Here is a 53,261-nt window from a genome sequence, read left to right as displayed (position 1 = left end):
GATCGACCAGCTACGTGACACGATCGACACGCAGTTGCTGTCGCTGGCGATTGCACCGGTGGTGATTTACGCGCTGCACGTGACCCAGTCCTATCTGTTTGGCGTTGCGGAAAGCACGTTCCGAACGCTGTGCAGCGTACTCGCGGGCGTTGCGGTGGTGAGCTGGAGTGTCTGGCGAGTGCTGGTCGCCTCGAAGCGGCTGGATCGGCTGCTTATCGGGCTCGATGCCGAGATCGCCGTAGGGCAGGAGCTGGACCAGCTCATGAGTGAGGGAGCACGGGTGTTTCATGACGTGCCGGCAGAAGGCTTCAATGTCGACCATGTGGTGATCTGCGCTGCCGGTGTCTATGCCATCGAGACCAAGGGCCGGGCCAAGCCGATCCGCGGACGCGGCAAGGCGGATGCGCGCGTGAATTTCGATGGCGCGGTGTTGCGCTTTCCCACCTGGACGGAGCGGCAGCCGGCCGCGCAGGCGCGGCGCCAGGCGCGCTGGCTGCAGGAATGGCTGAGCAAGGCGGTCGGCGCGCCGGTCGCGGCGCGGCCGGTGCTCGCGATTCCGGGATGGTGGATCGATCGGCCGGAGCATGAGCCGTTTCTGATCTACAACGGTAAGAAGCCGCAGTTCCTGCTGAAGCCGAGAGGTGAATCATTGCCGGCGCAGCTGCGCCAGCAGATCGCACATCAGCTCGAGCAGCGCTGCCGCAGCGTCAAGCCGCACTACTCGAAATAGACCAGCGCAGGTGACGTAGCGGCGGTGCGAGAGCGCCGCGTGGCGTCCTGATCTGCATGCCTGGTGTTGCCGCTAGTGCAGGCGAGGGCAACCGTTTCCGTGGCATTCAAGAGGAGAGCGTCCCGGAACAGAAACGGGCGGGTTGCCTGTGAATGTCAGCCTATCACGCCGTGCTCGCCGTCAAGGACGAGTGCGCGGCGCACTCGCCGCCGGTGGCGGTCTGCGATCCTTGACGGCTGCGCGCGCCGTGAAGTGGGTGGGGTGGGCAATCCCGCCCGACAGCTCTCGGAGACTGCCATGTCCCATCTCACATCCTCCCCCTCGATGGATGCCGCCACGTCGAGTGCGCAGTTGCAACGCTACGAGCGCGAGCTCCTCGAGCGCGTACGCAACTCGTTGCCGGTGATTGCTAGCCGGTTGCTGGCGGCGGGCGTCGTCAGTGTCGATGTCATCTACGATGGTTGCGGCGATAGCGGCCAGATCGAGCGGCTCACGGCGTTCGATGCCGAGCAACAGCCGATCGACCTGGAACATGTCGCGGGCGTCGATGAACAGGCGCTGATGGATCTGTTCTATGACCTGACGCAGGTGCGCCATCCTGGCTGGGAAAACAATGACGGGGGTTGCGGTGAGTTTCACTGGACGGTGACCACGCACTCGCTGCAGCACATGCACAGTGATCGCATCATGGATTTCGATACCACGGAGCACGAAGGGCTATGACACATACGATATTTCATGCGCAGTCCTCGGTGCGCCGCTGGGGCGGTCGCAACGAGGATTACCTCGCGATTCACGACTGGCTCGATGCCACCAAGGAAACCTTCTGCGATTTCCGGCATCGCGCGTTGCGGCATCACTCGCAGGGAATCTACGAGGCCGAACGCGTGTTTGGGCACTCGATCATCAATGCAGAGGGGGTGTCGGTGCCGGTGCGCTACATCGCCGAGCGTCACATCAAGGAGGACTGTGGCGGGATCGTGCCGTCGGTGTCGGACTGGCTATCGCGCATCCGGCCGGAGAGCTGGATGAGTCGAGGCTATGTCGTGAGTAGCAGGGAACCGGCGGACAGTCAGGTCTGAGGCAGTGAGTGGTGGCCGGACGTGGCAAGGAGGCGGCGTCCGGCCAGCAGATGCGGAGGCTGCAGACAGAGGAAGGCAGGAAGCCCCGGAGGGCGGGATCGTCCTGTACATGGGCAGCCTATCACGCCGTGCTCACCGTCAAGGACGAGTGCGCGGCGCACTCGCCGCCGGTGGCGGTCTGCGATCCTTGACGGCTGCGCGCGCCGTGAGCCGGGACTCGTGGGCAATCCCGCCCAAGACACCGGAGCACGGTCATGAACCTTTCGCAGACCATCGAAGCGTATCCAGTGCCGCAAAGCGCGCGGCTGGCCACCCTGCCGGCACACTTCGGTCAGAAGATGCAGATCGTCGAGGATCGCATCTATGACTTCATGCGCCGGTTCGCGCACAGCTACCAGGGTGGCTGGTGGCAGTTCTATCAACTCAGCAACGGCGGGTTCTACATGAGCCCGCCGCGGGGAATGTACGAGCTCAGGGTCGACAGCAATGGCTTCGGCGGACACATGAGCGAGGATGCTGCGGGCATCACGGTGTGCCTGTTCACGTTCAGTCATCTGTCGTTCGAGTTTCCGGACGAGACGTTCGCGCAGCACTTTCACTGGCTGCGCGACTTTGCGATGAATCATGCGGAGGTATCGACGATCTTCGCGGCCATCGACTAGGACCGTGTGCGGCGCGTCGGCTTCGCGAGGAGCCGCCGCGCCGTTGTATTGCCGGGGCCGATGGATATGGGAGGGGGCGGGGATAGCGGGATCGAACCTGCGAGGAAGGAGGGACTGCCTGGGGGACTGGATAGCGTGCCACACCGTTCTCGCCGTCAAGGCCTGCGCGCGGCTACGCCGTGCTCGCGAGCGCGCTGCGCGCGGCCCTGACGGCTGCGCTGCGGTGTGGGACCGGGACATCCGCCAGGCAATCCCGCCTGGAACAAGGAGAGTCCCATGTGCTCGATCCGTCGTTCCGTTCACCGTTTCAATGTGCGTTCGCATGTCGGTGCCGTGCGTGAGGCGCCGGCCAGGTTCAGTTCCGGGTTGTTGCAGGTCGTAGAGGGTGAGCAGCGCGCCGCTGATGACGAGGTCGTGATCGCGGCGGCGCTGAAGATCGTGGCCGAGCGGCTGGTGCGTTCCACGACGCTCAATTCGCCGCAGCTGACGCGCCAGTACTTCATGTTGCGTTTTGCGGGACTGGAGCACGAGGTGTTTGCGTGCGTGTATCTCGACAACCGCGCTCGCGTGATCGACTGCGAGGATCTGTTTCGCGGCACGATCGATGGGGCGAGCGTGCATCCGCGCGAAGTGGTGAAGCGGGCGCTGATCCACAACGCCGCGATGGTGATCCTCGCCCACAACCATCCGAGCGGTGCGGCCGAGCCGAGCCAGGCGGATGAAGTGATCACCCAGCGTCTGAAGCAGGCGCTGGCGCTGGTGGACATCCGGGTGCTGGACCATCTCGTGATCGGCGGTTCGACGGCGACGTCGATGGCCGAGCGTGGACTCTTGTGAGTTGTCGGCCGCTGCGCGCCGGGGTGCCACCGGTGCGTAGCGGCGCCAGCGGAAGCAGGGCGGGATTGTCGATGGGGGCAGCGTAGCACGCCGTTCTCGCCGTCAAGGACGAGTGCGCAGACGCACTCGCCGCCGGTGGCGGTCTGCGATCCCTGACGGCTGCGCTGCGCCGTGCGCCTGTCTGCGCGGGCAATCCCGCCCGAGACAACGACTGGAGTCTCTCATGAGCAGCACCCTCGGAAGGCCGCGCACGGTCACTGATGCGCAGGCGAAAATCATCATGGCCTGGTACGAAGGACCGCGTTCGGTACCGCAGCTCGCACGACAGATGAACCTGCCGGTCACGACCGTCGAGTACTGCATCAGCATCCGCGGCTGCTACAAGCAGCCGTCGCCGGAGTTGCGGCAGCAGAACCTGAAGCAACGCAAGGCGCAGGTGCGCAGTCTGGAGCGTGAAGGCTGGTTGTGATCTGTCGGTCCCGGGTGGGCCACTGCCCGGGACCTTTTTTCCGTGCGGGCGGGAGCGCGACAGGGAAGCGGGGACGCGCGGAGCAGGAAGAAGAGGGCGGGTTGCCTGTGAGTGTCAGCGTACCACGCCGTTCTCGCCGTCAAGGACGAGCGCGCGGACGCACTCGCCGCCGGTGGCGGTCTGCGATCCCTGACGGCTGCGCTGCGGCGTGGGGTGACGGAGGCGGGCAATCCCGCCCAGATCCAAACCGAGGATCCCGTCATGAATACCTTGCCTGTTCTTTCCCAGCCGACGTTCACCAATGCCCTTGCGAAGGGACTGTCGCTCGAGGAGGTACGCGAGCGTGCACCGGCGGTGTTTGCCGAACATGCGCACGAGCGCATGAGTGCGCGCTATGGATTCATTCCGACGCAGCGCGTGCTGCAGGGGCTGATCGATGCCGGCTTCAATCCGGTGGAGGCGCGTCAGGCGCGCACGCGGCGTTCGAGCCCGTTGCATGCACGGCATCTGGTGAGACTGCGCCGGCAGTTCGAGACTGTGCAGCTGAAGGACTCGGTGCCGGAGATCGTGTTCCTCAACAGCCACAATGGCACCAGCGGCTATCAGATGCGCATGGGACTGTTCCGGGTCATCTGCACCAACGGCATGATCGTCTCGAATGGAGTCTTTCCGGGCTACTGCGTCTCGCACCGAAGCAACGTCATGGACGAGGTGATCCGCGCGGCGCTGGAGCTGGCCAGGCAGTTTCCGTTACTGGCGTGCCAGGTCGAGCGGATGGAATCGCGCAAGCTGGAGCCGCAGGCGCAGGTCCGGTTCGCTGAACGCGCGCTGGCCCTGCGGTATCCGCAGCCGGAACTGAGTGGCATGCAGCCGTCGCAGCTTCTCACCTGTCGGCGGACGGAAGATGCCGGCGAGGATCTGTGGCGGACGTTGAACCGGGTGCAGGAAAACCTGCTGCGCGGCGGCATGAGCCGGCGCTCGGTCGGTGGGCGGCTGGTGCGCACGCGCGGCATCACGGCGATCCGGCAGGAGGTCCGGCTCAACACTGCGCTGTGGGATCTGGCGCTGGAGACGTTGGCTCTCTGAGCCGTGCGAATGAGCGGGCGCCACGGACGGTGCCTGCCCATCGCGGATGATCCTGTAGGGAGGTGTCCAATGCGTTCCGATGATATCCGTGCACAGGGGCCTCTGGATCTTCTGGATACATATGCCTGCGTTCTGCATGGGCTGCGACGTTTCGGGGTGGTTCGCTCTTTCAATCACCCCGTCGGCGATGTCGCCGAGTACTGGGTGTCGCAGAATCTTGGATGGTCTCTGATGCCCCCCTCCCATAAGTCGTACGACGCAGTGGACGCAGCGGGGTTGCGCTATCAGATCAAAGCACGGTGGCGTACCCGGGACGGGCGCACGCCACGGATGTGCGTACAACTGACGGATCCTCCCTTTTTCGATTTTCTTGTGGGTGTGGTGTTCGACCAGGATTTTCACGTGGACTACGCCGCGATCCTGCCGGTGGACCTGGTGCGGGGCTTGTGCCGGCGCGACGGGGGATCATGCTCGGGCCAGCTGTCCTTCCCCCGAAGGATTCTGAGAATGCAGGGCGTGCGGAGCATCACGGACCGATTGCAGTACTTTCCGCCGACTGAGGAAGAGCGGAGGTGGGGCGGAGCGTCGACGGCGGCGGCTCCTGAGGAGTTTCGGGTGCGATCTGAGAGAAATGCAGGATAGCCTCGCGGCGGCTCACGGGTCACAGTGTGACTCATGGCGACTACGCACCTATTGAAAGCTCGCGTCTCATTGGAGACGAAGCAGCGCGTTCAGGCGCTCGCTGAGCAGCAACTCGTTACGGAATCAGCCTGGCTTCGGCGGCTCGTTGCAGCCGCGTCGAGTGGATCGGCAGAGGGACCAGCGCGCGGCGGACAGTTCGCATCGCGTCATCCGGTGCCGCTCACGCGTGTGCTGGCCGATGACGGCGGACGTCCCGGCCCGCGGGTCTACGTCCGTCTGCGACCCGATGACCGACTCCTGTTGCGCGAGCGGGCGTCCGCTCGGGGGGTGGCTTCCGCCACCTATGTGTCGGTGCTGGTACGGACACATCTGCGTCACCTAGCGCCCTTACCCAAAGACGAACTAAAGGCGCTGAAGCGCCTGATTGCGGAACTTACTGCCATCGGTCGTAACCTGAATCAACTCGCCCGCGTTGCAGATCAGGGAGGGCGTGTCGGCCTGACACAGGAGAGCGTCGGTCAGTTCCTCAACCTGTGTCTAGCGCTGCAACACTGGGTAAAGGAGCTGGTCCAACGCAACGTCGAGTCCTGGGAGGTAGGCCATGGGCGCACTGAGGATTGAGCCGTTCGCGGGTCGGCCGCTGCTCAACATCGCGAGCTATGGACGGCCGGGTCCAGGTCGGCGCGACCGGCTGACACCCGAGCAGGTGGCTCACATTGCCCGCACGGTGGGACAAACGCCTGAAGTGATGCTCAAGGTGCTCACCCGCAACTCCAGTGATCTCTCGTCGGTGCGCCGACACCTGGGATATATCGGTCGCGACGGAGAGCTTGAGCTCGAGACGGATGACGGGGAACGGATCGGAGGCAAAGGGATCGGGCGACAGTTGGCCGAGGACTGGAATCTCGACCTGGAGATGCATCGAAGCAATGCTGAGCTGACCGCGGCGAACGGTCGCAGGCCACCCAAGCTCGTGCACAAACTCATCTTCTCGATGCCGGCGGGGACATCGCCGAAGGCGGTCGAGTCGGCCGCGAGGAATTTCCTAAGGGAAGAGTTCGGGCTCAAGCATCGCTACGCGTTCGTGCTGCACACGGATGAACCGCATCCGCATGTGCATGCGGTGATCAAGGCGGTGAGCGAGCAAGGCCAACGATTGAACATTCGCAAGGCGACATTGAGGCGATGGCGTGCGGAGTTCGCGCGCCATCTGCGTGCGCACGGCGTGGCAGCAAATGCGACGGAGCGCGCAGTGCGAGGACAAATCATAAAAGCAAAACTGGACCCGATCTATCGCGCAATGGCGGATCCGAGGCGTACGTCAACGCACGAGCGTGACAAAGCGATCGGCATCCGAGGCGCACTGGCCAAAGGAATGCCCCTCAACGAACTAGGCAAGGCACGACTGCAAGCGACGCGACACAGCGTAGCGAATGGTTGGCTAGGGATTGCGGACTTGCTCAATCAGCAGGGCGAGACGTCACTTGCGCATGCTGCCGTGCGCTTTATGGAGGGAATGCGGTCGCCAAAAACCGAAACCGAGCTGATGGTTTTGCAGTTGCGAGATCACGTCCTTCAACGATCGAGAATGCAGGCACCGGTGCGCTAGCCTGCATTTCTCATACACGCTGCGATACTGGATATAAGAACAGTATCGATTGAGCCCTGCTGTCTGCATGAGAAGCAGTGCGACTGGGGTGGCCCGCAGAGCCGTTTTGCAGGCACACCTGTCCTGCACCGCACGCGGCGGTGTGTCGAGCAAACTTGCGGCTTGAGTAGGCTGGTTCGTGGTGTGCGGCTTAACGCGCCGCGACGTGCAAGGCGTACCAGGCGGTGGCGAACTCCGTCTGATACGGATGCGCCGAGTTCATCGCGATCTTCACGCGCCGTACGCTGAGGTTGACGAGCGCACCGATCTTCAAGAGCTTCAAGCGAATCGTGGCAGCGCTGGCCTGCGCAAAGCGCGTGGCGCTCAGCGCCCGGCGCCGCAGTGACTCGATGAGCACGTAGGCGAAAGAAGCGAACCACAGCCGCAGCTGATTGGCGGCAAAGAACTCGCTGGAGAGTCGATCGGCAAACAGATCGAGTTGGCATTCCTTGATGCGATTCTCCGCCTCCCCGCGCGCACAGTAGAACTGCTCGTACAGTTCGCGGCGGGCGTAGTCATCGATCGATAAGGAGGTCACGATGAAGCGCGGATTCTCGCCTTTGGGCGTCGCCTCGGCTTTGGCCACTACGCGCCGTTCTCGGCTCCAACTCTTGTGCGTGCGGTAGGTCAGTTCCTTGAATCGCCGCTCGGACTGGCCCGAAGCGGCGCACCGTTGCATCGCTTCGTGCAGTTCGGCACCGATGGCGCGTTGCAAGCGAGCGTTGCGCGCGAGCCCAAAAACATAGTGAACGGCACGTGCCTCGCACCAGCTCATCAATGCTTCGCAGGCAAAGCCCGAGTCGGCGCGCAGGATGATCCGCGTACGCGCCCAGCGCTGACGAATCTGCCCGATGATGCGTTCCAGCTCTTCGATCGCCCCGGCCGAGCCATCGATGTTCGCCGGACGCAACTTCGCGCACAGCAGCTGCTTGCCGCAGAAAATGTACAGCGGCAGATAGCAGTAGTGATCGTAGTAGCCGTGGAAGAACCGATCTTCCTGCTCGCCATGCAGCGGCGCATCGGTGGCATCCAGGTCCAGCACGATCTCATCGGTTGCCTGCGCATAGGCATCCAGAAACAACTCCACGAACACCCGCTCGATCGCCGCGCTGTCCGGCAGGATCTTGTGATACGGCGAAAAGCCCGCCTGGGGGTAGCGCTCCAGGCGGTTCAGCGTGCTCTTGCCGGCGAGCGCCTCACAGTCCTTGCGCCTCGCTTCGAGCTTGCCCAGCAGTACGCCAAACAACGGATCCTTGCGCAGTTCATCGTGATCGTTCAGATCCTCATAGCCCAGCGCCAGCGCAAACAGGCGTTGGCCCACCAGCGTGCGCACCGAATGTTCAATGAGTTCGGGCCGCCGTCCATCGATGAAACAGCCGCTCAGTCGATCAATCAATCCGATCGCATCGTCGGTGCGCTTGAGCAGCAGCGCACCGGCATCCGAAGTCATTCGTCCGCCGTCAAAGCCAGCCACCACCTGGCGTCGCTCAATGCATGAAAACTCGTACTGTTCGGCGATACACTGTGTCGGCATCGGGCGCTTCCTCTGGGTGGGGTCAACTCGTTCTCGCAAAACAAGTTTCCCTCACTCAGAGGCCCGATGCACTCACCACCTTTGAGAAATCCGGGCTAGTCCCAAAGAGGATCGGCAACATCCTTGCTGAATGCAAGCGCAGCTGGACGGCCCTGAAAAGGACACCGGTGCCGGGCCGGAAAACGGCATACCGCTGAACTGAATCGTTTAGCGAACCACATGCTCGCTGGCTCCAAGCGTGAAACGGTGTGTCGAAGGTCCCGAATATCTTGGACAGCGTGCCATTTTCTTCGACGTATTTCCCTGTCCGTTGCTTCAATATCCGATAGGTTTGGCCGCTCAGAGATGCGGCGACGGTAAGTGCAAGGAAATGCCCATGGACTACTCGAAACTAGGCAAACGCAAGAAAGATTCGAATCCCCAGACCCTCCTGGAGTTGTTTGATCAACTTGATCGAAAGGCTACCCACAATAGCCTCCGGCCAGTTCAGATTGAAGCTCTCGAGATTTTACAGAAGCAGATTGCCGAACGGGACATTCTGCTGAAGGTCAGCACAGGGTCAGGTAAGACCCTGGTTGGTCTGATCTACGCGGAGTTCATGCGCCGTAAGTATGCTAGTGAACCTGCGCTTTATCTCTGTCCAACCAATCAGTTGGCCGATCAGGTAGCAGACAGCGCAGCCATGATTGGCGTCGCGGCGGAAATTTGTGGTTCGGACGGGTTGCCCCTCAGGGCACTGGAGGGGAAGTCCGTTCTGATCGTGACATACGACCGGCTATTTAACGCTCGAAGCGTTCTGGCGAAGAAGAACGTCCAGCCATCTGTAATAGTGATGGACGACGTACACGCCGGATTGGACCGTGTTCGTCAGAAATACACGCTGAACGTGCCACCAGCGGTTTATCCAGAGATCCGGCAAATCTTCCAGAGAGCATGCGAGGAGACAGATGCGGCGGTGTGGCGTGGCATCGCGAATAACGAGATCAATGCAAGATACGAAGTTCCTTACTGGCTATGGAGCCCACAGGTCCCGGCCGTCGCGGAACTTCTTTCGAAGTTCAAAGATGACGAAGCATTGAGCTTCGAGTGGAATAATGTATCGCGATATTTGGACTATGCGCGACTGTGCATTTCCGGGGCCGCGGCGGAGGTCTCACTTGGCGTCGCCGCCGTAGAAGAGAACGGGTCATACGCGTCCGCCAAGCATCGACTGTTCATGTCGGCCAGTATCAAGGATGGATCATCGCTACTTAGAGATCTATGTCTTGATCCAAAGGCGCTGGGTCGTATTATCGAGCCACCGAGTGATCGAGGTGCAGGCGAAAGGATGATTTTGCCTATATCACTCATCGACAGCGGACTCGAAAAGTTGACAGTGGCGAAGATTTGCGCAGAAGCGTCCGTGAGCGCGAATGTTGTCGTGCTGACCAGCTCAGCCAAGCAGGCCTCAGTATGGGTTGAGGCCGGCGCGAAACTTAAGCAGGGGAAGGACGTCGACGCTGAGATTGCGGACTTAAGAGCAAGCAAGCGCGGCAAGTACGTTGTGTTCGCTCAGCGATACGATGGCGTTGATCTACCGGACGACGCGTGTCGAATCCTAGTGATCGACGGCACGCCAGGCGGTGAGCGCTTGTGCGACCAGATAGACGTTGATCGCCAGAAGAATTCGCCTGGCTACAACTCGCGAACGGTAAACAGATTCGAGCAAGCGCTTGGGCGCGCGGTTCGATCGAGTGCAGACTATGCGGCCGTATTGCTCGTCGGGAATGACTTGGCCGCATTCATTGGCCGGAAGGATGTTAAGCAGGCGCTAGAACCGCATACGCGTGAACAGATCGAGCTTGGGCAGGATGTTGCCGAGCAGCTTCGCGAGGACACTGGCAAATCGGAAGACGGCATTCGCTCCGCAATCAGTACGCTCGTAAAGAGGGATCCAACTTGGAAGGAGGCGCACCGCGAGCGGATGGCCGGGATAGAGAAAGGAACTAGAGCAGCCGGTGGGCTCACTGTCCTTGAGCGGGCCGCGCTCGCGGAGAGAGAGGCATGGATAGATGCCAAGGCGAGAAATCATCAACGGGCCGTCGATGTCATCAGAGCTCCGACCAACGACGAAGCCTTGCATCCGATCCAGCGGGCAGAGCTGATGCTTCGAGCTGCGGGATACTTGTACAGAGTAAATCCTGCGCAAGCGGCTGGGCTCTATCGCAGCGCGTTCCAGCTGAATAGCGCGCTACCGCGGCCTATGGAGCTGGCAGACAAGCGGTATGCGCGAATCAATAAGCAGGTCGTGAACTTAAGCGAGTATCTGACGAAGTTTTCGACTGTCAACGCGGCGCTCGCTCGTCTGGAAGAGATTCGTGCGATGCTTTCCTACTCTGGTGACTCGGGACTTGTTGAGGAAGGCCTCCGGCAACTGGGCGAAATGCTTGGAGCCACTTCAAGCCGCCCCGAAAGAGAAACTGGACGGGGCCCTGATGTTCTCTGGCTGTTCGATGCGAATGGAATTTGCATTGAGGCTAAGAACGAAAAGTATCGGCCAGTCTTCAAGAAGGATGCCGAGCAACTACTGATGAGCATGCAGTGGTGTGTCGACCACGGTGATCTGGAGCGGGCCGCACTCACTGCTGTATTCGCGACTGACGTCACTGACGCGGATCGATCAGAAGACGTTTCATTCGGACCGTCCATTATGACGGAGGTCGTGCTACAGGCAATTGTTGAGAGGTTGCGAAAGGTGCTCCTCGCCACTTCCTACGATGGCCCGCTGTTTGCTGACCCGAAGAAGTTGCAGGGCCATCTGGTGGAGAATGGATTGCGTGGTGAAGACATCGCAGCATTGCTGACTAGGACGAAGGCAAAGTAGTTGAGTGTGAGAGGTGTGCCTAGATCGGAACTAAGGGGAGATGGTGTGGAAGAGGGCAACGATCTAGCCGAATCTTTGATCGCGACATTGCGATCTGACGATGCTGTTTCCATTGCAACTGATGCGTCTGAGTTGGCTATCGACGCTGTACTCGAGGATGGTGTTTTGAAGGCGGTTCCGATCGTAGGAACACTTGTCTCGCTAGCAAACATTGGTTTCACGGTGAGAGACCGATTGTTTGTTTCCAAGCTTGTAAAGTTTCTTTCCGGTCTTCAGTACCTATCATCTGACGAGCGGAAAGAGATGACGGACAAGTTGGAAGCAGACCCCGAGTATGGACGAAAGGTGGGAGAGCATCTAATTGAGATTCTAGAGAGGCTCGATGCCCATCGAAAGCCCTATATGACGGCCAAGGTCTTCTCTACTTATGTTTCAGGAGGCATTGATGCGAGAACTCTGCCCCGCCTCAACTACACCATAGAGAGAATTCCGTTCTACGAGATTGACGCCGTCCGTGATGCCTATGAGAAGTGGAAAGCCTTGAAGGAAAAAGATGGCGAAGGCGGTATCGGCGTGAACATCGCCACGCTGCAAGCGCTTCACACGGTGGACCTAATGTCTGCAGCTTCGGGTTGGGGTTGTCTTGTGTACGAACCGAACGACTTGTGTGAGGTCTTTCTGAATCTCGACCTCGACAAGACAAAGCACTAGGACGGGCGCCGTGGGAAGCGATGCATCGACGAGCACGAAGTTGGTCCGATGGTCGGGAGTCGACATGCTGCTCAAGACGTTAGGACAACGGCCCGCCTAGTCATCACACCGCGGGGAGGTGTCCGGTTCCATGTCAGCCGACGCAATCATCTACTGCCTTGAGCGGGTCACCGACTATCGGGACTTTGAAAGGCTGTGCTCGGCATTGCTTGCGGGCGTAGGCTACCCGGGAATTGATCCGCTCGGTGGGACCGGCGATGAAGGTCGTGATGCCATTGTCCGCGACGATGGTGCCAGTCGAAAGATCGCCTTTGCCTACACGGTTCGATCAGATTGGCGCACGAAGCTCGCGCACGACTGCAAGCGCGTGCACGACAAGGGGCATGCGCCCGATTCCTTCGTATTCGTTTGTACTGAGGCGTTGTCGGCATCCGAAAAGGATTTCGCTCACACCTTCGTGCTTCAGAACTACGGATGGGCACTCGACCTGTTCGACCTTGAACGTCTTCGGGCGCAGATAGCAGGCTTCCAGCAGCATCTGATCGCTCAGCACCCGAGCATCTTTACGCCCCCGTTCTTTCCACAGCGCGGCGGCCAGTCCGTTGCCGAGAGCCGGGATACGCTCCTCATCGATCATGATCCCACTGACCACGCGCTTGCGACCTGGCTCGCCCGCCGACTCTCACTCGCGGGTTTCCGAACGTGGTGTCAGGGAACCGCTCCACTTGCTGGGGAGGACGCGGACGAGACGGTTCGAAGGCTCCTCGAGGTTCGGGCTCAGCTCTACCTGCCCATGTTGTCTTCCGCCAGTTTTTCCGACAGCAGGTTCCTTGAGCGATGCACTCTCGCTGCGGCGAAGGAAGGCTTTGTGCTCCCTTGTAACACCGAGGTTGATTACGGCGCTGCGGGTGGGCCAACGCGCCTCAGGAAACTCGAGCCCGCGTACTTCAGTGCGTCCTGGAACACGGGACTCAATGAAGTTCTCGCGCGTCTCGCCGCGCTTGGCATCCGACCTGCATTGGAGATCGAGCGCGGCCGTCAGATCGCCCTCCGGGACTATCTCCCCACGCGCGTCACGGTGGCGAAACCGGAGCCCGTCTTTGCGAACGTGTTCCCGCTGCAGCTCCCGAAGAAGATGCTCGTCATTGATTTGAGCCGGCAGCTGACGGAGGCGGAGATCAATGACCTCCGAGGGCGCTGGGCATTCGCTGAGATTACGAAGTTCTGTCTCGTCGCGTTTTCATCTCCCCCGGCCGCTGTCCCGTCGGCTCCGGTCAAACGCACGCCAGAGCTATTGTGGGAGGAAGTTCCACAGAAAGACGGAAAGAAGACTTTTGATCTTGCGAAGGAGCTGACCCGCCGCAGCCTGGAAGTGGTTTGTGCAGAGAAGGGGCTGAAGTATTGTGCAGACCGCAGGGTGTTCTACTTCCCCGAGCATGAGGCGAGCGAGTGGAACCAGTCTATTCAGCACGTTGATGGCAGAGTGACAAAAGTGCAGCTCACGGGCATGCGCACCAAGGGCTGGGGGGATCGCGCTTCACCCTTTCTGTATCAGCTCGCACCTCGCTTTAGCGCGCAACGGGATTTCGACGGTAGTTGGAACATGGTCGTCCGGATCTACATCCGCGTGACGACGCTCGATGGCGGACCGTTTGAAGGCAAAGAGATTGGACGCCGGCGCAAGATCGTGAGCAAGAGCTGGTGGAACAAGGAGTGGTTGGCGCGGCTGCTTGGCGTCGTCCAGGCGCTCGAAACCTCCGCCGGACGCATCAAGATTGCTGAAGGGCAGCAGGCCGTGATCATGCTGACGAAGCCTTTGAGCTGGGAGTGTCCTGTTGGACTGGATGTTGTGGCCCTTTCAGGTCTCTCCGACATCGGCGAGGAGATCGCGACCTACCGCACGAACGAGGACGATGAGAGCACGGGCGATGGACCAGCCAAGAACGTGCAACCGGGGCAACAAACATGACAGACACCTTCCACTTTCTGGGCGAGCCGCTGCTTCAATTCGGGCATGGGCAAACGGCTGAAGATCCCCATGATGGCCTAGCGCTCTTTGGACCAGCAGAGCCGCGGCAGGCGATGCCCGATCACATCGTGATCGGAACGGCAGAGGGAACCGGGTTGTGGATGGAGTGGAGTGCGGCATTGAACGCGCCGGCCGCGTGCATCGATCCGACACGTCACCGCGCTTGGCCGCCGTTCCCCGGCTTTGATGTCGCGTTCGGCGTCAGATGGCCCAATCCTTTGCGCAGCTATTTCCTCGATGCACAGGCGCTCTCGCTGGCATCAAGGAAGGCAGACCGCTTCGATCGGGCGTTTGCCGTGACAAACCTCTACATGGAAATACTCGACAGGCTATCCAAGCTGGACGCGCGGCCTTCGCTGGTGGTGTGCGTCGTTCCGGACGAGGTCTATGAGAATTGCCGCCCCAACTCCTCCGTCGCATTTGCCGAGCGAAGCGATACCGCGCGAACACGCGTGGAGGTGAACTTCCTCAAGCAGGCGATCGGCGACCGTGACAGTGGCCAGTCGCGCATGTTCGATGAGGAGGATCCGAAGGTTGCAGCGACGCTTGAGCAGATGGACGAATTCGAAGAGGCGCGGGGTCTGTCGCCGGATTTCCGCCGGCAGATCAAGGCCCGCATGATGGAGCATGAACTCCCCGTGCAGATCATCCGCGAATCAACGCTTCGGATCACGCCGAAGGTGCGCAACGGCGAGCCTGGTACAAACCCTCTGTCCGACCGATTGTGGAACTTCGGTACTGCGGTCTATTACAAGTGTGGCGCTAAGCCGTGGAAGACACCCTGGGCGCGCGAGGGTGTGTGCTACGTGGGACTTGCCTATCGGCTCACCGAGGACGGTCGCAATGCCTGCTGTGCCGCGCAGCTATTTCTTGACAGCGGAGACGGAGTCGTCTTCGTCGGTGATTTTGGCCCGTGGTATTCGGAAGAGCGGGGTGAGTTTCACTTGCCGCCCGACAAGGCAGAGGCGTTGCTTCGTGGAACCATCGAGACATATCGGGAAGAGGACGGTCGGCCCTTGAAGGAGATATTCCTGCATGCCCGCTCAGGAATAGACGCCGAGGAATTCCGCGGCTTTGAGCGAGCGTGTCCCCCGGGAGTCAAGCTCGTTGCCATCCGCGTGCGTCAGGATCGTGGCGGATTTCGTCTCTATCGATACGATGACAACCCGAACGTCGTGAAGCGAGGCCAGCATCCGGTGCAGCGGGGCGTATTCTGGCAACGTTCAGAGCGTCACGGACTCCTCTTTACCAATGGTTTCAAGCCGCGAATTGCCACTTACGATGGCTTCGAGGTGCCTGTGCCGTTGGCAATCACCCTGCAGCACGGAGACGGTGATCTGGTGCAAATCGCCCAAGACGTCCTGGGCCTCACCAAGCTCAACTACAACGCGTGCCAGCTCGGGGAGGGGCAACCGATCACGGTCAAGTATTCCGATCGCGTCGGGGAAATCCTACTTGCCAATCCCGGTTTGTCACCCGAGAAGTGGAAGCACAACTTTAGGTATTACGCCTGAGCGCGAGTGCGACGGATGTCCAGGCGATTCGGATTGTGGGTGAGTTCCGCTGTCGGGATTCGCGCCTTCCGAACCTCCCGTTTAGATTTACGGAAGGTAGACGTCTGTCTCTGGTACCCCAGCGGTACCCCGGCCCTAGAGGCAACGGAACCCGAACGAATACGGGAAGATTTCTTGAATAGGTTCAATGGTCGGGGTGAAGCGCTACACGCTGTCCCGGCGCGGTCGGCGCGAATCCGAGTGAAGTGATTGCTCACTATACAATCAAGCACATCGGACGATGTGCCCTGGCGCGCGCTGGGGTCGGAAGGCACCGGCGTAGCCTGAGCGCGCGCAACTGTGAGTGCAGGCGGGAAAGGTTGGTCCTCAGAAATCGCGTCCCGGGTCCAGCTGTCGCTTGGCCTCCTCGGGGCTATGGAAGGGAGGTATTGCCGCCGAAACCGGCGAAACTCGCCATACACTCGCCGGTAACAGGCTTCGCCGGAAACTCGGACGAAACCCGAGTGCGGCTGGTCGCCCGCCAGCCCATAGGAAGGGCCAGTCGCACTCTTTGCAGACACGGGTCGGGCTCAATGTGACCAAGACCAACGCCGATAGTCCGTCCCCTTATACAACTCCTCACGCGCGATGGATGCGCCCCGCAACTGGTCCTGCAGGTTCCTATCGGACTTAACAATGTGGTAGGCGCTGGACTGTACAGGTTGGCACCATCGCTTGTGATGCACCACTCCGGCCTTGATGCGCCAAGACAGGCTCGCGTGATGGGAGACCCGCATGCTTGCAATTGCCGAGACGCAGCCCGTGTGATCGAACACTTCGATCCAGCGGCGCTGAGCGAAGGCGCCCTATGCGCAGGAAGTTGTGGTTCCTGATTGATCCGGACGGCGGGGCCCTCTGCGATCCGTAGTGATCACCGATCCACAAAGCTGCGGGCGTGGTGATGAAGAAGATGTATTTCGGAGACCAGCGTTTGCCACATGACGCGGAACTGTCGTGAAGGACGCAAGTGGCAAGCAACTACACCTGAGCTGGCAGTGGCTGAAGCAGTGAAGCCAACGCGCCTGTTCGCGAAGACATAGATCTTTGGATCCATCCGCGGATCAGTCGGAGTGATACCGACGGAGCGTCCGGCAATGGTCCCAGCGATTGGCGGGAACTGCATCCCTGAGCTGCGTCCAGTGATCGATACCGCGCGCACGTCTGCGCGCGCCTAATCGGGCGCATGGAAAGGATCCCCGTTCTGCTGGTGAGATCCCGCGATGACTGGATCTTCACTGCGCTCCACGCGCGGTTGACCGCCAGCCAGCGTTTCGCGTTGTACGACGGACGCGCCTGGCTGGATACGGAGCTCGCCGACACCCTGGCTGCTTCTCGCCCCATCACCTGCCCGTTGGTGGTACTGCTGTGTTCCGGCGAGCGCAACGACGCGATGTCCGCGGCGGTGCTGGCGGGACATCCGGGCATCGTCGTCGTACGCATCGACGTCGACAAACGCGAGAGCTCCGGCGCAGATTCGATCCACGTCGACCACGTGCAACACCTGCAGCTTGATCAGCGCCGCCTCGGTTTCGATCGTCTGCTCTCCGCGATGCAGTACCTGGTCGAACATCACGGCATTCGCGACGCAGAGCGGCTGGCACGTTTTCTCGTGCTCGACGATCCGAGCTCGTCGGACGCCGACGCTGTGCGCTTCCTGCGTATGCCATCTCGCAAGGACGCGCGCGACAGAGACGGAAAACTGCCGCCCCAGGCGATCCGCTGGCTCAATGAGCTGCTGCGCGACTATTTCGCGCGCTATCCGCTGACCGAGGACAACGGTCTGTCCTTGAGCCGCGCACGCGCGACGGCATTGATCGATGCGCTCGATAGGCCAGTGCCGGAACGTGGGTCGGAGTTGCGCGGCGCGGAGCAGGAGCTTCTGCAGCACCTGAGTCAGGAAAGTGCTGCGCGTGACGCATTGGTCCTGCTGCGTCAACGGCTCGCGCTCGGCGAAGACGCCGTGCTGGCGCTGATTATCTGCCTCGCGCCTGACGTGGATCTGAGCTACCAGCTCATCTTCGGCCACATACAAGACGACATGACACGCCGCTTTGCGTCGTCGGCACTGATCGACGCCTTGCTGTTCGGCCACGGTTCCGACACGGCCGCGAACGCTGTCGCCCAGCTCCGAGATTGGCGGCTGCTCGCGATTGACGGCCAGCACGCCGCCGCCGAGCAGTCGCTGCGTATCGATCCCGTGATCGTGCAATGGTTGTTCGTCGGCGATACCGCGCTACGCGACGATCACGCCGTGAAGAGCGCGACCATCGCCGATGCCTGGACCGGCGGCGAATTCCTCTGCGGAAGCGCAGACAGGGAGCTGCGCGACGAGATGTGCGCGCGGCTGGTCGACGCCGGATTGGCTCGCTCTTGGGTTGTGCTTTCAGGATCGGATTGCGACGGCTGGCGCGCGCTGCTCGAACTCGCGGCAGCCGACACACGTATCGGTCTGCTGCGCGTATCGCTGGCGCGTTTCGTTGCGCTGGACATGCCGGCGCGCGAAGACGCAGCGATTCGCTTGGCTCGCGCTGCACGGCTCATGGATTGGCGCATGGTCGTGGACTGCGCCGACGAGGTCATCGATGCGGCGGCGCTGTCATCGCTGGTCGATGCGTGTGCCGAGCAGCCTGCTTTGTGCTTGCTGGTCTCGCCGGACGCACGCGTGGCGATGTCGTCGTTGCCGCGAGGTCGCTGGCGCGCGCATTCGCGCGGCCCGAGTTCGCTACTCTCTCGCACGATGCACTTCCGCATCGTGCTCTCGATTCTCGGCATCAAGCTCGAACTGCCGACGTTCGCCAAGCATCTGAGCGAGCGGCTGGCTACGGCCTATCCACTTAGTGTCTGCGGCTTGCATGCCGCCACGGCGCTCGCCGGTGCCGCGATGACGCCAGCGCTGTCTGCAGATGAACGAGTACGCGCGCTCACATCAGCATGCAGAAGTGTCGCGGCGCCGGACATTCTGCGGCTCGCGCGGCGTATCGAACCAACGTACAAGCTCACGGAAGTGCTCGTGCCTGCGGATCGCGCGGTGCTGCTGGAGGAGATCGTCGCCAACACCCGGCACACCCGGGTGGTGCTGGACGAATGGGGCTTCGGGAATCAGCTGCAGTACGGACGCGGCGTCGCCGCTCTGTTCGCAGGCCCGAGCGGCACGGGCAAGACCATGGCCGCGCAGGCCATCGCCTGCGAGCTTGGTGTGGACGTGCTCGCCATCGATCTGTCGCGCATCGTCAGCAAGTACATCGGCGAGACCGAGAAGCACCTCGACAGTGTCATCGGCGACGCCGAGCGCTCGGGTGCGGTATTGCTGTTCGACGAAGCGGATGCCTTGTTCGGCAAGCGTAGCGAGGTCAAGGACGCGCACGACCGCTACGCCAACATCGAAGTGGCCTACCTGCTGCAGCGGATGGAAGCGTTCTCCGGTCTGGCCATCCTGACCACCAACAATCGGCACAACCTCGATCAGGCGTTTCTGCGCCGCTTGCGATTCATCGTGGACTTCCCGCGGCCCGACGCCAGCTTGCGCGAGCGCATCTGGCGGCAATGCATTCCGGAAAGCGCGCCGGTGGCGAAGAAGGTCGACTGGCACATGCTCGCGCACTTCGACCTCTCGGGCGGCGTCATCCGTCAGGTCACGCTGCGGGCGGCCTTCCTGGCAGCGCGGCAGGAAAAGACCGAGATCGGCATGGAGCAGCTGATCGAGGCGCTGCGCTCCGAGTTCAACAAGCTCGGCATGCAGGCAGCGGAGCGGGAAGTCGCCGAGTACCAGCAGGCCCTGAGCCGGCAAGACAAGGCGGCCTGAGATGAACTACTCCGGTATCCAGCGCGTGACCGTCGAAATCCAGAAGCGCCTGAAGGAAGCGATCGGTACCACCAGCGACGCGCACGTGTTCATCGGTCCGCTGCACGACGATGCCGCCGACGATGCCTACCTGGTGCTGTTCCTGTACCGCGTGGTGCCCAACGCTGACCTGCGCAACACCCTGCACGAGGTACCTTCGGCCGACGGCACCACGAAGGTCTACGACAAGTCGCTGGCGCTGGACCTGCACTACATCCTCACCGCCGGCGGCCGCCAGGACGGAGGAGAGAGGGAATCGCTGGAGCGCCTTGGGCGTGCGATGTTGGCGCTCAACGAGCGTCCGCTGTTCACAGGCAGCGTCCTCGACAATGAGTCCGTGCGGCTCACCGCGTATCCGGGCACCAGTGATGAACTGAGCCGCGTGTGGGCGTTGTTCCCGGATCAGAACTACCGCACGTCAGTCTTGTACCTGGCGTCGCCGGTGTGGATCGACCCGGATGCGGTCCGGATCGAAGCGCCGCCCGTCATCATCGATCGCAAGCGCGCCGGTGTGATCGGCCAGCCGAGGGTTGCCTGATGGCCACCGTGGCGGGCTGGGATGATCCGATCACGCGTGAAGTCGCCGTCGCGGTCGAGTTGCTCGATCCCGTCAGCCAGCAGCGTGTATCGCAGGACGTGAAGGTGACGCTCGGCGGCCGGGTTGATCAACCCTATATCAGCGCCTCGCGCCGCTTCGTGTGGTTGGGCAATTTCGCCGCCTGGCCACCGAGCATATCGGTGGACCCGGGCAAGCTGCCGTTCGCGCCAATCGCCAATCAACCGCTGGCTGCGGCGCCCGCGGGCTGGCCTTCGGTGTCGCCGGAAAAACGCCGCATCCGCGTCACGCTCACGCCCTCGGCGAACTATCCGTTCGACGAGGGCGTGACCGCGCTCTCTGGTTATCTGTTCGAGAAGAGCGCCCAGGACCCGAACGTGCGTGTGCCCATCGCCAATGCAGAGGTGTGGTTTCAGTGGGCCGTTGGCGCGAGCTGGCTGCCGGCCACGCCACCGCGGGTCAGAACCGACGCACGCGGCGAGTTCGGTCTGTTCGCGCGCATCGCGCACTCGGCAGGGCAGGAGCCCGACGTATTACGCGGACTGCTCAAGGTAAAGCTGTTCGTGAAGCGCGGATCGACCACCAGGGAAACGCCCGCGAATTTCCGCTACATCGATCCGCCGCTCCTCAGCATCACACCGCCGTATCCACCTGTTTCCGACGGCCGCATCGTCAATGGTGCAGCGCTGGTCCACGGCGTCGCGCTCGACTGGGCGACGCTGGTGTAGCGCGTCCCCATACCAATCACCAAGGGTAGACAACCATGCCAACGGACAAGACTGCTGGAAGGGCATGCCCCACGATCGAGTCGCAGCTCGACGACGTCGTGAACAGGATCGTCAACTATGAGGCGCAGAAGTTGCCGGAGCTGCGCACGGAGCTTGAGCAGGTCAACAAGAAGAAACTGGACGCCGACAAGGAGTACACGGCCAGGTACGAGGAGCTCAAGAAGAAGTGGTGCGAGCAGAACGAGCTGGTGCTCGCGATCTGGCGCGGCCTCAAGTGTTCGTACCCGCGGTGGGAGGAATACATCAAGAGCTGCGTTTGCGCGGAGCTCAGCAAGGTGCGCAAGGAAGACCTGCGCATCGCTTGCCGCGAGGAGATCAAGGGGCGCTTCGAGGCGGCCCGTGATCGAGCGAAGGCGCGGCACGATCTGGCCAAGGAAGCCGCCGCGGCGTGGACCGGCGCAGTCAAGGCGATCTCCGACCAGCTCAACGCCAACGGCAAGCTGATCGACGAGATCAGCAAGCTGGCCGCCACCGAGGATCGCCATGCGGCGATCTACCGGTTCTGGTTCAAGCTGCTGGTGGCGCATGCGCGCATCCGCCCCGAGACCAAGTGCTTCGAAATTCCGCCCACCGAGCATCCCGACAACCTGTGTCCTCCGGAGAAGCTCGACAGCAGCCGCGATTGCGACAAGTACGAGCCCCCGCCAAAGGCGAGTTCCGGATGCGCGGTTCCGACGCCACCCGAGCCGCCCCAGCCACCCGCCGATTGGCCGTTGGCGGATCCATGGCTCATCGATCCGAAGAAATACGCGGCCCGCATCGACTGCGCCTACGACGACTACCTGAAGGCGAAGGAGGCTCTGGGCGCGGCGCAACGTTGCTTCATCGAGAACACCGACGATCTGAAGGCGGTCAAGGCGAATCGCGACAGCCTGTGGGCCAACCTGCAGAGCGCCATCGAGAAATGCCTGAAGGACAGCTCCGGCAAGGGCTGCTGCGAGAAGGAAGACGAAGCCAAGCAGCCGCAGGACACCGACTGCGCCGATACCGACGCCAACCAGACTAAAGGAGCCTGAGCCATGCCCGAATATCTTCACCCCGGGGTCTACGTCGAAGAGATCGAGCGTGGCCCGCGACCTATCGAAGGCGTGCCCACCAGCACCGCCGCGTTCCTCGGCGAAACCGAGCGCGGGCCGATTCGTCCGCGCCTCGTCACCAGCTACAACGATTACCGTCGGCTGTTTGGCGGCGTGTTTCGCGCGGACGCGTACATGCCGTACGCCTCCAATGGCTTCTTCGAGAACGGCGGCAAGAGCCTGTACGTGTGCCGCATCGTCCCGCCGGACGCGCAGACGGCGTCGCGGGACTTCGGCAACAACTTCTTCCTGCGCGCGATCGGCGCGGGCGCCTGGGGCAATCGCATCTACGCCGCCATCGAGGACAGCTCGACCAAGGACTCCAGCGGCGCGCCGGTCGGCTTCCGGCTGAAGGTGGCGTACTGGGCGAACGTACCCAATAACTTCACCCCGTACGACCCGTTCAATGTCGACAATCGCATGATTCTGCCGCGACCGGCGCTGCTCGAGGACTTCGACGACCTCAGCGGCGATCCAGCTTCACCCGACTACTACACCAAGCGCCTGGGCACCGAGCAGAACCCGAACTCCGCGCTGGTCTTTCTGAATGGCGGCACCGCGGTGCCGCCGGCGAAGCCGAACAATAGCGCCTTCGACTTCCTGCAGAACGGCTCCGACGGCAGCGCGATCACGTCGGCGGACTACACCGGTCTGCCTGCGTCGCTGCGAACGGCAGATCAAGGGATCGCGGCGCTGACGCTCGACGAGTTCCGCGACATCGCGCTGGTGTATGCGCCGCATCCGGCGGTGGCTGGCCCGAAGGAAGTGAACACGCTCGTCAAGGATCATTGCGAGCTCAGCCGCTTTCGCTTCGCGGTCATGGACTCGCTGCCCAACCAGTCCGATCCAGGAAGCGTGAATCCTCGCGACTCCAGCCAGTGGAGTATCGATAGCAGCTACGCGGCCATCTATTACCCATGGCTGTACGTCTCCGATCCGCAGACCGGTGCTCGGGTCAAAGTGCCGCCTGGAGGCTACGCGCTCGGCGTCTACGCGCGCACCGACACCGATCGCGGCGTGTTCAAGGCTCCGGCAAACGAGATCGCGCGCGGCGTGCTGGATCTCGAATACGACATCAATGACAAACAGCAGGACACGCTCAATCCGCGCGGCGTGAACGCGATCCGCAAGTTCCCCGGCCGCGGCATCCGCATCTGGGGCGCGCGCACGCTTACCTCGAATGCGCTGTGGAAGTACGTGTCCGTGCGGCGCCTGTTCATCTTCCTGGAACGCTCGATCTACGAGGGCACGCAGTGGGTGGTGTTCGAGCCCAATGACTATGCGTTGTGGGCCCGCGTGAAGGACACCATCCGCCTGTTCCTGCGCAGCCAGTGGCGCCAGGGAGCGCTGTTCGGCCGCACCGAGGACGAGGCGTTCTTCATCACCTGCGACAAGACCACGATGTCGCAGGACGACATCCTGAACGGACGGCTGATCTGCGAGATCGGCATCGCGCCTGTGCGTCCCGCGGAGTTCGTGATCTTCCGCATCTTCCAACAGACCGCCGAAGCGCAGCGTTGAGGAGAACACCATGGCCGACCGCATCGACCCGATTCGAAATTATCGCTTCCGCCTGGTGTTCGACGGCACGGATATCGGCGGCTTCAGCGAGGTGATGATCGGTGAGAGCACCACCGACGCCGTCGACTACCGGGAGGGCAACGAGCCCGCGCACGTGCGCAAGCTCTCGGGCCTGACCAAGTACGGCAACATCACGCTGAAGAAGGGCGTGACCAACTCCACCGCGCTGTGGGACTGGCACAAGGCCATCGTCGCCGGGCTGGTGGCGAAGAACCGGAAGCAGGTGGCGATCGCCGTGCTCGATGAAGCTGGCGAAATGAAGGCGCGCTTCGTCGTCAGCGAGGCCTGGCCCATCAAGTACGACCCGAGTGACCTGTCCGGCAAAGGCAACGAGGTGTTCATCGAGTTGCTCGAGCTGTGCAACGAAGGCATCGAGCGTGCCCAATGAGCCACCATCCAGAGCTGCCGTTCCAGACGCGCGTCGACTTCACGCTACCACGTGGCTACGTGGACGCGCAGGGCGTGCTGCACCGGAACGGCGTCATGCGCCTGGCCACGGCGGCCGACGAAATCCTGCCGCTGCGTGACCCTCGCGTGCAGCAGAACCCGGCCTATCTTTCAATTGCTGTGCTGGCGCGCGTAGTCACGCGCCTCGGCAGCATGACCGAGCTGGACACCGGCACCATCGAGGGCTTGTTCGCCACCGACCTCGATTTCCTGCAACGGCTCTACGAGCGCATCAACTCCGCGGACGACGTCGAAGCCTCGGTGGCGCAGGCGGTACCGCGCATGCGGCGGGTGGCCGAATCGTGAGGACCTATCCGCGCAAGGAGCTGTACGAGGAGTTGGCGTTCATCGCGTACCACTTCCACTGGACGCGCGATGAGCTGCTTCAGCTCGAACACGCCGAACGCCGACGCTGGTGCCGGGAGATCTCGTCGATCAACGAGAAGCTTGATGGCACGCCGGCCGATCCATTCCGGGACCTGTGAACCATGGCTCGCGTCGACCCTTATCGCGCTTTCCGGTTCCGCGTCGAGTTCGACGGCATCGAACACGGCGGCTTCGCGCGTGTGAAGGGCATGGCGCGCGAAACCAAGGTCGATTCCTACCGCGAGGGCGGCGTGAACGATCACGAGCACAAATTCGCCAATATCACCACCTTCGGCAATCTCGTGCTGGAGCGCGGACTGGCGGACGACTATCTCTGGTCGTGGCACGAGCAGGTGATCAGCGGCTCTCAGTTCAAGCGCCGTCCGATCGCGGTGATATTGCACGACGAGACCGACCAGCCGGTCTGGCGGTGGCTGTTCGAGCGCGCCTTCCCGGTGAAATGGTCGGGCACGGACCTGGACGCGGTGTCATCGCAAATGGTCGTGCAGAGCGTCGAGTTCGCCCATCACGGGTTCAGACGCTCATGAAGCTCGTGATCCAACATCGATCGCCGCGCTCGTTCCGCACGACATGCGCTCGCATCGCGCACCTTGTGCGCGAGTACAGCGGACTTCGTGGCGTAGCGCTGCGTCTGAGGCGTCCATCGAAGGCGCCGACAATGGCGCCTCGGAAGAACCGCTACATCGATGCGCGCACATCTATCGAGTCGCGCGCTGAACGGCATTTGCACTTCAGTCAACACCTGCATCTGACGTTGTTTAGCAGCTCCGTGCTCGGCGCTTCTGTCACGCGCGTCGGCGAACTGCGTGATGTCTCATCCACAGGACGCGCGCAGCGGCACTGGCGCCAAGCCCGCAGCTGGCTGATGCCCGCTCGCTCGACCGTCACGCCGCCGCCCGCACGGGCTTTCGATGAAACTCCGCGCGCCACTGAGCTTGCGACGCAATGGCGTGCGGCTCCGATCCGCAACCGGCGATACTCGGAAGCGCTCATACCAGCGAGTCCGCGCAGGGCTCGCGCAGCGTCATCGACATCCAGCCGCGAGCAGGTTCTGGTTCAAACTCGCGCGCCACACATTCTGGCTCGCATGCGTCTTGCAGCTCGAGAGCAAGAGTTAGCGGCGGAGGCGGAGAGGGCAGCGCGTACGGTCGCGCTCCGTCACCGCACCGCCATCAGCGTTCGCAATCGCGCCGATGCTGCTATCGAGAAGCAGGCGGGAACCCAACGATACAGTCCGCCGATCCGGCCGGTAGCACTCACTTATCGGAAGGCCACCACCGGCGCACCGACGCAGGAGCGTGGAATGGATCTCATGGAGCTGGCACGCGGCGAATTCACGCCTCGACCCGGAAACATGGCGTCGTCAGCGACCTCCACCGCCACCCGTCAATCCGCTTCGACGCCGGCGATGCCGCGATTTGATGGCCGCATGCTCGACGGTCTGGCCGACGACATCATCCGCCGCATCGACAAACGCGCGCGTGTCGAGCGCGAGCGGCGCGGGATCTAGGAGCGGCACATGGGTCTGGAACGAGCAACCATCGAAGTACTGGCGGGCAACCAGTCCGGACAGCGCATCGAAGTGCTGTTCAATCCGACCGAGTACAGCATCGAGCGCGCCAACACCTATAAGGGCACCTCCATTCCGGGGCTGTCGGGCCCGCTGCTGCAGTTCATCAACGGCGAAGCGGATACGCTCGCCATGGAACTGTTCCTCGACGATCGTACCGACAAGCCCGAGCGCGGACTGCCCACTGTGCACCAGCGCCTGGATCAGCTGGTGGGCCTGCTGGAGATCGACAGCGATCTGCACGCGCCGCCGCCGGTGGCGTTCGTGTGGGGCAAGCTGTACTTCAAGGCGATCATCGAGAAGATGTCGCGCAAGATCACCATGTTCCATCCCGACGGAACACCGGCGCGCGCGACGCTCACGGCCAGCTACAAGGAATACAAGACGCTGCCCGAACTGGTGCGCGATCCGCCGCTGCAGTCGGCGGACAAGAGCAAGCGACGCGTCATCACCGGCTGCGACAGCCTGTGGCTGCTGGCCGCACGCGAGTACGACGATCCGAAGCTGTGGCGCGAGATCGCCGAGCACAACGATCTCGACGATCCGCGCGAGATTCGTCCGGGCCAGTGGCTCATCGTTCCCTCGCTGGAGAAAGCCGATGGATCTGGCAGCGGTCGCTGACAGCTACGCGCAGTTCTTCGTGCCGGCCTTCGCGATCCGCGTGGGCGACCAGGACCTCGTGCGCCAGCGCGCCATCGGCGTGAGCCAGGTGGAAGTCGATCTCGCGTTGAGCGCGGCGGGCCGCTTCAGCTTTACCGTGGTGAATTGCTACAGCCACAAGAAGCAGGCGTTCCTCAACGGCTTCGGCGATCCCATCCTCGACGTGCTGACCTTCGGTGCGTCGGTGGAGATCGCCCTTGGATATCGCGATCATGAGCGTCTCCCGGTGCTGCTCACCGGCATGATCACGGAGATCTCCACCGGCTTCAACGAAACCGGGACACCGGAACTGTCGGTCTCGGGCTACGACCACGCGTTTCCGATGATGCTGGGCAAGCGTTCGCAGAGCTGGTCGAAGCGTACCGACAGCGACGTGGTGGCCGCGCTGGCACGCGAGCACAACCTGGAAACCGACATCCAGAGCACCACCGAGGAGCGGCCGCAGATCGAGCAGAACCAGGAGAGCGACCTCGAGTTCCTGAAGAAGCTCGCCACGCGCAATCACTTCGAGTTCTACGTCGACCCGAAGAAGCGCCTGCGCTTCGGCAAGCCGCGCGACCGCGGGACCGGAGTGGTGCAGTTGAACTACGGCCAGGGACTGCTGAGTTTCAAGCCGGAAGCGAATCTCGCCGCCCAGGTTTCCGAAGTGCACGTCTACGGCTGGAACAAGGATCGCAAGGAAGCGTATGTCGGCAAAGCGATAGCGGGCGAAGAATCCGGCCGCACCGGCGCGGGCAAGAGCGGCGGCGAGCTCGTGCGCAGCGCCATCGGCAAGCCCGCGATTCTCGAATTGCGCCAGCCCGTGTTCAGCGCCGCCGAGGCCAAGCGCCGCGCCGAGGCCGTCCTCAACGATCACGCCAAGAAATATCTGACCGGCGACGCCGAATGCCTCGGCCTGCCGACGCTGCTGCCGGATCACAACGTGACCTTCGGCAACCTGGGTGAGAAGTTCTCGCGCACCTATTACATCCAGCAGACCGTGCACAAGGTCGATGGCAACGGCTATCGCACGCGCGTGAAGGTCAAGGAGACCGCTGCATGAGCGCCGTTGCCGCGTTACCCGTCGAAGCCGAGATCGAAGCTGGCGGGTTCGTGAAGGGACTGGCCGTGGCCATCGTGCGCCAGAACAAGGACGACAGCGGGCAGGTGAGCGTGCGCGTGAGCTTTCCCTGGCACAGTCAGCCGCGCGACAGCTACGCCGCGCGCATCGCCGTGCCCATGGCAGGCAAGAAGATGGGCATGTACTTCGTGCCGGAAGTCGGCGACGAGGTGCTGGTCGGATTCGAGAAGGGCAGTCTCGAGCATCCGTTCGTGGTCGGTTGCCTGTGGAACGGCGCCGACCCATCACCGGAGACGAACAGCGACGGCAACAACGATCACCGCGTGATCCACACCCGCAAGGGACACCGGCTGTTCTTCGACGACGGCTCGCGTGGCGTGGTCACGCTGGAGCTCAACGACGGCAAGAAGCTCACGCTCGACGACGACGGCATCGTTCTCGACGACGGCAATGGCAACAAGCTGTCGATCCAGAGCTCGCAGGGATCTATGTCGTTGGAGGCATCGAGGTCGCTGTCCATCAAGGCGCCGCAGGTGAAGATCGAGGCGAGCGGCACGCTCGATCTCAAGGGTAGCGCTACCACCAATCTCCAGGGCGGCATCGTCAACATCAACTGAGGCGGCCATGGGATCTCCAGCAGCACGCGTCGGCGATCAGACCAGTCACGGCACTCCGCTGTTTGCCGGGCCAGGCGCGCTCAACGTGCTGATCGAGAAAATGCCCGCCTGGCGCGTCGGTATCGACGTGCACGTGTGCCCGCTGGTCAATGGCGTGCAGCCGCATGTCGGCGGCGTGGTCGCTATGGGCAGCAGCACAGTGCTCATCGGCGGTGCACCGGCGGCTCGCATGGGCGATTCCATCACCGAACCCGGCGGACCCAACAGTATCGCTCAGGGCGCGACCACCGTGCTCATCGGCTGAGGACATCATGGGAATCACGCGCGAACTGCAGGATGCCGACAAGCAGAAGACCTGGATGGGCCGTGGCTGGTCCTATCCGGTCATGGTGGATCCGCTTACCGGCGACATCGCCATGTCAGTGTACGAGGAGGACATCCGCCAATCGTTGCGCATCATCCTGAGCACCGCGCGCGGCGAACGCGTGATGCGTCCGGCCTTCGGCTGCGGCATCCACGAACTGGTTTACGACGTGCTCGACACGGCGCTGGTCACGCGCATAGAGGCGAGCGTGCGCGAGGCGGTCCTGCGCTATGAAGCGCGCATCGAGCTGCTCGAAGTATCGGTGGACACCAGCAACTTCCTGCGCGGCCACCTGGTGGTGCAGATCGAGTACCGTGTCCGCCAGACCAATCAGCGCGACAACTTGGTCTATCCCTTCTACTTCCGCGAAGGCGGACTGGGTGTCCGTGATGGAGGCAACACGTGATCGATCCGCCGGACTACGAAACGGCGCGACGCGCGCACTTCGAGCGCGAACTGCGCGAGCGCGCGCGCGTGTGGCTGCCTGAGTGGCAACCGCGCGATCGCGATATCGATCTTGCTGGCGCGGTCTTCGGCATCACCGCACGCCTCGCGGGCGAGGTGGCGCAACGTCTGAATCGGATTCCGGAGAAGAACTTCCGCGGCTTGCTGCATTGGTTGGGCATCCGTGGTGAAGCGGGGCGCGCAGCGCGCGTTCCTGTGGTGTTCGAGATGACAGCCGGCGCGGATGCGGTGCGCGCCGAGCGCGGTGTGCAGGTCCAGGCAGCGGGGCTGGAAGAGCCGGTGGTGTTCGAAACCGTCGAGCCCATGACGGTCACGCCGTCAGTGGTCACGTCCCTGCTCGCGACGGATCCTTCGGTTGACGCGTATTTCTCCGCGCCTCCCGGATTGCTGAGTCTCGATCTCCCGCAGGGACAGCTGGACAGCTGGGGCGTAGTGGTCGATGCGCCCGCGAGCAGCCGCAAGTTGCAGCTCGACCCGCCAAGCGGACTCACACCGGGCCTGGTACTCGAAAGCGAAGAACCATCGCCACGCCAGTTCACAGTGCTCGCCGTGGCGGACGGGCTGTGCGAAATCGATCCGGCGGTCGGCGAGGAGCACGATGAAAACACGGGTGGATTGAAGCAGGGCGGTCGCTCGCTTCCGGCCAACACGAGAATGAAGCGCGTGAAGGCTTTCGCGCCTTTTGGCGGCACGGCCCGCGACGCCCAACAACATGCGGTCTACATCGGCGCCAAGAAAACGCTGGACATCGAAGCCAAAGCGGTGCTGTCGCTGCTGGGCTGGGAAGAGCTCGCCGGCTACCAGTGGTCGTTCTGGGGCAAGGTCAACGACTCCGACAAGCCCGGCTGGATCAACATGGACTGGAAGCTGACGCAGCGGCAAACGAAAGTGCTGCTCAAGCCCCGGGGCAAGATCGAAGAGACCGAGATCAACAAGATCAAGAGCCGCTGGCTGCGCGGCTTGTGCAAGTCGCTGCCGAACGAGCGCGAGCCGCGATCGCTCGTGCCGCTCAAGGTATTCATCAACTGCGATCCCGATGAACCGTCACCGCCGGTCGAAATCGAAGGCGTGGCCAACGCTGCACCGCTGGTACTGAACACCGAGTTCTACCCATTGGGTCGTGAGCCTCGGTTGTTCGACGCCTTCTACCTCGGAAGCAGGGACGCCTTCTCCAAGCCGCGAGCGCGAGTGACCGCGCATTTCACCTTCGGCGACGCCTGGAGCAGTCCGCCCGCCGCCGCCACGAACACCAAGGCCGGTGCTGGCAATCCAATCCGACACGCGCTGTTCGCAGTCGGCATGGACAGTGCTCTGCGCGTCGTCGAAGTCGTCGAGATCAACAATGACTCCACGGTGAAGTTCCACAGTCCGCCACAGCCACCGGATGGCGCCGGACACTTCTTGAAACTGCGTGCTGGCGCGCGCCCCGGTGTGTGCCATCAAGGCGACACCACGCATGCAAGCGTGTTCGCGGGAAAAGAGGTGTGGTTGTGGAAGTCCCAAGACGACAAGTTTCCGGAAGGCTCGTGGGAGCCACTGGGGAGGCCAGTCGATCAGACGCCCACCAATGGCAACCGCGACCAGACCTTGCTGACCCGCAATGGCGCTGATACCGCGCTGTACGTGTACGCGCTGGTACAGGGAAAACTTCTCCGAAGAGAGTCGGTCGCGGGCGCAGAGTGGCAGCCGCAGTCGGTCGCGATCTCTACCGTGCGCATCGAGCTGGCGAGTGTTGTGCCGCTGGTCAACATGGATGCGGCCGCCGGAACGCCTCACGACCAGGACGGCTTGTTGGGCGTGGGTGCGGACGGCCGCCTGTACCTGCGGGATGGTGTCAGCACATGGACTGACATCACGCCGGCTGGCTACCGCGCCGACACGCAAATCTATCCATCGTTTTTCCAACTGCCTGGCTCCGCCTCGCGCCGCGTGATCTTCGCCGTCAAGACCCAGGACACGCCGGCCCTGCACATGCTCGTGCAGTTGGATCCGGCCGGCGTGGTTCCGATCAAGCAGTCGGAGGACATTCAGCTGCGGGGGACTGCGATCGAGGTATTCGCTCGCGGCACCGCCGTAGTCACCGCGTTCACGCTCGTGAACGCGGGTGTCGCCAGTCCCGCGCAGTGGGACCCGAACAGCACGGTGAGTTCGCGTGTCGTACCGATCGGTCTGCCGCCCGGGCCCGGCGACCTGACACAGGGTCCCGCCCGCGCCGGAGCGCGCCTGATGTTTCCGGGCTCACGCGGCGTCTTGCGTGTGATGACCTTCGATGCCTCGGCGCACGCTGACGATCCCAACGCGACAGTGTTCTCCGCCGCGCTGCTGGAGAGTTCCGCCAATCTGGTCAGCACGGAAAAGTATCGTCTGGACACCACGCCCGCCGAACCCGAGGAGAAGCAGGTCGCGGTCGTCGAAAGGGAAGTCGTGCTGGAGGAGAACCGCGGATTCGCTCTCATCCTCGATGACGCAGGTGTCACCACGAACGACCGCGCGGCCGTCGCGCTCTATCGAGACCAGAATCCGACCTTGTTCACCGGCACGATCGATAGCCAGGACCGGCTGCGGATCGCGTCGACGGACACGATCACCGACGTCGGCATGATGGTGTTCATCAACTGGGTCGATGCCGGCGTGGCCCATGATCGCCTGCTGCGCGTGCTCGCTCGCAGTGGCGACCGGATGGTCCTCGGTGTGTCGTTCCCGGCCGCCGCGAGCACAGTGCAGTACGTCCCCGTCGACAAGGTCGCTGACCTGACCGCGACGTTGCGGCCGGCACTCGAGGTGGACGCAAAGTTCGGCGGCGCCAACGCCACTTTCACGTTTCCCGACCTGGAACCAGTGCGGCAAAAATTCCTGGTCGGCGCCCCCCACGCCGACGCGACAAAGCGCTGGGTGGTATTGCGCGAAGCCTGGAGCGACGCGCCCGATGGGCCGGCGAAGATGAGCGCGGACGCTCTCAACGTGCACATCAAGGACGGGCAGCCGCCTCGCGGCAACAACCCACTGCTCTCCTGGGAGTTCTGGGATGGCAGCAGTTGGTGGCGCATTCCCGGCTTGACGGATAGCACCGACAGTTTCGTCACGAGCGGCGACGTTGAATTCTGCGTTCCGGAGAACATCGCCGAGACAGAGGTGGCCGGCCGCAAGAATTTCTGGGTCCGCGCGCGTCTGCTGGGCGGCGACTACGGCCGTGAATCCGTGAAGCTGGAGACGGACAGCACCGGCAAGGTGCAGACCGTCACACGCAGCACCGAGAACATCCGCGCTCCATTGGTGAACCAGGCGACGGTGACCTACCGCTTGTGCTGCCCGGTTATCCCCGACAACGTGCTGACGGAAGACGGCGGCGACTTCGTGAATCACAGTGCCGCCAATGCCGAGCCGGACACGAAGATCCGGGCCTTCGTGCCGCTGTCCGTGACTGGCGATCGACGCGCCGTCTACGTGGGTTTCGACGCGCCACCTGGCGCGCAGTCCATGAGTCTGTTGTTCGTGCTCGAAGAAGGCTCGCACTTCGACGCCTATCCGTTGCGCGCAGAGATGCGCCGCGCGAATGGCTTCGAGCTCATCGATTGCCAGGACGCCACCAGAGGGCTCAGCGAGACCGGTATCGTCAAGCTGCAGTTCGAGGCGCCGCCGCTCAAAGTGGGCATGTTCGGCCGGTCGCAACACTGGGTGCGCTTGTTGCCCAGAGAGGGATTCGACCCGGAAAAGTGGCTCCCGGTGATTCGCGGTGTGTATGCGAACGCGGCGATTGCCGAGGCGCATGAGACTCAACGCAATGAAATGCTGGGCTCCTCGGATGGCCGGCCTGGCCTGCGCGTGACGCTTGCGCGCACGCCCGTGGTGCAAGGCAGCCTGGTCGTGCGAGTTCGGGAGCGGCTATCGGACGAAGAGATCGAGGAGCTGCTCAAACACGACGCGAGCAGCGTCGTCACCAGACTCGCCGAGCGTGAAGGCCCGTGGGTACTCTGGAAAGAGCGTACGGACCTTCTGAGCAGCGGTCCGGGCGAGCGCGTATTCGCCTTCGAGGACGACACTGGTGACATCACCTTCGGCGACGGCGTGCACGGCATGATTCCGCCGGTGGGGCGCGACTGCATCGTCGCCGAAAGTTATCAGCGGGGCGGTGGCGAGGTCGCGAACCAGGTGACCCGGCGCACCGCGGCCAGTCTCATCACACCCCTGCAAGGCGTCGAACGCGCGGCTTTCGCTGGCGACGCCATCGGTGGATCGAAACCCGATGACGCCGAACGCACGCTACGCCTCGCACCGGATCGACTGAGCCGTCGCGAGCGCCTGCTTACGCTCGCGGACATCGAGCGCGCGGCGCTCGAATTCTCGGTGGACGCGGCCCAAGCGTCCGCACGTCGCGCGGCGGGCGGCGTCGAGTTGCTCCTGGTGATGAGCGGGTCCGATCCGCTGCCATCCGCCGACCTGCGGCGTGGCCTGGCGAGGAAGCTCGCCGGGCGTGCGTCGCCTGATCTCGCGGTCGCGGGCGCAATCCGGGTGCGGAGGCCGGACGTTCTGCCCATCAAGATCAAGGTGCGGCTCAACGTCGACGATCTTGCGGACGCCGATCAGGTTCGCACCGATTGCGAGCAATGCATCGTTGCGCTGTTGAATCCACGCGACGGCGGCTTCGATCGCCAAGGGTGGCGACTCGGCGTCTTGCCGAATCAGACCGACATCGCTGCATGCATCGAAGACGTGAAGAACATTGCCGCGCTTACGAGTATCAACATCGAGGCGGCTCGCGTCAGCGCCACACATCTGGTTCGGCTTGCGGATGACGATCTGCGGATCGAGATCGATCTGTCGCCGGAGGCGGTCGCATGAGAGACCTGCGCCTCAAGCTGGACAATCTGCAGTTCGACGAACTGGCGCAGATCGCGCGCTCGCAGATCCCGTCGCTGGCGCCGCGCTGGACCGATCACAATGTTCATGACCCCGGCATCATGCTCACCGAGTTGGTGGCGTGGATCGCGGACGCACAGATCTATTCACTGGGCCGTGATCGCCGTGACGAGCGTCGCGCGTATGCACGACTCATGGGTATCCAGTCGAGCGGCCCGATCGCCGCGCAGGGACATCTCTGGCCCGATCGCGCACTCACCTTCGATCCCGCGCGGCCCGTCTCTTGGGCGCGCGGGACCGTCGTCGATGCGCGCAACGTCTGTTCCGTCACGCGCAGCGACGCACCGATATTCCACCCATCCGCATCGCTGTACCTGACGACCTGCAAACTCTCACGCTTGCTGGCGCGCGCCGAAGAGGGGACGGAGACGGACCTGACGCGCGTGAACGAGCATGGTGCCGCGGAATTCAGGCCGTTCGGTGTCGCGCCAGGACGGACTGCGCGTCTGCGCCTGGAATTCTCGGGCGGCTCGAACGGCTCAACGGCGCCAACGTCGAGCCGCGCCCAGCTCGCCATCGGCTTCGAAGTCCCGGATGCGCAGAGTTCAGCGTCGGCGCCGCGAGCTTCACGGCTGCGTGCGCGCCTTATCGATGCCCAGGGCTCGCACGATCTGACTATCGCCGCCGATCACACTGACATGTTCACGCGCACTGGCGTGTTGCTGCTCGACATCGATCCGCGAGCCATGGCTGTCGACGACAGGTTTGCGCTTGAGATCGACTGCCCTAGCGGCCGGTGGCTGGTAACTCCGCGGGTCACGCGTATCTCGCCGAATGTTATTCCCTTGCTTCAAAGCGAGCACCTCGAATGGCTCGATGTCGGCCTTGGCCACGGGGTACCTGATCAGGAGCTGAAGCTGCCCGTGCCCGGCTTGCAGTTTGACGAGGCACACCGCGTCGCGGTGCGCGCGCTTGATGGCGGCGCGTGGCATGAGTGGGAGAAAGTCGAAGACTTCGAGAGATCCGGCCCGGAGGATCGTCACTTCCATGTCGACGTGGACCACGCGACGCTGCGCTTTGGCAATGGCTTCAATGGCCGCGCGCTGGAGAATGGCGCACCGGTGCAGGCCACCTACGACGTGTCGCAGGGACTCAAGGGAAATCTGGCCGCCAGCATGTTGTGGACGGTGAGCGGCATCCTCGGCGTGTACGGCACCAACATCGCAACGATGTCCGGCGGCATGGATGCGCAGCTCGATCGTGATCTACAGATCGCAGCGCGTGAAACGCTCAAGCAGTCGCGACCCATCGTGTCATCAGCCGATCTCGAAGCAGCGGCATTGGCTTGTAAAGATCTGCGTGTGAGCCGTGCCCACGAGCTACTTGCGCCCGCCGGTAGCCGGCGAGTCGCGGGAGAGCGCCGATTGCTGGTGCTTTCCGATCATCGCGACGACGTCGCGCCAGCTGCATACGAGCCGGACGCGTGGCTCCAGGAGATTCATTCGCGACTGGCTCCGCGCCTGCCCGCCGGTCAGCGTCTGGTGATGGTCAGGCCGCGGTACGTCGAGATCGGCCTGCGTGCCCGCTTGGTGGCGTCGCCGCGACTCGACGTCGCGGAACTCGCAACGCAGATTAGCAAGTACATCGCCGGACAGCGCTTCGCCTTGCTACCAGCTTCAGGCATCACCGCGTGGCAGCTCGGAACCGCGCTGACCAAAGTCAGAGTGTCCGCGTGGCTACGAAAGTTCGCCGGCATCGCTCGCGTGCTCGAACTCGACCTGTTTGCCAACGGACAGCCCGTGAACGAAGGCGTGGACATCCAAGGGGCCGCTCTACCGTTGCTTCGACTGTCGCCCGGCGACATCAGAGTGTTGCGCTCCGACGATCCGGAGGCCAGATGAGCACTGCGCCACCGCGCGAGTACCGATTCGCGACAGCGGAGCATTGGCGCCGCGGCTTGCGATACCGCTTCGATGCAGTTGGCGACACCCTGCGGTCCGCGCCGACCTTTCATCTCATCGCCAGCATCTGGGATCCCACTCCCACAAGTGCCGTCGCGACCGCGCCGGATGACGCGGTGTTCTGGCGTGTCTTCGAATCGGCGGATGCGACTCAGAGCGAACGTGTGTGTATGCGGCGAGCCTTCGGCGAGTCTGCGCGCGAGCGTGATTCGATCGAGCTGATCGGCGCGCTGCGCGCAGGGCGTCGCTGGGTTGTGGATCGCAACCATTTCTGGACATTCGCGTCACCCGAGGCGTCCCTCGTGCGCCTCAGTCGCAGCAACTTGACGGTCGACCTGGAGGTCGACCTGGCACACGCTGCCGCGCAGGCGCTGGAGGACGATCTCGCAAAGGTCGAACTGCTCGACATCGCCAGCGACATGCGCTGTGGAGTGTGGACGCTGCTGCGGATCACTGCGCGCGCTGGTCAACCGCCGCGTCATCTCGTGGCCAATCTCGATGTGCGTGGCTGCTGGGTACGTCACTGCTGCTTGCCTGCGACTTCGCGCGCGGCCAGCCAGATCGCGGTCACTCGTCATGGCGCCACGCTGGTGGTACTGAGAGAAGAGGGCAGGTTGCTCGAGCTCTTCGACGCGAACACCTGCAAGTTGTTTCGCAGGGTCGCGCTCACGGGATTTGATTGCTGCTGGGCCGCGACTCGATTGGCCAGCGATGGCCGTCAGCGCATTGCCCTGGCCGGTGGCGCGGACGGAAAGTCCGATCAGGTCTGCGCATTCGATGGCGACGGTGATGTGTTGCTGCGGCCGCAGGGCGCGGGCGATGCGGTCTGTGATATCGCCGTTCATCGCGAACGCATCTGGTTGGCCACAGCAACCGGCTTGCGTCTGTTGGAGTCCGGCGCTGGAGAGGGCGCGGCTCGCGAATCGGAAAGCATCTTCATGACGTCGGTGCTGGAGTCGCCGGTCACCGCGGAAGGTCGCGGATGGCTGCGAGCCGAGCTGCTGCTCGAACTACCGGCGGAGGGCAGCATCGAGGTTGAGTTCGCCGGCATAGATGATCCGGACCTGCTTCGCCGCGTACGTGATGTGCTCGCCGACGGCGCCCGCTCGGCGGACGATCGCCGACTCGAAACCTGGAATCAGTTCGATCCGACAGCGGTGCGCCGATACGTGTTCAGCGGCGCGCAGACGCCCGATCTGCCGGTAGCCATTCCTATTTTCGAGACCGACGCGCGCTGGCTGGTGCTCGCCATACGCGTGATCGCTCCGCCGTCAGCCAGCGCTCCAGTGGTGCACTCGCTCGTGGTTCGATACCCGGAGCGTTCGATCGCCGAACACATCCCGGCTATCTACCGCAACCGTAGCGAAGATCCGGGCGGCTTCATGCGCCGGCTGCTGGGCGTGCTCGAATCGACGACTCAACGTGTGGAAGCGCGCATCGCTGGCATCGGCCGCAGTCTCGATCCGCAATTCGCAACGTCGAAGATGCTCGACTACCTCGCGTACTGCCTCGGCATACCCTGGGACGAAAGCCTCGACGAGACGGCACGACGGCGCCTGCTCAGCAGTGCCCCGGTCATCTTGCGGAATCGAGGCACGCGCGCAGGGCTTCGAGAGTTGCTGCGCGCAGTGCTCGGCACCAACGCGCGGATCCTCATCGCCGACCTCACAGTGGACCATGAAGTGACTCGACTGGGTGGCGGTGGCTGTCGTGGAGCACGACTACCGTCATTGCTGTCCGGACAGAGGCGGGGCACCTCGACACTGGGCGAGAAGGCGGTGCTCGGCGTGGCGAAGCTGCCCACGCAGGAAACCCGGCCGACAGCACTGGATCCCTTGCGCACGATCGTGCCCACCGTGCGGATCGACATCACCGCATCTCGCGAGGTGCGCGCGAAGCTGCAGCCGTTGCTCGGGAACTTGCTACGCCAATACCTCCCGGCGGGAGTCGATACGGTGCTTCGTTGGCATACGGGCGCGGTCAGCGCCGCCGATGAGTGGGCGCTGGTGCTCGATGACCCGGCACCGGCGCGACTCGGCGCGGATCAGCGCCTGGGTTACGCGCGGCTCGGCGGCGACACGGACATCGTCTTGCAATAGATCCGGATTCAAGGGGATCGAAATGAACAAACGGGAAACGCAACACGCTAACCAATGTCAGGGCGAGGAATGCCCCTCTGGAATGCGCAATCGCTACTTCCGCCGAAAAACCCTGGGTGCCACTGAATTCCGGGTCGAGCAGAACTACTTCCTGCAGCGACGCCGAATCATCAATCGCAGCGTGCATGGCTGGGGCGTCGTGGGCGGATTCAGCATGCCGCAGCCCGGCGATGGACACGTGGGCCCGGGGCTGGCCTTCGATCGGCACGGTCGCGAGCTGCTGCTCTGCGAGGCAGTGAAAGTCGACGAGCGCAACACTTTCGTCGTCGATCCGGCGAAGCCTGGCGAGACGCGGCCTCTGCGCCAAGCCGCGCCCGGAGTCTATCTACTGCGCGCGCACTACGCTGAACGCGCACTCGGTGATGCCGCGCTGGATCCCGAGTGCGGTTGCGACACGCCAGAGAAGAATTTCATCTGCGAGACCGTGGTCTTCTCGCTGATGCCGTTGCCAGACGATGATTGCTGTCCTTGCGCCGAAGGGCCCTGCCAACACAAATGCTCCTGTGGCGATGACTGCTGCGGCGCTGGTCGCGGGCCCCATGCCCGCCTGTGTGAGTGGGTCGAGGAAGCTGAAGTGAGCTGTAGCTCGCGCCTGCCATGCCGCTGGCGCCAGTACCAGATCGATCTTTGCGATCCCGTGCCGCTCGCGTGCGTCACCGTCGTGCAGAGCCAGGATCCCTGCAATCCCGTCGGGCTCGGTGAAGTGAAGGACGCCTGCGCTCCGCGGCGGCTGGTGAAGAACAACGACCTGCTCTACGACCTGATCCGCGGCTGCGACCTGACCCACATCGATCACATCAGCTGGGCGGTGTTCCATCGCGGCGAGAGGATGAGCCTCGACGAGCTCAAGTATTTCCTTGGCCCCGGAGTAGTGACCGAGGGCAAGCTGACGTTCGCGCGCACTCTCTTCCGCATCCGCTTCAGCTGTCCGGTACTCGCCGAGACAGTGACGCCGGACTGTTTCGCCTTCCGGGTGACGCTGCGGCATACCGACACAGGGTGGTTCGATCAGCGTGTCGTGCCCGTAATCAAATCCGAATGCGATCCGCCGACAAGTGGCGATCCAGCCAACACCACACGCGCGGTCACGTTGTGCCTGCATCGGAAGCTCTACAAGGAAGTCACTGGCGAGGCCAGCGCGTTCGACCCTCAGGTCAACCAGGAAGCCGTGGTCGAGATCGAGGTGTACGGTGACTACATCCTCGATTGCCGGAACCAGCCCATCGATGCCAACGCGCGAGGCTACGCGCTGCGCAAGCCAAGACCGCCTGACGGCCAGCCGGTCGATGACACGCCGCCCAAGCACCTGGGCAACGGCACGCCGGGCGGCTCATTTCTTTCCATCTTTCACGTCGACATCACCGGCGAGACCGACTCCGGCGATCGAGGTCTGCAGCAATGAACACCAAGAAACTGCTCGCTCACAAGGATGGAGTCGCAACTCTGGTGCGTCCGCTGTACGCGCCCGGACTGCTGCTCGAAGACACCGATCTGACCACGGCCGTCGACTACACACGCAATGCTCTGCAGCTAGCCATGCGCTCACTGTTCGGCTGCGGCGTGATCTGCGGCCTGGAGATCTCGGGCAAATACATCTGCGAGCGCCGCCAGGTGCAGATCATTGTCAGCGCGGGCGTGGCTCTCGATTGCTCAGGCAATCTCATCCACGTGCCCAAGGACGTGACGCTGCTCTATGACCCGAAGTGCGACACGATGAAGCCGGAGTTGTGGGTGGAGGTTTGCTACAGCACCTGCGAATCCAAGCCAGGCAGCACCGCGTGCTCGGAGGAAGACAGCCTCACGACCGTCAATAGGCGCAGCCGCGATGCCTACGCCATTCGTGTCTGGGAGTCCCGTCCGAAATGCGCCTGCGCGTGCCCATCGCAGGACACCCGGAATCCGGATCCAGATCCCAATGATTGCTGTGGCGGCGTTACGGTGACGACGACGGTCGAAACATCTTGCTGTGGACAAGAGCAAACGGCCACGACCACGACCACGACCGCGCCGCCGGCCTCCGCACCCGTCGGTACGCAGCAGCAACAGCAGATACCGCTGCCGGTCTGCGCGTGCTACGAGGACCACAACAACGGCAAATGCGGCTGCGATTGTGGCGGCGATTGCGTGTTGCTCGGCGTGCTGAAGATCCCCTCCGACCAATCCGAGCAGTGGCAGGCGGACCGCACCGCGCGCCGCTTCGTCAGGCCCATGCTCCTCGGTGCGAGAGATTGCTACTGCGAGCAGTGCCAGCGCTGGGATCAGGGAGAGTTCTCCGAATCCAGCTATTCGTATGACTTGATCCGCTCGGATCGCCAGTATGTGGCGAACACGACCGAATCCTTGCAACTCGTGCGCGGCGCGCAGATCTCGCTCGCGGAGAAGCTGAACGTCAGCAGGCAGTCCCTGAGCCGAATTAATGGCGACATCGAGACGCAGCAGGCCGAGATCACGCGTCTGGAGCGAGTGGCGGCGGGCGCGCAAGTACCGGAGCAGGAGAAGAGGGCGGCGGAAGAGGCCTTGCAGCAGGCCCGCAGGCGAATAACCGAACTCAAGGTGCTCAAGGACAAGGCCGATGAGCGGATCGAGGCTCAACAGACGGAGCTAGACCGCGGTGAGAAACGTCTGGTGCGGCTCAGCATCGATAGAAACATCTCCGCGCACCAACAGGAGCTGGCGTATATCGACGAGAGAATCCTGCAGCGCCCTGGCGGTAAGGACACAGTCCTCGCGAAGCAACGCGAAGCCGCGCTGGAGGCGCTCAAAGCCGAGACGGAAAAACTCTCCAAGCTGAAGTGAACTCTCGCGTGCGCGCCGGCAGACGATGAGCTCGCACAAGACAGTCGCCAGGCAAGTTGCGGCTCAGGAGCGGCGGCACGCTCCCAAGCCGGCAGTGCACGTGCACAGGCAGGCCGCGCCGACGGTTCACCGCGCGCAAATGATTCAGCAGCGCCTGGGAAATCAGGGCACCCAGGCTTTCGTTGCGCGTCAATGCACCAGCTGCGACTCGGCGCCGGCGCAGACCGCATCGATGAGCGTGTCATCGCCACACGATCCCGCCGAGCGCGAGGCCACGAGCGTGGCCAGCAGCATCATGCGGATGAGCGCAACCGCGACACCCAGCATCACCTCCGGAGTTGGCGTGCAACGCGCTCCGATGTCCAGTGGCCTAACGTCGGCACCACCCGAAGTCGCGCGAGAGATCACTGCGACATCGGGTGGCACACCGATGAACGATGCACTGCGCGGCTTCATGGAGCCGCATTTCCGCGCCGACTTCAGCAAGGTCCGAGTGCATACCGACGCGCGTGCCGCGCAGCTCAGCGAAGGGCTCAATGCGCGCGCCTTCACGGTCGGCAATCACATCTATTTTGGTGCGGGCGAGTACGCGCCCAACACGGATCAGGGCAAGGAGCTCATAGCGCACGAGCTCACGCACGTCGTGCAGCAGGGCGGTGGCGGCGCGACCGCCGGTGCGCAGATCCAGCGTGAGGAGAAGAAAGGCTGGTTCGAAAGCGCCACCGACTTCGCCGGCGAGATCGGCTGGGGAATCGTCCGCGACTATGCACCCGACCTGGAACCGGTGCTCAAGCGCGGACCTGAGGGCGTTTTCGACTGGCTCAAGGATCGCGCCATGGGCGCGGCCGAAGGGCTGTTCCAGAAAGTCACCGCGCCCGTGCGCGCCATCGAAGGCTTCGGCGCGAAACTGTCGGCGCGTTTCGCGCCCATGGTGACAGCCGTGCAAACCGCGTCCGCTCAGATCGCACGCAACGACTGCACGCCGCTGCGCGATGCCGCCGAGAAGATCGAGAAGACAGCGGCTGCGCTCATTCAGCCTGTCGTCGAGTTCCTGCAGCCGGTGGTCAAGAAGATCCAGGACTTCATGAGCGCCGTGTGGGACAAGATCGGCGCGCCGCTGTGGGAAGCGATCAAGGACTACGCGGCGGAGCAGTGGCGCCAACTCATGTGGCTGTGGGATGGCGTCAAGACCATCGCCAAGTGGATCTGGGGCAAGACCGCGACCTTCCGCGCGATGGCCGAGAAAGCCTGGGTCTGGTTCAAGAACAAGCTCGGCATCGGCGAAGGCCCCGAAGGCGAGGACGGACTGCTGCAGTGGGTCCAGCGCAAGGTCGAAGCCGCGTGGGCGTGGGTCAAGGCGAAGATCGAGCCGTACAAGAATGAACTCATCGCCATCGGCACCAGCGTGGGCGCGGTGGCGCTAGCCATGTCGCCAGCCGGTCCCATTCTGCTGATCGGTGGCGCGGTGTACGGCGCCGTGCAGGCCCTGCGCTGGGTCCATGCGAACTGGGGCAAGGGCAACATCATCGTCACGGCGCGTGTCTACGTCGAGAAGACGCTCATTCCGGGATTGCTTGCGAGCACCAATAAGCTCGGCGCCTCGCTGACCAAGTTCGCCAATTCCATCAGCGGCTCATTGGGCGCGCTGGCGGCCGGTCTGACACGTTCCGTCGGTACGCTCGCCGCATCGGTGCTGCGCTTCGCCGTGAACGCCGTGCAGTGGATCGCCGACCAGGCTCAAGCTTTGGCGGCCTGGGCGACGGACAAGCTCAATAGCCTGTCCACCTGGGTCAGCAACGCCGTGCTGAAGCTGCAAGGCTTCATGAAGAAGGTGCTGACACTGCTGCAGCGCCTGGGCGACGTGCTGATCGACATCTGGTCGCTGCCGATGATGCTGGCGGCCGGTGTCTGGAACGCCATTCCCGCCTGCATCCGCGATCCGATCGTGGACTTCGTCGGGCCGATCATTCTGCGGCAGATCGAGATCTTCCAGGAGCTCGCCAAGAACGACGAGGCGTGGCAGCAGACCAAGGCCGACGTCTACCAGATCATTCACCTGGTGTTCGTCAATCGCGATCTGAAGGGTGCGATCAAGGCCACGTTCTATCTCGTCCTGCGCGTGTTCAATCTGCCGCCGGACCTGTTGCGCATCGTCGCCAACAAGGCGCTGGCCGCCTGGGACACCATCAGCAAGGCGCCCATCGCCTTCCTCAAGAACACCGTGCGATCGCTCGGCGTCGGCTTCAAACGACTGTGGAACAACATCGGCGAGCATCTCGAGTTCGGCCTGCAGGAGTGGCTGCTGGGTCCGCTCAAAGACAAAGGCGTCGCTCCGCCGTCGAGCTGGACCGATCCCAAGGCCGTGTTCGGATTCGTGCTCGACGTGCTCGGCCTATCCGTCAGTCACATCTGGGAGCTGCTCGCCAAGCGTTTCAATCCCACCAAGGTGGCCGCGGTGCGCAGCTTCTTCGGCGCCATATCCAAGGCCTGGGACTGGATCAACAAGGCCATCGACACGTCGAAGACGCCGGAGGAGAACACCAAGGGCATCATCGAAAAGGCCAAGGAGTTCGGCAAGACCGTGCTCACCGGCGTGGTCGAGTGGATCGCGGGCAAGGTGGCGACCGAGCTGGCCATCATGGCGGCCGCGGCGGCGGCATCAGCGGGCCTGTCGGAGGTCGTCGACATCGTTCGCCGCATCTACAAGGCGCTAGTGACGGCCGTGAAGTGGGCGCGGCGCATTCTCGACATGATCAACGAGACCTTGGGCAGCGTGCTGCAGATCGCCTCCGGACAAGTGGACGCGGTGGGCGAGAAGTTCGAGAAGATCCTGCATCGTGGCATGCCCGTGGTGATCGGCTTCCTCGCCGACCAGGTCGGCCTCGGCGATCTCGGCACCAAGCTGCGCAGCCTGGTCGAACAGCTGCGCGCCAAGGTGGACGAGGCCATCCTCTGGCTCATCGACAAGATCAAGGCGGGACTCGAAGCGCTGATCAGCGGCGTGAAAACGGCGGTCGGCAAGATGCTCAACTGGTGGAATGCGCGCGACAAGGTCACTATGGCGGAGGGCGAGGAGCACGACGTCTACTTCAAGGGCGACGAGGAAACCGCGGAGCTCATCATCGAGAGCACGCCGCGGCCGCTCGCCGACTATCTCTCCGACTACGTCCGCAACGAGAAACCGGATGACGCAGAGAAGGCCGTGATCCAGCAGATCCGCGACCAGGTGTCGTTCATCCAGAAGACCAAGGGCAAGAAGGGCGACTTCGGCGCGGAGCGCGGCCTGCAGATCCAGCAGGCGTTCGACAAGATCGTGGTGTTGCTCGGCCGGCTCAAGGGCAAGGCCGCTCCGCTGAAGAGCGAAATCGACTGGCCGGCGCAGAAGTCAGGCGACGGCCGGACCATGGTGGCGAAGGTGCTGAGCCTCAACCCCGGCGGCAACGCCGGCAGTACGCCGAGCGACGAATCAGCACTGTGGAAGCAAGTGCGGCGCCGCGTCTGGAAGGGCGGGAACACGCCCATCTACGTGCGCGGCCATCTCTTGAATCACCATCTGCACGGCGGCGGCTTCGCCAAGAACCTGACGCCGCTCATCGGCAAGGCGAACACGCAGATGGAGTCCCGGATCGAGTCCGCGCTCAAGAACGCGATTCTCGGCGAGAAGCGCGTGTTCCGGTTCGAGGTGAACGTGATCTATTCCCAGCCCGCCGGCGAGATGATGCAGTGGGACGACGGCACCTATCCGGAGATGAAGGTCGCCAACCGCGTGGAATGGAAAGCGATCGAGCTGGGGTCCAACGGCAAGAAGGATCTGAAGGGTGCGACTCCCTTGGTGGACAGCGTCGACAACGTGCTGCCCAAGGTCTCGGAAACGAAACTGGTCAAGCCTTGAGGGCGACGGGCCGCGTGCGGCAGACGACATCCATGCGTCGCGGCAGGTTGAGCTTCTCAAGGATGTTGTGCACGTGGTGCTTCACCGTGGCCACGCTGAGGTCGAGCTCGCGCGCGATCTCCTTATTGGAGAACCCGCGACGAATGAGTGCGACCACCTGCTCCTGACGATTGGTGAGCTCGTCAGCGGATTCGAAGTCGGGGAGCGCGCTGCCGAAGAACAGAGCGCGCATAAGTTCGGCCGAGATCTCCGCGGGACAATGCAGGCGCCCGTTGCCGCAGTCGAGCACCGCACGCCGCAGCACTTCAAGACCCGCGTCGCGAGGTACGTAACTGGTGAAGCCACTTCGCCCGCAACGGACGATGGCTTCGCTCTGCTCCTCAAGTCCGAATGCCAGCAGAGACATGCTGGGCCATTCCGCTGCAAGCTCGCGAATGGAGCGGTCGTCGGCAATCTGCGAAATGTCCACCAGCACGACATGACATGGACGCGCGCGGAGTAGTTCGTGCACGACGTGCACGCTGGTCGCAATCTCGACGCTGAGAATACCCGGTTGACCCATCAAGCTGGAGGCAAGGCTCTCGCCCAGCAAACGAACGGGTGTAAGGAGGACGACGTTCATCGCACCCGATTCCGTTCGTTCCTTGTTCTAAACCCGAAAGCGCAACCCAGAAGCGCGATTGACTCGATCTGATCATCGGCACTGCCGTATGGTAAAGGATAGAACTTACTATTCTCGATCTCAAGCTGAAGTTCCAGTGACTCCACCTTGTGGGTAGGTCTCTGCTTCGTGTCACGAGCCGATAACAAATGTCTGAGTCTCGACACGGCGGGGATCTGGGCTTGGGTTCTGCAAGAAAGTCACAGTCGTGCCGGCGCCCAACGGGCTAGTAGGGAGGCGGGGGCTGTTCTATCCGGGCGTAACGAACAAGAAGAGCTAGCGCGTTCGCGCCATCGAGAATTGCTACTGCAATGGCACCGGCTGTTCCCGCGGATTGACTTTTGCGCCCCCTTCGGCCCACTGTTTCCGGCGCACCGCGCGAGAACTTCGGTTCACGGATTCCAAGAGGGCGGCTGTCATGAAGACTGCGAATGATCGCTTCTCGACGACAGGCGAAGGAAACGTTGTCGCAAACTTGTTTTGGCACCTTGATGATCATTTGGGGCGTCATCCGCGTCCCCATCCTGGTTGTTCTTGCCTTTATCGAGCCGTTCGTTCGATTTGTCCTGATTGGAATCGCGATGCTCAGTGTGCTACGCGCTTTCATCTCCAATGGCTCCAGCGCGCCGCCGCCCATCCCATTCTGGGTGATGATGTGCATATCGCTGGGTTGCTTGATGCTCGTCCCGGCCTGCCACTTCCTGCTTCGGCTATTCTCGAAATAGCCAAAAAATTAACTTTATAATCAATTAGATGGATGGAAATATCGGCTTGCACTTTGTCGGGTTTTTGCAAGCACCATCCCATGCGCCGTCGAAGCCAAAAGACATTGCGAGACAGGGTTGAAGCACTGATCGCCCGCAGGGGCGACGATGTCTTTCTGACCCGCGAATTCGCTCGCCTTGGGGGCGAGGACCAGGTCATTCGAGCCTTGCGGGAACTGGTGCGCGACGGTCGACTGATCCGGTTGGGCTACGGTGTGTATGCGTGTGCCGAACGGTCCAGGCTGTCGGGTCGCCCCATCCTGACTGCGCGCGATGGATTCGTTGGCGCCTCACGAGATGCGCTGACCAAGCTCGGGGTCGATTGGGAGACCACCGGACCACCGAAGCAGAGCGGGCATACAACGAAGGCCGGTCGACTCAAGTGCCAGCCAATGCGGTCGTCCGCGTCAAAGGCCGCTTCGCGCGCCGACTCGGCTATGGTGACAACACCCTCGTCGTCGAGCGACGAACGTGACCTATGATCCAGCCGAAGTTCGTGCAGCCCAAGAACACTTCGGTTTCGCGCGTCCCGTACTCATCGAAAAGGACTGGCACATCCTTCGTGCGATGAGCGCGATGGTTGCAACGGACGCAGCTCCGTTTCAGCTCATCTTTTCGGGCGGCACTTGCCTGGCTCGCGCGCACAAACTGATTCGCCGCATGTCGGAGGACGTCGATTTCAAGATCGTGCCCGTCGACACCGCGTCGATCAGCAAGAGTCAGCGTCGCAAACAGCTCGCAGAGTTGCGTGACAAGATCACTGCGCAACTGCAAGCAGCGGGCTTCCCAGTCGATCCTGCCGACAGCGCGCAACTGCGATCCCGTGACGACAACCACTATACGGTCTATCAACTCCAGTATGGATCGCCCGAGGAAGAGGAATCTCCGCTGCGACCTACGATTCAGATCGAACTGAACTACGCGACATTGCGGTTACGCATGCTCGTCGTACATCAACGGAGGCACTGGCGCTTGCTCGAACGGTGTCCGCATCCGTCGAGATGCAATTCAGGCCGCGATACTCGGTCGGGTGAACAGCGATTTGCTGTCGCCTGAAAGGGTGAAGGCTATGACCCGAGAGATGGAACGCTATTACACAGAGCGAATGAAGGCACAGGAATGTCGATCGGCTGAGGCGCCGCTGGTGCTTCACAGCTAGACGCCCGCTTGGCTCGACTGCGCGAGCGGCTTCGCCAGGGCGACCCAGATATGGAACCGGACGAGCTGCGTGCCGCCATCGACAAGGCCGAGGCCAAGCGCCGGGAACTGATGGACTTGAGTTCCGAAACAAAGGATTCGGCGAAAGTGATGAGCATGTTGCCGAAAGCGGCGGAACTCTACCGCCAGCAGATCACGGACGGACTGGATGGCACGCCCGAGGCTGCGGCGAAAGCCCGGACGATCCTCCGAGACATGCTTGGCGAAATCCGGCTCCAACCTGCGGCGGATGGAGGCTTGTGGGCGGAATACGGAATGAACCCCGCAATCCTGTTGAAGGGTGCCGGGTCAGATGGTCGGGGTAGGATTTGAACCTGCGATCTATACGTCGGGAACTAGGAACACGCGCGGTGCTGAGACTTTGGGGTACCGTTGGGGGTATCGGCCCAATTGAACGGTCAAGGCCCAATTGAAGGGCGCTGCGATTCCTTAAGAGTGCGGCTCCTGCTCGGATCGCAGCACAACGATTCGCCCTCGTCCGCACGCGTCAGAAGCATTCTCCTTTGGACGTTGTACGAGCTGGACGTTGTACGAGCAAATTTCCAAGTATTGGCAAAAGACGCATGTGAACTCGCGCTTGTTGTCGGGCTTGGGGTGTGGCGATGATGTGCCCAATGATCAGGTGTCAGGAGCTTGCGCCCCTGGACACGACGGATGGCTGACGTAGTTTCGGGAGATCCAAGGACGTGAACAGCACCTATTTCGGTCTGTTGGCGGAGTTCGGTGAAGCGAATGTTCGGCTGGAGCGCGTTGCGCCGAAGTATTTTGGGCTTAGCTATGACGAGGCCCGTCGGCGAGCTCCGGCTAAGCTGCTTCCGTGCCGTGTTTTCCGACTCGGCGGCCAGAAGTCACCTTGGCTCGTGAGCGCGGCCGATTTGGCGGAGCTGATCGACCGGCAGAGGGAGCGGGCGAGCTAAATTCCGGGCTGTTGGCGGCGTTACAAAGCTCGTGGGCACTTCCGTTTGCTTCAGCGTTTGCAAGCGGGAGATCTCGGGTCTGTTCGGGACGTAGGTTGGTATAGCGCTTGAGCTCGTTCCAGGAATCATGGAGCGTGAATTGGGCCACCTCATGAATCTGGTACCCGCGCTCGAACAGGCGACTGGTGCCCTCGTGGCGAAGATCATGAAAGCGTAGATCCTTGATCCCGAGTACCTTGCAAGCGCGCGTGAACGCAGCACCGACGCTTCTTGAGTCATAAGGAAAGATCAGAGCATTCTCCTTAGCCTGACGCGCAACGATTTCCCAAGCTTCCGGCGTATATTTGAATCGACGGTCGTTGCCTTCCTTGGACGTCGGATGTTTGGCGTTGCGAACGAGGCCGGTCCGTGTTTTCTCGTCGTTGTCTTCGACTTCGAGACGACAGATCTCGGCTTGGCGGCGAGCGGAATGGATGGCGAACCACAGGATGTCGCGCATCGGTATATCGCTGCGACGGTCGCGCCTGCTGAAGTAGGCATCCAGTTTCGCCAGCTCATCCGGCGTAGGACGCCTGTCCCGACGACGGCTCTTGCCGATCAGGCGCAACTCACGACAGGCGTCACGTGCTTCATCTACGACTTCCGGTCGGACAGGGAGTTGCTTGATGCTCCGCGCAGCACGCAGGACGACCCCAATCCAGGTCAGGTCGTTGCTGGCAGTAGCGGGGCCGGCGCCACGCATGCGCCTCAGCCGGATGTGATCGACGAGGGTCGCGGCCGTCAGTGCCAGTGCGTTTTTGGCGCCGAGCGAATGCTTTTCCAGGAACTCTAGTTGCGACTGCTTGGTCCGCTGCCATTTCGACAGTTCCCTGAAATCATCGATATACCAGCGGATGAGACTCTTCAGCGTAGCCTCGCCAAATTGGCTGCGAGCCAGTTCGCCAGGGCTCTCCAGCGCGACTTCTCGAGCCTTGGCCCATTTCTCTGCGGCGGCTCGATGCATGAAGGTTTTTGCTTCGCTGTGAACCACGAGCTTGCCTTTGCGCAAGCGAATCTGGGCCGTGTAACGCAACGTCCCGTCAGATTTGCGGCGTGGCCGGATGGTGGCCATACAATGTCCTGCACTTGGAGGGTACAAGCTATTCTTGTCACCTCTTTGTACCCTCCGCAACCCACGAATCACGCCAAACCCGCAGGAATCCCGCACAAAAGCCAATGACGGAAAATGCTATAAAAACAGGTGATTTCTGCGAAAAACCTAGTCTTTCGCTGGATCGGCGCATCAGCGTCGCGCCGATGATGGACTACACAGATCGTCACTGCCGTTACCTGCTGCGGCTGCTGAGTCCGTCTGCGCTTCTCTATACCGAGATGATCACCTCGGCTGCGATCGTTCGTGGCAATGCAGAACGGTTGCTGGCCTTCGATGCAGCAGAGCATCCGGTGGCGCTGCAGCTGGGAGGCAGTGATCCGCGCGAACTGGCGGTCGCGGCGAAGGTCGGGGCGGACGCCGGCTACGACGAGATCAATCTGAATTGCGGCTGTCCCAGCGACCGCGTGAAGAGCGGGCGCTTCGGCGCCTGCCTGATGGGAGAGGCGTCACTCGTTGCCGATGGCGTCGCAGCGATGCGTGCTGCGGTCGATGTGCCGGTGACGGTGAAATGCCGCATCGGCATCGATCCTTCGCCATCGCCCGGGATGGACGAGTACGAATTCCTTTGCGACTTCGTGCGGACTGTCGCTGCTGCACGATGCGACGTGTTCATCGTGCACGCCCGGCGCGCGGTGCTGAATGGATTGAGTCCCAAGGAGAATCGCGAGATTCCGCCGCTGCGCTACGACATTGCTGCGCGATTGCGTGCGGATTTTCCTGCGCTGACTTTCGTCGTGAACGGCGGCATACGCACCGTGGAGGAGGTGCGCGTGCATCTGCGGAATTTCGATGGCGCGATGATGGGGCGCGAGGCCTATCACAATCCGTACATCCTGGCGCAGCTGCATCATGCACTGATCGACCCGTCGTGGCCGCTGCCGTCGCGCGAGGCCGTTGTCGAGCAGTACGCGCAATACTGTCGCGCTCGCATTGCCGAAGGACATCGGCTGCGCACGATGGTGCGCCACATCCAGGGGTTGTACGCGGGACTGCCGAACGTGCGCGCGTGGCGGCGCTTTCTCTCCGAACAGTCGGCGCAGCCGGCAGCCAATGCCGACGTGCTGATGGAGGCGCTGCGGATCGTCGCCTGATCCGCCTCACTCCGTCTTGATGGGCAAGCGCCCGAAGTCTCCCTGTTTTGTTGCAGCCAGCCACGCCGCGACCGCGAAGGCGGCAACCGACTGATCCAGCGTCTTCGCATCGATCTTCGCGAGCGTGTCGTTCGTGGTGTGGTGAATGTCGAAGTAGGTCGTGGCGTCCAGCGACAGATCCAGTACCGGCACGCCGGCTTCGCGAAGCGGTCTGAGATCGGAGCCGCCCGACGCGGCATTAGTGCCGCCGTTTTCGATGCCCAGCGGCTCCAGCAATGGGTGTATCTGCGCGATTGCCGAGACCGCTTCTGGGGAGACGGACGAGTCGATCCTCCATACCGGGCCCTGGCCGAGATCGGCCTCGAATGCAGCGACGTGGCGATTGATTTCCTCGCCGATCTGGCGCGCATATTCGCGCGCGCCGGACAGGCCGAATTCTTCGTTGGCGAACAGCACCACGCGGATCGTGCGTGCCGGCTTGCGGTCGAGCCGGCCGATCAATCGCGCCGCTTCGGTCACGATGGCGATCCCTGCGCCATCGTCGACCGCGCCCTGGCTCAGGTCCCACGAATCGAGATGCGCGCCGAGCAGGACGATTTCATCTGCACGTTCGCCGCCGGGAATTTCGCCGATGACGTTGGCGGACCAGTCCGGCGGCAGTTCGCGTGCGGTGGAATGCAGCCGCATGCGGACCGGTTTGCCCGCGGTGACCTGACGTGCGAGCAGATCGGCATCGGGGTTGGAAAGGGCGAACGCGGGAATGCGCGGTGCATCCGTGCGATAGGACAATCCCCCCGTATGCGCGATGCGATCGGTCGATGTACCGACGGAACGGATGACTACGGCGACCGCACCCAGATCGGCGGCGATACTCGGACCCTGCGAGCGGATGCTGACGGTCCGGCCATAGCCGCTCGCATCGCGCGTGCGTTCCATGCGCTGGTCGATGAAGACGATCCTGCCTTTGACTGCGGCAGGCGACAGGGCCTTCAGCGCATCCAGCGACTCCACTCGTTGTACCGCTGCTTCGATGCCTTCCTCCGCAGTACCGACGCTGCCGCCGAGAGCAGCAACCACCAGCGATTGCGGGAAGGGCGTGAGGATCGATGCCTCGGCACTACCGCGAACCCAGCGCGGCACGAGCACGTCCTGCGCACGCACGAGGGAGAATTCGAGCGCGCCGAGTTTGTTGAGCGCCCAGCGGACCGCGGCGGCATCGCCCGCGGACCCCGCGAAGCGCGGCCCGACCTCGGTGACGAGGGAGCTGACATGTTCGTAAGCCCGGGTCCCCGCCATGGCGCGATCTCGCAGGGTCGCTGCTGCTGCAAGATCCTGCTCTGACCAGTCGGCAGCGAGGGACGTTGCGGGAGCGAGGGCGAGACCGGTCAGAATCGCTGCAAAACAGGGAAAAAAGCGGGTTCGGGCGATCATCAGCGGAACTCCGGAATGCTAGCGGCCGTTCGAACCGGCGAGCTTATGTAGCGTTGTGTATATAATGCCAGCGCCACCCGGCGGGCTGCGGGGTGGCTCAATACGAACGAAGGAAGGGGTCTGTTGCGAGAGCAGCAGAGCCGCGGATCCGCAGAGGTTTGGACACCAAGAGGTCATGGGCAAAGACATCGAACTGGCCATTCTGTTCGCCGATGTCGTCGGCAGCACCCGGATCTATGAAGTCATGGGCGATCTGCGCGCCCGCGACATGGTGCTGACCTGCGTGGAGATCATGCGTTCGGCCACGGAACAGAATCACGGCACCGTGATCAAGACCATCGGCGACGAAATCATGGCGACGTTCCCGACCCCGAACGACGCCGTGAATGCCGCCAGCCGCATGCAGCACGACATCCGCACGCATTCCGGCCTCAAGGTGGAAGGTCAGCCCATTGCCATCCGCATCGGCGGTCACTTCGGTCCGGTCGTTCTCGAGAATCGCGACATCTTCGGCGCCGCCGTGCACACGGCGAATCGCATGACCAGCCAGGCCAAGGCCGGTCAGGTCATGATTACGAGCGCGATGGTGGAACTGCTCGCGCCGGAATGGCGCTCCGCGGTCCGGCAGATCGACGTGGCCACGCTGAAGGGCAAGACCAGCGAGGACGAGCTGTTCGAAGTCCTGTGGCAGAAGGAAGACGCGACCAGCATGCTGCCGGCGATCGCGCTCAGCGCCGCCGTGTCGCGCGAGAAGCAGCGGCCGCGGCGTCTGCACCTGAAATTCCTGGGGCAGGACCTGCTCGTCGACGATGCGCGCAGCAACATCACCATCGGGCGCGCCGAGGAAAACGACGTCGTCGTCAAGGGCAACCTGATTTCGCGCCTGCACGCGCGCATCGAATTCAGCCGGGGAAAGTTCCTGCTGGTGGATCAGAGCACCAACGGCACCTTCGTGACCACGAAGGAGGGCGAGGAAGCCTTCGTCCGCCGCGACAGCATGCAGCTCAAGGGCGAAGGCATGATCGGCTTCGGCCGGGTGCCGGAGAACGGCTCGCCGCTGACGCTGCGGTATGCGTGTGAAGAGTAGTTGCTGCCTGTAGGTC

Annotated in this window: 45 protein-coding genes; 40 read left to right on the top strand and 5 right to left on the bottom strand. The window is 62.7% G+C overall.

Translation table 11 applies throughout. The features are described 5' to 3' along the window. The 9 genes from V7D81_RS08935 to V7D81_RS08895 all read left to right on the top strand — a co-directional run. On the top strand, positions 1–730 hold a 730-nt coding region (locus V7D81_RS08935), incomplete at its 5' end, for a nuclease-related domain-containing protein (RefSeq protein WP_324315853.1). Between the two features lie 297 nt (positions 731–1,027). Further along, complete coding sequence (locus V7D81_RS08930; RefSeq protein WP_324315852.1) at positions 1,028–1,453, top strand: DUF6878 family protein; 426 nt, start codon at positions 1,028–1,030, stop codon at positions 1,451–1,453. Beyond that, entirely contained in the window at positions 1,450–1,812 is a 363-nt protein-coding gene (locus V7D81_RS08925; RefSeq protein ID WP_324315850.1) for a DUF6915 family protein, read from the top strand. The genes V7D81_RS08930 and V7D81_RS08925 overlap by 4 nt, the downstream gene beginning before the upstream one ends. Positions 1,813–2,066: 254 nt before the next feature. Beyond that, positions 2,067–2,474 carry an antirestriction protein gene (locus V7D81_RS08920; RefSeq protein WP_324315848.1) on the top strand — a complete coding sequence of 136 codons (408 nt, stop codon included), beginning with the start codon at positions 2,067–2,069 and terminating at the stop codon, positions 2,472–2,474. A gap of 333 nt (positions 2,475–2,807) precedes the next feature. Then, positions 2,808–3,311 (top strand): RadC family protein, encoded by a 504-nt coding sequence (radC, locus tag V7D81_RS08915; RefSeq protein WP_442958339.1) that lies wholly within the window; start codon positions 2,808–2,810, stop codon positions 3,309–3,311. A gap of 223 nt (positions 3,312–3,534) precedes the next feature. Further along, positions 3,535–3,780, top strand: a complete 246-nt coding sequence (locus tag V7D81_RS08910) for a hypothetical protein (RefSeq protein WP_324315845.1) — start codon at positions 3,535–3,537, stop codon at positions 3,778–3,780. A 261-nt stretch (positions 3,781–4,041) separates the two neighbouring features. After that, complete coding sequence (locus tag V7D81_RS08905; protein ID WP_324315844.1) at positions 4,042–4,866, top strand: DUF932 domain-containing protein; 825 nt, start codon at positions 4,042–4,044, stop codon at positions 4,864–4,866. A gap of 675 nt (positions 4,867–5,541) precedes the next feature. After that, on the top strand, positions 5,542–6,129 hold the full coding sequence (locus V7D81_RS08900; RefSeq protein WP_324315842.1) for a hypothetical protein: 588 nt from the start codon (positions 5,542–5,544) through the stop codon (positions 6,127–6,129). Next, positions 6,110–7,117, top strand: a complete 1,008-nt coding sequence (locus V7D81_RS08895; protein WP_324315840.1) for a relaxase/mobilization nuclease domain-containing protein — start codon at positions 6,110–6,112, stop codon at positions 7,115–7,117. The genes V7D81_RS08900 and V7D81_RS08895 overlap by 20 nt, the downstream gene beginning before the upstream one ends. Before the next feature lie 190 nt (positions 7,118–7,307). On the opposite strand, the gene V7D81_RS08890 is transcribed toward V7D81_RS08895, so the two are convergent. Beyond that, positions 7,308–8,690 (bottom strand): IS1380 family transposase, encoded by a 1,383-nt coding sequence (locus tag V7D81_RS08890; RefSeq protein WP_324315838.1) that lies wholly within the window; start codon positions 8,688–8,690, stop codon positions 7,308–7,310. A gap of 376 nt (positions 8,691–9,066) precedes the next feature. Between V7D81_RS08890 and V7D81_RS08885 the strand changes: the two genes are divergently transcribed. The 24 genes from V7D81_RS08885 (at position 9,067) to V7D81_RS08770 (ending at position 41,031) form a co-directional block, all read left to right on the top strand. After that, positions 9,067–11,553, top strand: a complete 2,487-nt coding sequence (locus V7D81_RS08885; protein WP_324315836.1) for a DEAD/DEAH box helicase family protein — start codon at positions 9,067–9,069, stop codon at positions 11,551–11,553. 45 nt (positions 11,554–11,598) lie between these two features. Continuing rightward, complete coding sequence (locus tag V7D81_RS08880; RefSeq protein ID WP_324315835.1) at positions 11,599–12,264, top strand: hypothetical protein; 666 nt, start codon at positions 11,599–11,601, stop codon at positions 12,262–12,264. 130 nt (positions 12,265–12,394) lie between these two features. After that, complete coding sequence (locus tag V7D81_RS08875) at positions 12,395–14,233, top strand: hypothetical protein (RefSeq protein ID WP_324315833.1); 1,839 nt, start codon at positions 12,395–12,397, stop codon at positions 14,231–14,233. Then, entirely contained in the window at positions 14,230–15,807 is a 1,578-nt protein-coding gene (locus V7D81_RS08870; protein WP_324315831.1) for a hypothetical protein, read from the top strand. Before V7D81_RS08875 ends, V7D81_RS08870 begins: the two co-directional genes overlap by 4 nt. Before the next feature lie 1,246 nt (positions 15,808–17,053). Continuing rightward, positions 17,054–19,648, top strand: coding sequence for an ATP-binding protein (locus tag V7D81_RS08865; RefSeq protein ID WP_324315830.1), 2,595 nt, complete (start codon positions 17,054–17,056; stop codon positions 19,646–19,648). A gap of 1 nt (position 19,649) precedes the next feature. Beyond that, positions 19,650–20,225: a DUF4255 domain-containing protein gene (locus V7D81_RS08860; protein ID WP_324315829.1), complete on the top strand. Its 576-nt coding sequence runs from the start codon at positions 19,650–19,652 to the stop codon at positions 20,223–20,225. Further along, the gene (locus V7D81_RS08855) at positions 20,225–20,971 is read left to right on the top strand and encodes a hypothetical protein (RefSeq protein WP_324315828.1); all 747 of its coding nucleotides are present in this window, start codon (positions 20,225–20,227) and stop codon (positions 20,969–20,971) included. The genes V7D81_RS08860 and V7D81_RS08855 overlap by 1 nt, the downstream gene beginning before the upstream one ends. 131 nt (positions 20,972–21,102) lie before the next feature. Next, the gene (locus V7D81_RS08850) at positions 21,103–22,047 is read left to right on the top strand and encodes a hypothetical protein (RefSeq protein WP_324315827.1); all 945 of its coding nucleotides are present in this window, start codon (positions 21,103–21,105) and stop codon (positions 22,045–22,047) included. A gap of 3 nt (positions 22,048–22,050) precedes the next feature. After that, positions 22,051–23,628, top strand: coding sequence for a phage tail sheath family protein (locus tag V7D81_RS08845; protein WP_324315825.1), 1,578 nt, complete (start codon positions 22,051–22,053; stop codon positions 23,626–23,628). A 10-nt stretch (positions 23,629–23,638) separates the two neighbouring features. Then, a complete protein-coding gene (locus V7D81_RS08840) occupies positions 23,639–24,076 on the top strand; it encodes a phage tail protein (protein WP_324315823.1) in 438 nt (145 codons plus the stop codon). Then, positions 24,073–24,441, top strand: a complete 369-nt coding sequence (locus tag V7D81_RS08835) for a hypothetical protein (RefSeq protein ID WP_324315821.1) — start codon at positions 24,073–24,075, stop codon at positions 24,439–24,441. Before V7D81_RS08840 ends, V7D81_RS08835 begins: the two co-directional genes overlap by 4 nt. Further along, a complete protein-coding gene (locus tag V7D81_RS08830; RefSeq protein WP_324315819.1) occupies positions 24,438–24,620 on the top strand; it encodes a DUF6760 family protein in 183 nt (60 codons plus the stop codon). Before V7D81_RS08835 ends, V7D81_RS08830 begins: the two co-directional genes overlap by 4 nt. 3 nt (positions 24,621–24,623) lie before the next feature. Next, positions 24,624–25,049 (top strand): phage tail protein, encoded by a 426-nt coding sequence (locus V7D81_RS08825; protein ID WP_324315817.1) that lies wholly within the window; start codon positions 24,624–24,626, stop codon positions 25,047–25,049. Further along, on the top strand, positions 25,046–26,032 hold the full coding sequence (locus tag V7D81_RS08820; RefSeq protein WP_324315815.1) for a hypothetical protein: 987 nt from the start codon (positions 25,046–25,048) through the stop codon (positions 26,030–26,032). The genes V7D81_RS08825 and V7D81_RS08820 overlap by 4 nt, the downstream gene beginning before the upstream one ends. A gap of 9 nt (positions 26,033–26,041) precedes the next feature. After that, the gene (locus V7D81_RS08815; RefSeq protein ID WP_324315813.1) at positions 26,042–26,713 is read left to right on the top strand and encodes a CIS tube protein; all 672 of its coding nucleotides are present in this window, start codon (positions 26,042–26,044) and stop codon (positions 26,711–26,713) included. Further along, complete coding sequence (locus tag V7D81_RS08810; RefSeq protein WP_324315812.1) at positions 26,691–27,794, top strand: phage late control D family protein; 1,104 nt, start codon at positions 26,691–26,693, stop codon at positions 27,792–27,794. The genes V7D81_RS08815 and V7D81_RS08810 overlap by 23 nt, the downstream gene beginning before the upstream one ends. Beyond that, positions 27,791–28,429, top strand: coding sequence for a phage baseplate assembly protein V (locus V7D81_RS08805; RefSeq protein WP_324315811.1), 639 nt, complete (start codon positions 27,791–27,793; stop codon positions 28,427–28,429). Before V7D81_RS08810 ends, V7D81_RS08805 begins: the two co-directional genes overlap by 4 nt. 7 nt (positions 28,430–28,436) lie before the next feature. After that, complete coding sequence (locus V7D81_RS08800) at positions 28,437–28,733, top strand: PAAR domain-containing protein (RefSeq protein WP_324315810.1); 297 nt, start codon at positions 28,437–28,439, stop codon at positions 28,731–28,733. 7 nt (positions 28,734–28,740) lie between these two features. Beyond that, positions 28,741–29,199, top strand: coding sequence for a GPW/gp25 family protein (locus V7D81_RS08795; protein WP_324315809.1), 459 nt, complete (start codon positions 28,741–28,743; stop codon positions 29,197–29,199). Further along, a complete protein-coding gene (locus tag V7D81_RS08790; RefSeq protein WP_324315808.1) occupies positions 29,196–34,097 on the top strand; it encodes a hypothetical protein in 4,902 nt (1,633 codons plus the stop codon). Before V7D81_RS08795 ends, V7D81_RS08790 begins: the two co-directional genes overlap by 4 nt. Before the next feature lie 119 nt (positions 34,098–34,216). After that, positions 34,217–36,016: a putative baseplate assembly protein gene (locus V7D81_RS08785; RefSeq protein WP_324315807.1), complete on the top strand. Its 1,800-nt coding sequence runs from the start codon at positions 34,217–34,219 to the stop codon at positions 36,014–36,016. A gap of 56 nt (positions 36,017–36,072) precedes the next feature. Beyond that, positions 36,073–38,175 carry a phage tail protein gene (locus V7D81_RS08780; RefSeq protein WP_324315806.1) on the top strand — a complete coding sequence of 701 codons (2,103 nt, stop codon included), beginning with the start codon at positions 36,073–36,075 and terminating at the stop codon, positions 38,173–38,175. 22 nt (positions 38,176–38,197) lie between these two features. Next, positions 38,198–39,637, top strand: coding sequence for a hypothetical protein (locus V7D81_RS08775; protein WP_324315805.1), 1,440 nt, complete (start codon positions 38,198–38,200; stop codon positions 39,635–39,637). Continuing rightward, the gene (locus V7D81_RS08770; protein ID WP_324315803.1) at positions 39,634–41,031 is read left to right on the top strand and encodes a hypothetical protein; all 1,398 of its coding nucleotides are present in this window, start codon (positions 39,634–39,636) and stop codon (positions 41,029–41,031) included. Before V7D81_RS08775 ends, V7D81_RS08770 begins: the two co-directional genes overlap by 4 nt. A 189-nt stretch (positions 41,032–41,220) precedes the next feature. Here V7D81_RS08770 and V7D81_RS08765 read toward each other — a convergent pair whose 3' ends face one another. Beyond that, positions 41,221–41,358 (bottom strand): hypothetical protein, encoded by a 138-nt coding sequence (locus V7D81_RS08765; protein ID WP_324315801.1) that lies wholly within the window; start codon positions 41,356–41,358, stop codon positions 41,221–41,223. 103 nt (positions 41,359–41,461) lie between these two features. Here V7D81_RS08765 and V7D81_RS08760 point away from each other — a divergent pair, with 103 nt between their 5' ends. Further along, positions 41,462–44,923, top strand: a complete 3,462-nt coding sequence (locus tag V7D81_RS08760; RefSeq protein ID WP_324315800.1) for an eCIS core domain-containing protein — start codon at positions 41,462–41,464, stop codon at positions 44,921–44,923. On the opposite strand, the gene V7D81_RS08755 is transcribed toward V7D81_RS08760, so the two are convergent. Next, positions 44,913–45,545: a response regulator transcription factor gene (locus V7D81_RS08755; RefSeq protein ID WP_324315798.1), complete on the bottom strand. Its 633-nt coding sequence runs from the start codon at positions 45,543–45,545 to the stop codon at positions 44,913–44,915. The two genes, V7D81_RS08760 and V7D81_RS08755, sit on opposite strands and share 11 nt — an antisense overlap. Positions 45,546–46,015: 470 nt before the next feature. On the opposite strand from V7D81_RS08755, the gene V7D81_RS08750 reads away from it, so the two are divergent. The 4 genes from V7D81_RS08750 to V7D81_RS23220 all read left to right on the top strand — a co-directional run bounded on the left by V7D81_RS08750 (position 46,016) and on the right by V7D81_RS23220 (position 48,483). Then, positions 46,016–46,309, top strand: coding sequence for a hypothetical protein (locus tag V7D81_RS08750; protein ID WP_324315796.1), 294 nt, complete (start codon positions 46,016–46,018; stop codon positions 46,307–46,309). Positions 46,310–46,819: 510 nt separating this feature from the next. Then, on the top strand, positions 46,820–47,404 hold the full coding sequence (locus V7D81_RS08745; RefSeq protein WP_324315794.1) for a nucleotidyl transferase AbiEii/AbiGii toxin family protein: 585 nt from the start codon (positions 46,820–46,822) through the stop codon (positions 47,402–47,404). A 111-nt stretch (positions 47,405–47,515) separates the two neighbouring features. Beyond that, positions 47,516–47,878 (top strand): hypothetical protein, encoded by a 363-nt coding sequence (locus V7D81_RS08740; RefSeq protein WP_324315792.1) that lies wholly within the window; start codon positions 47,516–47,518, stop codon positions 47,876–47,878. A 374-nt stretch (positions 47,879–48,252) separates the two neighbouring features. Further along, a complete protein-coding gene (locus V7D81_RS23220; RefSeq protein ID WP_442958338.1) occupies positions 48,253–48,483 on the top strand; it encodes a pyocin activator PrtN family protein in 231 nt (76 codons plus the stop codon). On the opposite strand, the gene V7D81_RS08735 is transcribed toward V7D81_RS23220, so the two are convergent. Then, positions 48,371–49,594 carry a tyrosine-type recombinase/integrase gene (locus tag V7D81_RS08735; RefSeq protein ID WP_324315790.1) on the bottom strand — a complete coding sequence of 408 codons (1,224 nt, stop codon included), beginning with the start codon at positions 49,592–49,594 and terminating at the stop codon, positions 48,371–48,373. The genes V7D81_RS23220 and V7D81_RS08735 overlap by 113 nt on opposite strands. A 104-nt stretch (positions 49,595–49,698) precedes the next feature. Between V7D81_RS08735 and dusA the strand changes: the two genes are divergently transcribed. Next, entirely contained in the window at positions 49,699–50,727 is a 1,029-nt protein-coding gene (gene dusA, locus V7D81_RS08730) for a tRNA dihydrouridine(20/20a) synthase DusA (RefSeq protein WP_324315854.1), read from the top strand. A gap of 6 nt (positions 50,728–50,733) precedes the next feature. On the opposite strand, the gene V7D81_RS08725 is transcribed toward dusA, so the two are convergent. Then, positions 50,734–52,023, bottom strand: a complete 1,290-nt coding sequence (locus V7D81_RS08725) for a M20/M25/M40 family metallo-hydrolase (protein WP_324315788.1) — start codon at positions 52,021–52,023, stop codon at positions 50,734–50,736. 310 nt (positions 52,024–52,333) lie between these two features. Here V7D81_RS08725 and V7D81_RS08720 point away from each other — a divergent pair, with 310 nt between their 5' ends. Further along, positions 52,334–53,245 carry an adenylate/guanylate cyclase domain-containing protein gene (locus tag V7D81_RS08720; protein WP_324315786.1) on the top strand — a complete coding sequence of 304 codons (912 nt, stop codon included), beginning with the start codon at positions 52,334–52,336 and terminating at the stop codon, positions 53,243–53,245. The last annotated feature ends 16 nt before the right edge of the window (positions 53,246–53,261 follow it).

It is taken from the genome of Povalibacter sp., from assembly GCF_036735925.1.
Lineage (GTDB): Bacteria > Pseudomonadota > Gammaproteobacteria > Steroidobacterales > Steroidobacteraceae > Steroidobacter.
Note: the sequence above shows the minus strand (reverse complement) of the source record. Positions and strands in the feature narration are given on the sequence as shown.

Bases quoted from the DNA above. Each gene is read 5' to 3' on its own strand.
- V7D81_RS08870 (WP_324315831.1), top strand. From the start codon at position 14,230: ATGACAGACACCTTCCACTTTCTGGGCGAGCCGCTGCTTCAATTCGGG.
- V7D81_RS08755 (WP_324315798.1), bottom strand. From the start codon at position 45,545: ATGAACGTCGTCCTCCTTACACCCGTTCGTTTGCTGGGCGAGAGCCTT.
- V7D81_RS08855 (WP_324315828.1), top strand. From the start codon at position 20,225: ATGGCCACCGTGGCGGGCTGGGATGATCCGATCACGCGTGAAGTCGCC.
- V7D81_RS08925 (WP_324315850.1), top strand. From the start codon at position 1,450: ATGACACATACGATATTTCATGCGCAGTCCTCGGTGCGCCGCTGGGGC.
- V7D81_RS08860 (WP_324315829.1), top strand. From the start codon at position 19,650: ATGAACTACTCCGGTATCCAGCGCGTGACCGTCGAAATCCAGAAGCGC.
- V7D81_RS08750 (WP_324315796.1), top strand. From the start codon at position 46,016: ATGATCGCTTCTCGACGACAGGCGAAGGAAACGTTGTCGCAAACTTGT.
- V7D81_RS08820 (WP_324315815.1), top strand. From the start codon at position 25,046: ATGAAGCTCGTGATCCAACATCGATCGCCGCGCTCGTTCCGCACGACA.
- V7D81_RS08875 (WP_324315833.1), top strand. From the start codon at position 12,395: ATGTCAGCCGACGCAATCATCTACTGCCTTGAGCGGGTCACCGACTAT.
- V7D81_RS08770 (WP_324315803.1), top strand. From the start codon at position 39,634: ATGAACACCAAGAAACTGCTCGCTCACAAGGATGGAGTCGCAACTCTG.
- V7D81_RS08735 (WP_324315790.1), bottom strand. From the start codon at position 49,594: ATGGCCACCATCCGGCCACGCCGCAAATCTGACGGGACGTTGCGTTAC.
- V7D81_RS08800 (WP_324315810.1), top strand. From the start codon at position 28,437: ATGGGATCTCCAGCAGCACGCGTCGGCGATCAGACCAGTCACGGCACT.
- V7D81_RS08885 (WP_324315836.1), top strand. From the start codon at position 9,067: ATGGACTACTCGAAACTAGGCAAACGCAAGAAAGATTCGAATCCCCAG.
- V7D81_RS08810 (WP_324315812.1), top strand. From the start codon at position 26,691: ATGGATCTGGCAGCGGTCGCTGACAGCTACGCGCAGTTCTTCGTGCCG.
- V7D81_RS08795 (WP_324315809.1), top strand. From the start codon at position 28,741: ATGGGAATCACGCGCGAACTGCAGGATGCCGACAAGCAGAAGACCTGG.
- V7D81_RS08785 (WP_324315807.1), top strand. From the start codon at position 34,217: ATGCTCACCGAGTTGGTGGCGTGGATCGCGGACGCACAGATCTATTCA.
- V7D81_RS08825 (WP_324315817.1), top strand. From the start codon at position 24,624: ATGGCTCGCGTCGACCCTTATCGCGCTTTCCGGTTCCGCGTCGAGTTC.
- dusA (WP_324315854.1), top strand. From the start codon at position 49,699: ATGACGGAAAATGCTATAAAAACAGGTGATTTCTGCGAAAAACCTAGT.
- V7D81_RS08845 (WP_324315825.1), top strand. From the start codon at position 22,051: ATGCCCGAATATCTTCACCCCGGGGTCTACGTCGAAGAGATCGAGCGT.
- V7D81_RS08805 (WP_324315811.1), top strand. From the start codon at position 27,791: ATGAGCGCCGTTGCCGCGTTACCCGTCGAAGCCGAGATCGAAGCTGGC.
- V7D81_RS08890 (WP_324315838.1), bottom strand. From the start codon at position 8,690: ATGCCGACACAGTGTATCGCCGAACAGTACGAGTTTTCATGCATTGAG.
- V7D81_RS08760 (WP_324315800.1), top strand. From the start codon at position 41,462: ATGAACGATGCACTGCGCGGCTTCATGGAGCCGCATTTCCGCGCCGAC.
- V7D81_RS08920 (WP_324315848.1), top strand. From the start codon at position 2,067: ATGAACCTTTCGCAGACCATCGAAGCGTATCCAGTGCCGCAAAGCGCG.
- V7D81_RS08910 (WP_324315845.1), top strand. From the start codon at position 3,535: ATGAGCAGCACCCTCGGAAGGCCGCGCACGGTCACTGATGCGCAGGCG.
- V7D81_RS08930 (WP_324315852.1), top strand. From the start codon at position 1,028: ATGTCCCATCTCACATCCTCCCCCTCGATGGATGCCGCCACGTCGAGT.
- V7D81_RS08835 (WP_324315821.1), top strand. From the start codon at position 24,073: ATGAGCCACCATCCAGAGCTGCCGTTCCAGACGCGCGTCGACTTCACG.
- V7D81_RS08775 (WP_324315805.1), top strand. From the start codon at position 38,198: ATGAACAAACGGGAAACGCAACACGCTAACCAATGTCAGGGCGAGGAA.
- V7D81_RS08815 (WP_324315813.1), top strand. From the start codon at position 26,042: ATGGGTCTGGAACGAGCAACCATCGAAGTACTGGCGGGCAACCAGTCC.
- V7D81_RS08765 (WP_324315801.1), bottom strand. From the start codon at position 41,358: ATGCTGGGTGTCGCGGTTGCGCTCATCCGCATGATGCTGCTGGCCACG.
- V7D81_RS08900 (WP_324315842.1), top strand. From the start codon at position 5,542: ATGGCGACTACGCACCTATTGAAAGCTCGCGTCTCATTGGAGACGAAG.
- V7D81_RS08840 (WP_324315823.1), top strand. From the start codon at position 23,639: ATGGCCGACCGCATCGACCCGATTCGAAATTATCGCTTCCGCCTGGTG.
- V7D81_RS08905 (WP_324315844.1), top strand. From the start codon at position 4,042: ATGAATACCTTGCCTGTTCTTTCCCAGCCGACGTTCACCAATGCCCTT.
- V7D81_RS08725 (WP_324315788.1), bottom strand. From the start codon at position 52,023: ATGGCGGGGACCCGGGCTTACGAACATGTCAGCTCCCTCGTCACCGAG.
- V7D81_RS08895 (WP_324315840.1), top strand. From the start codon at position 6,110: ATGGGCGCACTGAGGATTGAGCCGTTCGCGGGTCGGCCGCTGCTCAAC.
- V7D81_RS08720 (WP_324315786.1), top strand. From the start codon at position 52,334: ATGGGCAAAGACATCGAACTGGCCATTCTGTTCGCCGATGTCGTCGGC.